Here is a 57671-nt window from a genome sequence, read left to right on the forward strand (position 1 = left end):
GGCGAGTCTGCCTCCATGATGCGGTATTTTGCAATGAAGGCTCACTTCTTCCGCACAGAACATCCAGAGTACCCATGTAATTGAAGTGTCTGGCGAGGGCTCGCGCCGTTCGTTCAACTCGTTGTGGTTGTGCTTCTTTGAGACCTCGTTGGAACCAGTGTTCATTGCTGGCGGCGATATTTGCGATCCTATCTATAACCTTCATCCTTAGGTCATAGCTAGGCTTGCAGGCTTCCCACGCGAGCCTTGCCTCGTCGGTATTGATAGCGTGTGGTTTGTTAGGGAGCGCTTTGATAAAACTTCGAATTTCCGTTGGGGAGAATGAGAAGTCGTCCGGGGCACCAATGACGGATTTTGCATCGGGATCTGCATTGTTGCAGTCGTTGCAAATGATTGAGTTGTCGTAGGACGAGACCATTGGGGCCGAGCGCTTGGCAAATTCTTCGGCCAGATCGTCAGCAATGATGCTATCTCTAGACGTAGAGTGAATTCGAAACCGCTTTTCCAGAACATCTGCCATATGGTCGTGATGTTCAACGAGCCTGCACATCAGTGCGCCATTTTTGTTTAGGCGAACGATTTCAGGCTTTGTTCTACCGCAAGCAGGGCATGACCACGATTGTGGAGTCAAGGCCCACCAAAGGGTCATATCAACGGACGAAGTTTTGAATTGTTTTAAAAGTTGTTGTGTTTGTGGGGACATGGCGCCATCGAGAGAAATGGTGCCCTTCGTCACCAGCTCAATGAGGCGTGTAGGATCGAAACGAGAATCTTCCATGGTTGAAGTTCGTCTTATCGGTTGGAGATTTTGGCTTTTTTTTGACATGTTGGATAGTTCGTGCATCCCAAGAACATCCCATATTTACCTTTTCTTGGTACGAGTGAACCATTGCATTTCGGATCAGGGCATGGCGTTGTATGGCCAGGTTCTCCGTCAACACTGGTCACTTCGAGCCCCATGGTCTTGGTCAGTTCAACTAAGAAAGGGGAGTGGCGGTGTTGAAGGCTCAGAATGGTGATGCCACGTCTGGCGCGTGTCAGTGCCACATAAAATAGACGGCGCTCTTCAGCAAAGGGATACTCATCCCCTGAAGGTTTGGCAAGCTGGAGTACAGGGTCATCCTCGATTGTGCTGGGGAAGCTGTAATAACCAGATACGAATCGAGGGAGGAAAACGTAATCTGCCTCCAGACCTTTGGAGCCATGGACCGTATGGAATTCGACTTCGATGTGGTTGGATAAGCTTGTCCAGTTAGGCAAGAAGGCGCGGTCTCTTTGGTAACGCCCCAATACATAGATGCTGACCTTTCCGTTTTTCCCGGGCGGAACCGCACCCGAGTCGATACCTTGGCTAATGCGCCGCCAAAGCGTCAGTAGAGCGCCCGCAATATGGTCATCGGTCGCAACCTCGATAGCCTGGACAGCAGGTCCAACTGCTGGCGTGGTTGAAACAACCCTTTTCTTGAGCTGCACAGGGTTGACCTGCACAAAGCGGCTGGAGATGTCGCAGATGGATTGAGGGCATCTGAAAGTGCGTTCCAGCCGAAGGGTATGACCCTTTCCGAACCACTTCTCAAAGTCGGTCATGACAGAGAGGTCGGCACCTGCGAAGCGGTTGATGCTTTGCCAGTCATCTCCGACTGCAAACAAGTGGCGTCCTGGCTTCTTTACTAATGCGTGAGCCAGCCTAGCGCGAGCGCGACTGGCATCTTGAAACTCATCCACCATAACTAATTTATAGCCAGGATCGTAACCCGACTCGATTGCATCAGCGGAGAGATTCAACATGTCCTCAAAGTCGATGGCGTCGTGGCGACGAAGGTCGTCTTCCCAAGCCGCTCTGATGCGTTTGAAGAGCTGAAGAAATAGGGCGTGGCGATAGTGGAATGCACCTACCGACTCATGCTCTAACCTTTGCCTTAAGTCTTCATCGGAAAGCCGATTACTTTTGGCATGTGTGAGGAAGGTGCGGAATGTTTGAGCCAGGTCTTCATTTTCAAGTACCCGGCGCCCCGAAACTGGTCTATCTGGGTTTGGATCAAGTTTGATGCCACGTTTGGTGAGCTCTTGAGCCAGATTTGTGAACGCACGACCTGACCACAAATCCGCCATGGTGGTTTCAATCAGGTCTGTGCCGTGCTGGCGGTGGAGCGCCTTTTTCCAACGCACGCCATCCAGATAGTTGTAGAAGGTTTCAGGTGGTCGACCTTGATGATCCAATGCCCAATGCTCGTGATAGGTCTTGGTGGCTGGATAGTAAAAGTCGGGCTTGTAGCGACGGTGTTCGGAATCTGCGGTGTCTACCACGTAGGGAGCTTCATACTGATAGTCCACCCCGTTGTAGAAGAGCCAATCGGCAATTAGCCGCTCACCTTGGCTTTTGACTACGTTCCCGTCTAAGGTACGGAAACCTGTAGTGCTGGTTTCTTTGTTCCAGTCTTCAGGGTTTTCCTCCTCTTTTCCAAACTCTGGCAAGTCACGCCCAAGAACGATACGGAAGAGATCCCAATGCATCCGGAAGTTGAGGTCTTTGTCCTTTAAATCATCGACGAGCTCAATCAAATGGCGAATGTCGTCGCCACGTTCAAGCCAAGGGGCAAGGGTTGGCCTTTTGCCTGTGGCCTTGCCGATGACATCCAGACCAAAAGCGTGGAAGGTCTTAGCTCGAATGCTTTCGGCGGGTAAGCCTAGGGGAGAAAGTCTTGCCTGAATGCGCGTTTGAAGCTCTTCAGCAGCATCGGCATTGAAGGCCAAGAGAAGGATTTCGGATGCTTTGAACAAGTTGCGATGAAGGGCATACCCCGCTTTGGCCACCATGGTAGAAGTCTTGCCAGACCCTGCTGAGGCAATGACCAAGACTCGATTGTCAAAGCAGAGAACCGCACGCGATTGTTCTTCAGTAAGCGGTGTTTTCTCTACCCGGTCGAAGAAGTCTTTACAAGCCTTGAGCTCCTCCTCAACAAGTCGCTTGTTTTGTAGCTCGACAACCTTCCGAACATCTTGTTTCCAGAATTGGATGGCTTTCTTGTCCAATTCTGTTTTACGAGAAAGATATTCGGCTACAACGGGATGGGAGAGCTCTAGGTCAAGGGTGGGTTTGCTTTGTTGCCAAGCTTGAATGTGTCCTTCGGTATGCCAACGTCTCTCTCGACGAAGCGAAATCATCTCTTTGGCAGTGCCGTTGGACCACTTCCGTATGGAGGGGAGGTCATCATCAAATCGACGAATCCTTACGAGGTTGGCTTCATGCCGCCTGAGCTCTTCGAGGGCATTGCGAAATGCATTTTGGAGTTCGATGGCCTTTCGGTTAGGGATGCCGTTCAACGATGCGATGACTCGGGTGCTCTGAACCAAGGTCACTTTGGCCCAGAAAAAACCGGGAATCGCTAACAGTTCCAGTTCCCCAATAGGGGTCAAGGACACCCGACCTTGTTGCACCAATCGAAGGTCCGAGCCTACGAAGCTGAGTTCCCAGTCCTCGGACTTGGCGAAGGTTTTCCCCCAATGGCTTGGCCCCCAGGCCTTTTCCATGGCATACCCCTGTTGATCTGTAGGGTAATTCTTGCCGATTTATAGGCCTTCGCTGTAGTGGGGCCAAGTCAGGAAGGGCTTGCCTGACAGCCTGAGATCGCAATCCAGGAATCACATTCCCTTCACATCTTGAAATGGTCCACTATGTGACGAGAGTCTCACTTAAGACTCGGGTGGTGACAATCTAAGGACACGGTCAGAAGTGACCGAAACACGCATACAGGGGGCTGTGAGCGTGATAGGGGAAATTCAACTTAGGCATGCCAACACCTTGGTGGGGACATCGGGGAGGGTTGGCCGTTGCCGTCTGGAAAATAAGTTCGGTTTCCGAGGTCTTAAGCGGTCTGTTGGTCAAGGGCCGTTGACTTTGTGCGCGTCTGGGCGCGTGCGACCCGTATGTCCATATGTTGTCTGAATGATGTTGGCCTGTAGGGGGTATGGAAGGTATGCCTGTATGGGGATGGCTATTATTTGCGCTGGTTGTGATTGTTGCGTTCGTCCTGAATTGGATGGCAAGACGTGAGCTTTCATCGACCCAAGTTTTACTGAGAAACGCAGAAGTCGAAGCAGCTAGGTTGCCTGACGCCTTAGAGCGGGCAAGTCGTGCTGAGTCTCAAGTTACCGAACTGTTGCAGTCCGTAAAGGATGGTGCCGTAAGAGAGGCGACCGTGAAGGCGCAAGCCGACGAAAATAAAAAATTACACGATCAGGCGGTTCAAGCGGCGGAGAAATACGAGTCCCTCTACTCAGAGTCGAAGTCCAGTGAAGATTCGCTCAGGCGAAAGTTGGCGACCTCAGATGCAACACTTGAAACAGTTCGAACTCAACTGAGTCAAGTTAAGGGTGAGCGTGATGGCGCGCTGGAAGACGTGAAAAAGCTTAACGTTGATTTCAAGAAGCTCGGTGAGGAGCATGCGAAGGCTGCGGCTGAACGGGATGCTGCAATGTCTTCACTGGAAGAAACGAAGAAGTTCTTGAAGGATGCGGAAGTGCATCTTCGAACGGCTTTTACTGAGGCGGCCAGCAAGGTCTTTGATGAAAAAGCCATTGCGCTGGATCAGCGCATCAAGGATTCCTCTGAAGTCTCCAAAAAGGGGTTTGAGGAAACACTCAAACCATTCTCTGAGAAGGTCGGTATTTTCCAAACGAAAATTGAGCAGTTCACCACCGAGCAGGTCAAGGAGCGTGCCACCTTGGTTGGCACGATTGGCGAGCTTAAGACCCTCAACCAAAATATGGCGGATGCCACTGGCGCTTTAACTAAGGCGTTAAAAGGGAATGCCAAAGCGCGAGGGGATTGGGGCGAACTCATTCTGGACACTGTTTTAAAGGCATCGGGTTTGGAAGAGGGCAGGGATTACGACAGGCAAACCCAATCTTCCGATGAAGAGACGGGGGAGCGGGGACGCCCAGACATCACTATCAATTTCCCAGATGGAAGGCGGTTGGTTGTTGATTCCAAGGTCAATCTGGTTGCATGGGCTGAGGCGCAAAATGCGGAAACGGTTGAAGCACAACAAGATGCGCTTTCCCGTCATGTGGTGGCGCTTCGTCAGCATGTCCGCGACCTATCGGAAAAGAATTATCCAAAAATCCTCGGTAAAGATGCTCTAGATACGACGGTTCTTTTCGTTCCTATAGAGGGTGCGCTCTCGGCTGCTTTGACCATCAATCCGGATCTGCAATTGGAAGCGTTTTCCAAAAAAATTGTTTTCGCTTCTCCCAATACGTTGATGGCCATACTTCGAGTTGTAGAGAGGCTTTGGACGCGAGACAAGCTCCAGAAGCAGGTCGACATCATTGGGACGGAAGCAGGGAAATTGATGGATTCTCTTGTTTCATTTCTTGTCGACTTCGAGTCAATCGAGAACCGCCTCAAGCAAGCTGGAGAGGCGTACGCGACTGCAAAGAATCGCTTGAGTGAGTCGCCCCAGTCCGTGATGTCGCGAGGTAAACGCCTAGTGGAAGCAGGGGTTAGAGGTAGAAAAGCCTTGCCAGAAGAACTTAAACCTGTTGCTGGAAGTGACAGCATTCCACTGATTGAACAGGAAGGAGAGCTCTAGTGCTTCAACTTAACCGAAAACATGTCGTTTGACACTTCATCTCAAAGAAGAGGGAAAGTTCATGGCGCTATACAAGAATGCAAATTACGTAGAGAAGAACGACGACAAGGCTTTTGATGCAACGCATGAACCTGGAGTTCAAGCCCCGTATGCTGGAATTTACAAATGTATTACCTGTGGTAGTGAAATTGGCATCGCGCAAGGCCACGTTCTTCCGCCACAAGGTCATCATCCACACGCTGCTGGATTAGGGCCCATCAAGTGGCAGTTGGCGGTTTATGCACAACATAAGAAGTGATGGTTTCATTTTCTTATGGGATTGGTCGCGGCTAAAAGTGGAAAAGGGGGCGTGGTATGCCGAACACTTCGAAGCTGGTTCGCATTGCTGTTAGGAATATTGGCTGCATCGGCAATGACAGTCTAACTGTTGAACTTGACAACATTGTCTGTCTGGTTGGAAAAAACAATTCAGGGAAATCAACCATCTTAAGAGCCTATTGTCTGGCACAGGGGGCCGAAAGCTTCGTCCTTGATAGGGACAGATGCCAGGCCGCTCCCGATGAGGCTCCGTGCGAAATCGAATTGGACGTTCATATCCCGACGGGTATTGGCAACGTCGACGAAAAATGGAAGAGGATAGAAGGCGATCTTTTGATTGTCCGAAGTCGGTGGCAATGGGCGCCGCCTAGTTATGAAAAAGTTCGTATGACCTGGGACCCAGAAAAGGGCGATTGGTCTGACGAAAATGCTGGTGGTGCTGACAATGTATTTAAGTCTAGATTGCCCCGGCCTTTGCGCATTGGTTCACTTCAGGATGCCGAATCCACAGAGAAGAGCCTAGTCGCTTTGGCTTTGGCACCTCTTCAAAGGTTGATTGAAGAGGAGAGGCTTCGGACTGGATCTCAGCTCTCAGGCGCTCTCGGCTCTGTTTTGGACAACATCGCGCAGCTCAGCACGGCCCACGAAAAACAGTTCAACGAGATAGCTCAAAAAGTCACGGCAGGGTTCCAGGGTGTATTTCCGACAATGGATGTGCGGCTTAACGTCACGCCTATACCAGTCCAACCCAAAGTCGAATCTGGGTTGAGGGTAAAGGACGGTGGGGCTGACACCTCAATTGTTCAACAGGGAACAGGAGCGCGTCGAGCTCTCTTCTGGGCGATGCTTCAAGTACACAATGAACTTACACGGACTAAAGAAAGTCGAGATAAGTATAGAAAACAGCTTGAAGCGGATATCAAGAAGGCGGAAAAGCCAAAAGGCAAGCAAGGTGTTGATGAGGACGCATTGAATGCACTCAAGGCACAGCTTGCTGCATTGGATGAGGGTGGTCCTATACCTGTAGATGCTGACGACCCTGCTTTGCCTGGTTATCTTCTGTTGATTGATGAACCAGAGAATGCTCTTCATCCCATGGCCGCCAGGGCCGCTCAGAAGCATCTGTACAAATTGGCTGAGAGCCCAGATTGGCAGGTGATGATGACGACGCACTCGCCATATTTCATCAATCCTTTCGAAGACCACACAACCATTGTGCGTTTAGAGAGGGATGATAAGAAAGGGGCGGTAGGGCCCAAGACTTATCGCTCAGATGACATTACGTTTGAGGGGGACGACAAGCAGCGCCTTCAGGCAATGCAGCACCTCGACCCAAGTCTTGCTGAAATTTTCTTTGGTTCGTATCCAGTTCTCGTAGAAGGGGATACCGAGCATGCTGCGTTCATTGCGGCCATCGTTGAAAAGCAACATGAGTTAGCGGCCATTGTGACGGTTGTCCGTGCTAGGGGTAAAGCAATCTTGCCTGCACTGATTTCAATGCTGGAGCACTTCAAAATCGACTTTGGCGTTGTTCATGACTGCGACCCACCTTTCAAGAGCGACGGAAGTAAGAATGGGATGTGGACGCAAAATGAGCGCATCCATGAAGCCGTGGAAAAAGCCCGAAAGTCGGGGGTGACGGTTAGGCATCGTGTAAGCATTTTGGATTTTGAGAGGTACCTCGGATACGGCGAAGAGACCAAGGACAAACCTATTGCTGCCTATATGGCGGTGAAGGAAGACTCACAAGTCAGTTCTAGGGTTGAAGGCTTGCTCAAAGAGCTTCTCTCTTCTGAACAGGTTGAGCCGTTCACCAAGGACGAATTGAAGGACGATGCCTATGTGGTGGTGCTTAACAAGAAGGCGAAGGAGTGGGCGGCGGAAAATGGTTTGCAGGACGACCTTCGATTTGTGGGGAAATAGGGTTGCTGTTCGCAATCTAATACGATTCATGAACTTGTTAATGGAGGACATGTGAAGGCTTACTACCCAAGGACCCAAATCATTCGTTGGATGATAAAAACCTTTAATGTGCTGACTAGCTCATCGGCTTCCTATTCGATGAGAGTCGGCGTTGATAAATATGACAACGGTGATATCGACTTAAAAGCTCGAATTCGAGTTAAGTCACAGCCAAAGGATGACGCGGGCCTCCCTGCTGCCAGGAAGACGGGCCGAGGGGTGTCTTTATTTTTCTTTGTCGGCTTCATTATGGCATCTCTCGCAACCGTAGTTATTTATTATTTTTTCGGAGATGAGAGGCGCGATGGGATGGAGTTTGCATGCTACATACTGCCATCGATTGCCGGAATATGCGGTGGTATTGGCTTGTTTTACAAGGATATTGAAAGGTCAATGTTTTGGGCGTCGGGCTTTGCATTGGTCGTTAGTTTTGCTATTTACATTGCAGATCATACGGATTCGTTTCTCACGACTTGGGCGTGCGTTGCAGCTGTCGTCTTATTGATGGCCATGACATTATTTTTTATGGTTATTAGGCGTCCAAGTGTTGGGGTATCAAAGGCCGTTCGTGGTTTTGAAGTTGCGCTTTCCGTTTGCTTGCTTATGGTTTCAGGGATCGCCGTCTTTTACTTTTCAAAAAATGCCATTTATCTACATGGCTGTGTTGGAAGTAAATCAGTGCCCTGTTCCGCTATATATGGCCATCACGAGGCACCCGATGCTCATAAGAATGGTTAGTGACGATATTATTCTTAACATCAGTTTAGTGTCTTGATCATTCATAAATATATCCGGATTAGATTTTTCTATTTAAATAGATAACAGATAGTTAAGGCCAGTCAAGAGGGTGAGAGCGCGTCTTAGTGTTCTCCGAACACGACGCTCAAAGCAGAGGCAAAAGTAGTAACGCTAAGCGTTCAAGAAAACGCCACCGAATTTGGTGGCGTTTTGCATTGAAACTTATCGCATCGGCAGTGGATAGGATGGATGTGACTCATCAGTTTCCGTGGCAGATGGCTGGGCGAATGCTCGTCATGAACGATTGAACCTGCGGCCCTGCAAAGGTCAGCATCGCCCAGGTCAGCCCCATGAAGATGGCTGCGCCGACGAGCTTGCCACTTGATGAGGTCTTGCCCAGCCATTGCTGGATGGAGTTGTCGCTATCGAGGAAGTACTGCGAGATGGAGCGGAATGAGTGCGGCATCAAAAGAAGCAAGGAGAAGACCATGCCTAGCGCCGCAATAAGGTTCTCTGATGAGACAGACTCACCATAAGCATTCAAGGCACACCAGAATGTATGTGGACCATCGGCCTGGCTGACAATCTCAGCAAGCCTTTCTGGGTAGTGTTGCCAAGTGTTGTAAGTGAAGGCAGTCAGCACACCAGACAGGGTGAAGGTTCCTGACTCTTGCCAAGGCCGCTCAATGGGTTGCTTGTACAGAAGCTGGAGCGCCACCGACACCAAGGGAAAAATGGTGCCTAGCCCAGCCAGAATCATCGCGCCTGCGTAAAACTCGTTGGCATACTTCGTAAAAAAGTAAGTTGCGATGACTAGAACGATGACTCCGACGATTCCATAAGCAAGGGGATGTACCTCGCTTTCCGAATTCCTGTGACCACCGTTGTTGTTCGTAATGCGGTTCTTTTGAACCACCACCGTATTGCCGGTACCGATGGCCACGCCATCACCACTGACATTGATGCCACTGACGTCTCTTGCCATTTGATTCCCCACTGTCACAGGCCTATTCCTGCGTAGGACATGTCTGACAGGGTTCTGTCTCGTGGCTTGAGACACTCCAAAAATTCTCCTTGGAAATTTTATTTCCGTGACGGGGTTGACAGAATTGTGGATTCTGGTTGGATGGGGCAGATGCTAAGGCATCGCACACAGGTCAAGGATTGATCTAATGCTTTACTGTCACGGAGGACAAATGGAAGTACATGCTCACGCTCGCCCCCACCTCGAAACCCACACCCGTTCTCAAGGCCACTCAGCAATTGCTGGGGCTGCCTATCGCCTCGGGCTCAAGCTCGTCGACACCCGTACTGGCATTTGGCACGACTATCATCGGAGGTCTGTCCGAGGCGAAATCGTCTTAGCGTTAACCATTGCTCCTGAGGGCTCGCCCGATTGGGCGGTGAACCCGCAGGAAGTGTGGGGGCGGGCTGAAGCCAGCGAGCGACGCAAGGACAGCCAAGTGGCTCGCGATTTTCGGGTGCCACTGCCATGTGGCCTCTCATCAGACCAGGCTAGTGCAATGGCCCAGGAAATGGGGCGTTTCATCTCCGACAGCCTCAAGACTCCGGTCTCCATCGGTGTTCACCGCGATTCCGAGGTCGATGTTCTTGGTGAAAAGAAGAAGGCAGAGAAGGTTGGCTATCACGCACATTTGTATTTTCCAACCAGACGCTTGGCGTGCTTCGAAGAGGTCGGGGAAGGGAAAGAGGCTGACGCCTTTGGTGATTCCGATGATGCTAAGGTGACTGGATTTGGCGGGAAGCTCACCATTCTCTCCAACAAGCGCACGTCCGCAGAGTTTGTCGAACGTCTCAATACCAAATGGGCCGAGCTTTGCAACACATTCGCCAATGATGCTGGGTTGCGTGCTGACTACGACCATCGCAGTTATGCTCGCCAGGGTGTCGACATCACGCCACAGCCAACGGTTGGGCAAAGTGCCACTGCTTTGGAGAGGAAAGGTGTGAAAACTCGAAAGGGCGCTCAACTTCGCGAAGCGCTCCAGGCTTCTGGGAAACAGCTCGCAACTGATGACCAAGTTTCAAACATGGACCCTGAGGAGAAGCAGACAGATGCATCCATTGAGCAATCCGTGGAAGTTATTCCCGTCATCCCAGAAGTGAGCGAAGCCAGATCTTCGGAGGTAACGCCAATAGTGCTACCTGAGCCTGACTTTTCTGCCTTCAATCCTGCCAGCAATGTGCTGTTCCTAGATCAACTTCGACAGCGTCGACAACAGCAGGGCGTCTCGGGCGAACAGTCTTCAGGAGGGTCACAAGGGCCTGCCGTAGGGAGCAGCACGGCTCCAGTCGTACCGTTTAAACCCAAGCCCCGAAGAGACCCTCTCATTGCCATTCCCATCGACACACCTGGTGAGGACAAGTCCTCTTCAGCGGGTAGTTCGAAGAGTTGGTTGCGCGAGGTGGAAGACAAGCCTTCATTAGAGGTGCTGGCACGACGGCATCGTTTGGTGGTGGTGAAGACGGACTCGTTGGCATCGAAACTGGAAAAAGTTCTTCCGCAATCGACGTCTGCTTCTGAGAAAGAGCGAGTCAGACAAAGCCTGGCTTTGGTCGAGTGCTTGGAAAAGGTGTTGGCCACCTTAGAAGCAGCTCAAGACGATGAGGAAAAGAAGGCCCAAGCCTACGAGCGAGGCAAGGCCGCTGCGTTGGATGCGGACTATCAAGTCGACCAAGCTCAGGCAGGCCAGAAGGTCGCGCAAAACAGACTCGACCTCTGGATGCGCAATCGACCCATGCCCTATGGGCTCCTCGGCATTGTGGAACAAGGGAAGAAACGTCGATTGGAATTGCAGGAGGATGTCCAATGGAAGGATGGCTTGGTTCAAGCAGCCAAACGGGCTTCCGAGCGATTGCATGCTTTTTGTCAGGAAGCATCACGAGCCTTGCTTCGCGTCCAGGCCTTGCTCATCGAGCTCAAAAGAGAGCTAGCTGTGACAGCTGTGGACCTTCGCTCCCGAGATATCCGCATCTTCAAAGAGTTTTCGAAATGGCTTTGTTTGCGCCAACGGAAGATGTTGGAAGAGGCGCTTCCAGGGCCAACAGAGTCTATGGGTGATATCGATGCAGACCTAGGGGTCGTCGAAACCAGTTCGGGAACAGGGGGAGGCGGGACACCCAAAGGCATGCCGCCCACCAAGAAGCCTGTTCCAAAAATACTGCCCGAGCTGGGGAGGAAGATGAAGCGATAGGGGCTGTGCGGGGACCACGCTTTCTCGACCTATTTGGTCGTTGTTTCGTTCTTCTTCTGTGACTTCATGATTTTTATGACGTCAGAAATTTTCCCGAACTTAACGGAGGATAGATCGTCACTTATTTTGACCGAGGTGCTATAACCATTGTAGTAGCTGATGCTGTCGCAGAAATAGTTGTGGTAGGCAGCCAGCCAAGCATATTTGGCAAATACTGATGGAGAGCTTTGGTATTCCTTCAGTGCTAGTTCGATCTGAGATTTGTGTACAAATAGGTCATCCCAATTGACCACCGGAAAGTCTGAGTCATCGATGCTTTCCATTAAATAGTTAATAAAAAATCTTCCGTCAGACCCAACCAGTACATCTTTTTCCTGAGGAGAAGAGTTTCCCGCATAGTAGCCACAATGATGGAGAACTAATCCCATGGCATCATCAGACAAGACGACCACAGGGTTCACTGCAATTTTGCTCTCCAAAGAATACGCTTCAATGAGTGCAGGGCCGTACACAGAGTTTTCATCAACGAAAAGGTCCCCGACTGATAAGCCTCCTCGAATGAAGAAGCCATGTTTTGCCATCTCAAACTGGTATTCCGAGAGGGACCAGAGGATGAAGCCAAATTCCGACTCCATGTCATCACTAAACCGAGGGTGGGCTAGGATGACATTGTCAGTAAACGACTTAAAATAAAGCAGCGACTCGTTCGAGTCGTTCTTCAACGAGTCGATGCGGTTCTGCAATATCGCATGAAATTTTTGAAGCAATTCGTCGCCACATCCATCTTTGAAGCTGGCAGAGATTCGTTCTGAGAATCCAAGGACGTCGAGGAATGCACAGTAAGACGTCTTGTGTACTGGATTGTCGCCGTCGAAATAATCTCGCTTTTGGAGTGTCTTCATGAGCGGGTTGCTAGCCTCGGATCAGTGGTGTGGGGGCGATGACGCTAAGACCATATGTTGATGCCTAGTTTAGCGAGGCTGAGTTCTAACTCAACCAGATCTTCAATGATCTTAGGAGTCATGGCCTTACCCTTTATGTGAGGCCATTTGCGCGGTGAAGGGCTGGCTCTTCGCCCAGCGCCTGCGAATTTCATGCAGTCGGGCGATGTGTTCCGAAGACAGCGAAAATTTTTCCATCCATCCATTGGGAAACATCACAGTGAGAGTGGTGCCGTCTCCACGAAGCTGGTCGAGGGAAATGGCATGCATGTCATGGCTTCCCAATGACTTGAAGAAACCCTCGCCAGTCTTGCCCAAGACCAAGTAGCGAATGTTCGGGGCAGGGGTGTAATCAAAGAGCTCAAGTGGGTTCTTCAGTTGTTTGACCAGGATGTCTTGACGACACTCTTTCAGAAGTCGCTTGCAGGAATTGTCCCATTGTTGGCGAACAAGCTTCTCGTTTGGACTCAAGATATGGCGATGCGCATGGACCCAGCGTTTAAAGGCATTGGCTCCACGGTCGGTCATTTGAAGAATGGTGACCGCGCGCTCGGTCTTCATTTGCTGAAGACTGTGGTTGGTCGCCCACTGTTGGTAGTAGTACAAGAGAGGGTCGATTTCTTGGATGCTCACCGAAGTTCCGAGTGAGCGCTCCTTGATTACCGTTTCCCAATATCCCTCCCGACCACGACTGATGTCTCCACTCGAGAACCCGTCGCCTGTGTGATAGATCGTTACACGGTCAAGCGTGCCAGAGCGCCATTTCTGCTTGGTTTCGGTGAATTTACGACGATGAAAAGAGAACAGACCGCACCCGAGCTTGACGGTATGGCTGACGAGTTCATCGCGACACTCCAGATGAACCAGGCCATTGGCCTTGTCCAGATAGATGTAGCATCCATCCGCTTTGAACAAGCTCTTCCTCGGGCGAATCACCCACTCGTAGACCATCCAAAGCACAAACAAGAATGGAACAATGCCGATAACCACCTCTGAAAGCAGGTCATTCATATCCATGCGCAGGTTCCTTGCGTGAAGTTGCTGTGTTGAGGAGGCGGGGGAGACAATCAGCTGTGATCAGTTGTGGGTGCTCTGTTCCCAATATTTCAGGTAGTGACCACTCGTATCGAAAATCAAAGCAAGCGTGTTGGTCTGCGTGTGAGGTCCATGGCCGATGAAGGCCCCTGCGATGGGGATGAAGGACTTGGCATCCATTTGTTCTGCGGAATAGCCATACGAGAGCATTGTCGTGCCATCGGTATTGTGCGTCGTGCTCTGGGGGTAGCCAAACAAACGCTCTGCATCTTGAACCGTGGAGACACCAGGTTTGAGTTCATCCAATTTGTTTTGGTCAATCTTTGCCCCACTGGTTGCACAAGCTGTCAGAAGGAGTGAGAGGGCAAGCAATGCGAAAATCTTTTTCATGGACGCGTCCTGAGTAAAGCCCTTGGTGGCGCAAGGGCTTGGATGAGAAGAGGGGAGAGGTCAATCCACGTCGATAGACGCGACCGTTTTGCTGTCCTGCTGAAGGTCCTGAAAATCGATATGAAGATGAGTGGCCGTGGCGTTGATTTGATTTTTGGATGAGTCGATGCCATCGACGAAGAAGTAGTACGTGAACATCAACTTCAAATGAAAGTTGGCGCGAAGCGACTCGATGGTGTGAGCGACATTGGTGTCCACGACCTTGACGTCGCACATGCTCGGAGTTGGATTGATTTTGAGATAGATGCCTTGGCTTGCTTGGTAGGCGAACTGTCCACATCCATCAATATGAAAGCTCTGGCTTTGAAAGTCGTAGGGTTTCAGCAGTGCAAAGGTGCCAAAGGGTTGTTCGGTTTGCAGGATGAAATACTCGAGCTTCCGATACTTCTCCAAAGTGGCATTCACCGTCGGAAGGTCAGCAGTCATGATGTCGTGCTTTTTAAACGCATCTGACTCGTTGAAGTATTTAGGAGAGAAGAGCTTCATCTTCTCATCGTCATTGGGTGGGTCTTGGAGCCTGGAGACATAGACATAGGTCAGCCAGGACGGGTCATCCGCCCTGGTGTAGTCCGAAAGCGGGGTGCTCGGGTCGGCTTTGGGACCCTGGTCACCCTGACTCAAAGGAGCTGGTGGTTGGGCCTGGATGTTTCTTGATCCTTGGGAGGCTGAGGAGGCGGTCCCACTAGACCCTGACCCTTGGGGGGAATGCCCGCATCCCGCTAGCAGGGCCAACACGATCCCAAGAAGTCGCTTCATTGCTGTCCCCTGTCTTGATTTTGGTGCGACCGATCTTACCTGTATATCAGGTTCAAGTCTGAAAATCAGGTAAACCAAAATTCGGTAAAGACTTTCGACTTTCTTGGCATCTGTGTGGGCCAGTTATCGTGAAAGTCACCTCAGTCCACCGCCCAGAACATACCGCATTGGTTGGGCTTCTAAGGGAGTTGCGTCTGAAAACGGGGCTCACCCAGGGTGTGGTAGCTGAGAAGCTAGGGATTGCCCAGACGGGTATCTCAGACGTGGAAATCGGCGTGAGAGGCGTCGACTACCTGTTGGTCCGAGACCTGTGCCAGATCTATGGGCTCAGTGTGGCTGATTTCGATGCGCTACTAAAAAAGCGCCTACTCAATGAGAAGATTGAGCCAGCTCTGCGAATCAAGAGAAAGGACAGCAAGAAGAGGCTGTAGGGGGAGAGATGTAAGCTTCATTGCTAGGCCGCTCTTACACGGGGCATCTTTCTTACAGGGGAAGGCATGGCAGGGCGAAGGAAGGACATCAGCAATCCCGCTTCGACAGGCGGAATCGGACCGTTGTTCGAAGCCCGTGTTCAAGCCACCTTTGTTGGTTTGATGCTTACAGGTGGCTGTTCGCCTTTACTGCGACCTTGGCCTATCAACAAAATAAAGTTGCAAGGAAAGGTTGATGGGTTTGACACGGATGACTTGATCGTCTTTGTCAAAGATAAAGAAAGTTCCGAGCAGAGAAAGCTTCTTGCACAAATCAAGCATTCGCTCTCCATCTCCAAGAAAGATCCAACCTTCGCGGAAGTCATTCAAGCTGCTTGGGACGATTTCCATGGCGATGTCTTTAAGAAAGATAAAGATGCGATTGCTTTGATAACGGGGCCGTTAAGCCAAAAAGACTTTCATAACACAAAATGGTTGTTGGAGCAGGCCAGGGTTACGGAAGATTGTGATGAGTTTTTGGAGCGGCTAAAAAAGGCGAAATTTAGCCCGCCGTACTGCGTTGAAAAATATGATGCCTTCAAACATCAGATTTCCAGTGTGAATGGTGGAAGAACTGTTTCGGATGAAGATGTCTACGACTTTCTAAGTGCGTTCCACTTACTTGGATATGACCTGGGTGGGCAACTCGGAGTCGTTCAATCTCTCTTGCACTCTCACATCGGACAACTTTCAGATCAGTTGCCTGATCTTGTCTGGTCCAAACTCGTCGAGTTCGTCCAGGAGTGGAACAAGAGCGCGGGCACAATTGTTCTGGAAAAGGTTCCCAAGGACATCGTAGAGCTCTTTAGGAAAAAGATCACCCATATGCCAAGGGGTGTGTATGTTGAACCGAAAGATCAGCCTACAACCAATTTATCCAATTATCCAAACCACGACGTTCTTGCCATTCTCAACCTAATCGGGGGATGGAATGAGTAAAGAAGCCGACCGCGATATCGTGAAAGTGATGGTGAAAGAGAGCTATGACTCTTTCATCAGCAAGGTGAGGGAGTTGTATCAGGGTGAAGATAGTCCCATCACTTTGCGTGACGGTCAGTGGTGGGTCAAAGACAGAAAGACATTTTGGGATGAAGCTGCTAAGCACGTCTACGATGATCATCTGGTGGCCTTCCAGCAAGCAGTAATCACTGTTCTAGGTGAGCGTGATCCATCGTTTGAGATTGAGAGAGACCAAAGATGGTTTTTGACGGGTGGTGTGGACGGAAAGGAGCTTTCATATTCGCACCGGCTCAGAGAAAGCATGGCCGAAACCCTGGCATTGATGAGTGTGTTTCCAGAAGCGCTTCAGAATTGCACGAAAGGGAAGCCTGAAACAGTTGTGGTCAACGTAATGCGAGAAACCCTCCTTAAGGCAGACTGGGTATTGTGGGGAAGTCTTAATAGCCTCCTTCCCATGTTGGCTGAGGCGAATCCAGAGCTATTTCTCCAAGCGGTTGATATTGGTCTTCGGCAAGAATCGTCTCCATTTTTAAAGCTGTTTCAACAGGAAGGCGATGGCTTCACAGGTCGGAACTACATGACGGGGTTGCTCTACGCACTCGAAATGCTGGCTTGGCAGGAAAAGTACTTGGTTCGTGTATGTGTAGTCCTTGGCGCGCTTGCCCAAATGGACCCTGGTGGTAAGTGGGCCAATCGCCCAGCCAACTCTCTCATCACCATTTTGCTCCCCTGGTTACCACAGACGATGGCTTCCGTCGAAAAGCGAAAGGTCGCAGTGAAGACGTTGTTCAATGAATATCCAGGCGTGGCAAGCAGGCTTGCCTTCAACCTTCTTCCAAATCAAATTCAAACATCGAGCCCCACGCGCAAGCCTCTTTGGCGAGAAAGGGTCTCCGACGATTTTGAGCGAGAAGTCAGTCGAGAAGAGTATTTCGAGCAAGTGAGCAACTATGCTGAGATGCTCATCGACTGGGCTGGGTACCAACCTAAGTACCTCAACGCCTTGGCCGAGCAATTGAACAACTTGCCAAAGCCATCCCTGGAACGGCTTTTAGGAGTGCTTTCCTCCGAAGAAATACGGGACATATCTCAAGAAGACCGTTTGCTGTTGTGGAATACGCTTACCAGCTTTACCCGACATCATCGGCGTTTTTCGGATGCGGATTGGGCGCTTCGAGGCACTGTATTGGATGCAATTGATAGGGTTTCTGAGAAGTTTTCTCCGATTGATCCAAGGTATCGATATCGAGTGTTATTTTCGGGTAAGGACTTCGACCTTTACGAAGGAAATGATGACTTTAGTGAGCAAGAAAAGAGGCTAGAGGAAAAGCGCACCGAAGCCGTCAAAGACATATTTACCCTTCATGGTATAGATGGAATCATCAACTTCCTCGAGAGCGTTGAGGAGCCTCGTCAACTTGGCTATTCCTTCGCCACAATATCAAGCAAGGAGGTCGACGTTAGTATTCTTCCAAGCCTTCTCAATGATGAAGAAAGGAAGAAATCTCAATTTTCAGCAGCCTACGTTTTTCGACGTCATCAGTTGCTTGGATGGGACTGGGCAGCGGGTGTCGTCAAGAAAGACTGGTCCAAAGAGAGCCTGGTTGCCTTTCTGACATCGCTTCCTTTTACGAAGGAGACCTGGACGTATGTTGAGAAATGGCTCGGAGAACAAAAGGAGCTGTATTGGCGCACAGCTCGAGTAGACGCATATCAAGTCAACGAAGAGTTCGAGGAAGCTACACGTAATCTCTTGGACAATGGAAGAGCCACAGCAGCGGTTAACTTCATCTATATAGCGCACTTCCGCCAGAAGCACATCAATCCTGACCTTATCTATCGAGCCTTAATGGAGGCAGGAAGAAGTGTAAATTCGGTCGATGCGACGAATGCATACTACGTGGTCGAGTTGATTGGAAAACTCCAGAATTTGCCTGATTTTGATGAAGAGAAGCTAGCTACCCTCGAGTGGGCGTACCTTCCACTTCTTGAAAGCCATATGAGGGCCTCGCCTAAACTTCTGGAGAGGAAGCTGGCGAGCGACCCTGATTTGTTCTGCAAGGCTATCCAGATGGTTTTTCATCGTGATGATAGCAAGCAGGATGGTAAGCAACCGTCTGAAGAAGAGAGAGAAAAAGCAACCAACGTGTGGCGCCTTCTTCGAAATTGGCGGATTGTGCCTGGAACCAAAGACGATGGAAGTGTGGACGGCACGAATTTCAACGCGTGGCTTCATCAGGTTATTGATAGCTGCAAAGAATCAGGCCATCTCAGTTCGGCGTTGCACGCAGTAGGCTTTGTCCTAATTCATTCTCCAGAAGACGAGTCTGGTCTGTGGATTAAGAGGGAAGTCGCTAGCGCTTTGAACAGAGATGATGCTGAGGTGATGAGAAGGGGGTACTGGAGTGCCGTCATCAATTCCCGTGGTGCTCATTGGGTTGACCCAACTGGCAAACCTGAAAAGGAGCTTGCTCAGCAATTCAACCAAAAGGCTGAAGAGGTCGAAAACGAAGGGTTCCACCGCTTCGCCATTACGCTTCGAGGGATTGCAGAATTTTATGAAAAAGAGGCGGAAAGAATCATCGATCAAAATAAAAGTGAGGGCGAGGGAATCTGACTATTACAGGCACATAAGACAAGAGGTCATCCATGACCCGAGATCAATCCATTGTCTGATACTGGAATATAAAAAAAGCGGCCTGAGACAGGTTGTTATGTAATTTATAAGATTTTAATCAATATACTTTCTATTCTCTCTCTCCAGTTTGTTGGCTGAAATTTTTGATTTTTGAAAACGAAGGCTGGCTAAACATAATTTTCTATCCGAAATTTTGTTGATAATTCATCTTGCCAATCTTTAAGCACCTGTCAATGCGGGTGGTTTCTGATCTCCACAGGAAAAATGAGATCACCATCGCACTTTTTGAAAATCACAAATGGCGCTGTGAAGCCATTTGTGAGTTATTCCGCATTTACATAATGATCGGTGTTGATCACTGTTGACAGAGGAATTTTTTTAGTTACAACAGCGCTCCCCATTTAAACGCCACCTAATATTTTCGGGGAAGGTGGCAGTAGGAGCGTTTATGAAACAACAATCTGTAATAGAAGACATCGCATCTCATCATTTTGAAGTGACGCGTATCGTGGCAAGGTCCACTGATGACCGAAATGCCATTCTGGCAATGCTGGAAAAGGAAGGATGGTTCAAGAATTACAACCCTCCATTTTCTCGGCACGAATCTCTGCCTCATCTGACATCACCCCCACCCGTTGCATTGCCCATCGTTCCAGCGTCCATGCAACCGTTGCCAGAAAGTGTCCTCACCATCACCGCTGAGCCCTTGGTCTCGAGGCAGTGGGCATCGTGTGGGGAAGTGACTGGTGATGCTCAGCCGAAAGAAACCACTGCAAACGCTATCAAGCCAGTCGTTGAGCCAACCCCTGAGAAGTGCTCGAGCGAGGAGAAGGCAGAGAACATCCCGAAGTCCTCAGAGTATTTCAGTGTGCTGGCAAAGGCCTATGTGGACAACAAGCTTCGGAGCGCGAAAACCCCAGGTCAGCGGGAATCTGCCTTTGATGCGTATCGTGCCTTCACGCTCTTCCTTCGCATCATCGGGGACAAACGCGTCGATGCTGTCTCCACCGCCGATATCTCCAAGTTTGCCAATGCTCTGGAACGTTGGCCGAAGGGTGGGGTGGATAAGCCTTGCTACTCGGAAATGAATGCCAGGGGAATCGTCCGGTATGCCGAGAGGAACAAGCTTGAGACCTTGGGGTTGGCCACCCAACGCAAGCACATCTTGTATCTGGACGTGCTGTTCAATGATGCACTCGATTGCAAGCACACCCGAAGCGGTCCCATGAGGCTCTTGGATATGAGCCGTTATGAAGAGAAGATCCCCCGCAAGAAAAAGGATTTTTCCAAGAAGAACATCGAGACTGTGTTTGACGCATCCATCTTGGCAACCATCAAAGACCCCCTCATGTACTGGGGGCCTCTCATCGCGATGTACACGGGCATGAGGTGCCAAGAGGTTGCTCAGCTTTACACCGACAACATCGAACGAGTCGAGATGCTTGATGAGAACGACAATCCCATTGAACTCCTGTGCATCGACATCTCGCCCGATGAAAAAGGTCAAAGCATCAAGAGCATCCATTCAAGACGTCTGCTACCTGTCCACTCCAAGCTCATTGAGGCTGGCCTTGAGAAATACGTGGAAGACATTCGGAAATACGGGTCTCCCTATCTGTTTCCATGTCAGAACTGGTCAGGCTACAAGCGAAAAAAGCAGTTGAGTGGCTGGTTCAATGGGGACCATCTGAGGGAGACCTGTGGCATCGACAACAAGCGCATCACCCTCCATTGTTTTAGACATACGCTAACCACCATGGCAGATAGAAGGAACGTGCCGAGGGGAGTGGTCGTGAGCATCAATGGCCATAGTGATGGCAGAGGCGTCGATGAGCGATTTTATCGTCAGCGTGCTGATGCGCTGGAATGTCGAGAAGCCTTAGAAAAACTACCGTTTCCTGAACTCAACTTGCCTGTGTATGTGCCAGGACGATTTGACGTCTATCTAAACACTTTGAAAGTGACTGAGGAAAGTATTCAGAGGCGCATCGCAGAAGGGATTCCACTGCCCAGGAAACGAGGCCGCCCTTCTAAAGATCCTGAGCGCTTGTGCGAGGAGGGGCCTTGGAAAGAATCTCATGTTGGTCAACAGGTCAAGACCGACGAGGAATGACTGTTTTAACGTCTATTTCTACAGATGTGGTGGAAATATCGAAATTGTATTGATTACAAACCTTGACGGTGTCTTTGAATCAAGTAGAAATGCCGTCCTTTTTATTATTATTGGAGAAATTAAATGTCTAGAAAAGAATTCAACAAATATAGAAAATATTATGCGTCAAAGGGATGGATGCTTCGTTATCAGCCCAACGGAGGGGACGCCAAGTATGTCATTGAGCGAGATGAGGATGAAGACGAAAGCGAGGACGATTGTCTCGCAGCGGGCAGTCTCGAAGATCTTTGGGACGAATGGTCTGAGCTTGTGGCCAGTTGTGCTGAGTTCCAAGTCATACTTGGTGTCTTGAAGCAATGGGCTTTTTCAACATCTTCCGAAGAGCAGAAGTCCGTCCGAGGCTTCATTGAGGGTGAGGCACTGGAAGAGGATCTTTGGGTAGCCATGGAAGATGCGCGCCAAGATGAGGTGCTCACGAAGGATATAAGGCATCACGAATCGTTGGTAGAGGAAATATCTTTCCGCTACTTTCCAGAAGGTGTCTTCGACTATGAAGACATGCCTGAGTTATTGCGCGAGGAAATTGGCGATTACGTTACCTCGCAAGAGCGTTCATGGCTCGACAGGCAATTGCCACCGAGTGCGTCATTGACGATGGAAGGACGGGCACGCTTGTGATGTTCGGTTTAAGGCCGGTGCATGGGCAATGGCCTTGACAACAGGCGAAATGTTGGTTGGATGATTTCATTTGGAGCTTCTCCATGCCGAAATTATCCAACCACCGCGCTAAACAGTACTTTCCTGACGAGAATAGAACTCGCACGCTTCTCGAAGCGTTCGACTTGGCTTTGTTAGAACCTGACGAGCAACACCGCCTGTGGGGTTACCGTTGGATACTGGATATTCGAGGGGTCAAACATCCCTGCGAAGCTGAGAACAGTATTTGGGCTCATTTCTCGGTCTATACACTTTGGTGGTACGACAACGCTTTGCAGTACGACCATCTGACGTCCCGGTATCGGAATGGTACCGAGGTGGAGCGTCAAACCATTCGGGATTGGGTTGAGAGGGGCGCCCAGGCCAGTGAGCTACCCTATAAGGCGGAAGTCTCAGGAGATTTGGCTTGGCGGAGGTTGGAGCCTTGGGATGAGAGATGGCTTGCCGAGGTCAAAAAGAAGCACGGTCATCCTTTGTTCTTAAGCGCCCGTTCTCTCGAAGATCATCTGAGAGAAGCCATTCAAGTGATAGATGCCGAGCGAGAACGTGATGCACTGCGTGAACAACTTCCATTGGGTGATAAATCGGCATCGCTGGGGATGCGTATTTAGAGGGGAGGGAAGGACTATCATGGTCCTGCCTTCCTCTGACTCATCGAGGTGACCAGCATGGCAACCATCGAACTGCGTGACCTTCACTTGGTGAAGAAAGCTCTCGCCATCGCTGTCTTGGTGATGGAAAGCCAGAGCGGGCCGTTCAAGTCTTCCAGCGATCAGTTCGATATGAAGCTCCTGCTTGAGCGCCTGACAAATGATGCTGAGCTTGAGCATTACACGCGAGCTGCTTTGATTGCGGTCACGGGTAAACCATCAGAAGGCCAATAAATGTCGGTTCTGCTATCACTAGATGGATGCAGGCAGGGCGACATTCTCAATCTGTGCCAAAGAAAAAGCCCCAAGGCGAAACTTGGGGCTTTCTTGTGTCTTGACGTATGTTTTAACGGCGGACTTTTTTCCGCGTCGCCTTCTTAGCGGTTTTTTTTGGCCGCCTTCTTAGCCACCTTCTTGGTAGCCTTTGAAGCGCCACCAATCAGCAGGCTTTCTGCGGTCACGCCCCGCTTCTTGAGTGCTGCTGTAAACCACAAAGGGGAGCGACCCCGGCCGGTCCAGGTCTCAGAAGGGTTCTCGGGGTTGCGATACTTTGGTGCCACGGAACCCTTGCCGCCGCGTGGTCCTTTCGGGCCCCTCTTGCCTGTCCCATGTCCCGGGTAGACCTCATCCAGTGTCAACCCACTGCTTTGAAGGATGGCATCGATCTTTTCCCTGACCGTTTGAATCTGACTCGCCTGTGCTGCCTGCATTTGAGACTCGGCATTTGCGATGAGTGCTTGAAGTTCCTTGGGGGAGAGGGATTTCAGATCGACTGCCATGCATGGTCCTTGGTGTGTTGGTAGACTTCAATTGTATGACCAGGATTGAGTGGCGCCAACCACACAGGGGAAGAATAGATGGATTTTTATGTCATATCTCGAGAGACAAAGTTGCCATCTTCGGGTGTCTCTTGTGCATACCTCCGAACTGACAATTGGAATGACTACTCTTTTCGGACACTTTTTCAACTCTATTGTTTTGACGAAGGCGGCCAACTTCATGAGCTTGGTGACGTAAAGATAGGATTTCGAGGACAAGTAGAACAAACATCTACCGATTCAAGATTGGACAGACATTTTCAATATCTGGATTCTAGCTATTTTTCACTTGGCCAGCGAATAGAGTTTTACAAAACATTAGCTGTTCTATCTCCTGCGATGCGGGACGGCATTCTAAGTAGTCTGAGAGACATCGTTGCTCATCCTGAAATCATTGAATCAATTGAAAATGAGCGTTCTTTGGGCACATCTCTGCTCAGGGACGTAACCCTTGCCACTATAAAAGGCCAGTTTCGTCGGGTTTTAAACGGACAGGTTGCGCTAACAGACTTTAACTTTAATTTCGAAAGGTCTGAAACGGAGCATCTTGGCGCTATAAAAATGGCGTTTAAAGTTACGGCCGAATCGACGCCGAGCACTAACATACACGCTGTGATTGGAAGAAACGGCGCGGGTAAGACAACTCTTCTAAATGGAATGGTCGATGCAATTACACGGCCAGATGGGGCTTCAGCATTCACCACTCGTTCTTTTTTTGGTGGAAGTTCTCCGATTTCGAGTGACTACTTTAGTAGCCTTGTATCAGTTTCCTTCAGCGCCTTCGATCCCTTTACCCCGCCGAGTAATCAGCCAGATCCTGCAAAAGGGACGTGTTACTTCTATCTTGGATTGAAGGATCAAAAAGACTCCGAGAGACTTCGATCATTGAAAGAATTGCAGGCCGATTGCGTAACATCGTTGATTGCATGCTTTTCTAGGGATGATCGTACTGAACGATGGAATCGGGTAATGAATGAGCTTAGTTCTGACGAGAATTTTTCGTCAATGCAGTTAGAAAGGCTGCATGATATTTATAAGAGTGAGCTCCTTTCGCGAAAATCTATAGGCAGTGTGCAGGTGGATTCTGCAATTTTTCACGGAAATTATCTCAATTCTTGTCGTCCTTTCCTGGATAAAATGAGTTCGGGTCACGCCGTTGTCTTTCTAATCATGACTCGCTTGGTATCCATTGTTGAAGAGAAGACATTGGTGCTTCTTGATGAGCCAGAAAGCCATCTTCATCCGCCTTTGCTGTCCGCTTTTTTGCGTGCCTTGTCCGACCTTCTCTATGATCGGAATGGCATCGCTATTATTGCGACCCATTCTCCAGTTGTACTTCAAGAGATTCCGAAGTCTTGTGTATGGAAGATGTATCGGGTTGGAGAAAGTGTTGGCGTTGAGCGACCAAACATTGAAACGTTTGCTGAGAACGTCGGTACGTTAACAAGTGAAGTGTTCCGGCTTGAAGTGTCACGGTCTGGCTTTCACAAGATGCTCGCGCTGTCAGTTGCGCAGGGCATGACCTACAACCAAATCATTGCTAGTTATGATGGGCAGCTGGGGCTAGAGGGACGAGCCGTTCTCAAGTTGCTAATGACGACATCCGAGGAGGCGTCGTCATGATGAGATTGGAAAATCCTGTTCGAACATTCGTCGAATCCATTGATGCATGTTTGGCAGGTATTACGGGCAATGTCGAATTGCGCAAGGCTCTTATAAAAAGTAAGGGAGATCTTCTTACTGTGGAGCCAACCTATCTTCAGGCAGCATTGCGAGGAGAGTTATCCACAATAACTGCCGTGGATGACGACGCGGATGAAGAGGCCGCCATTGTTGGTGATCTGCGTAGGTCGGATCTCATAAAGCTCTATGAGCAATATTTGGTCCCAAAGGGGAAGCCCGGTCGGAGGGTGTATTCGGATTTGCTCAATGCTGCGCGAGAGCAATGTCCATTTTGCGGTGGCATCGGAACACCCAAAACATTGGATCACTTCCTTACCAAGGGGAAGCATCCTTCTTTTAGCGTTCTTCCCTTTAACCTGGTGCCTTCCTGTAGAGACTGCAACATGGGAGAGAAGGGGCAGGTAGGGGCAAGTGTTGCAGAAGAGGTGTTGTTACAGCCTTATGCTGACAAAGATCTGTTCTTCAATGAGCAGTGGATTTTTTCTTCTTATGAGGCCGATCCTTCTGGCGAGCCAGGACTTCTTGCATATTTCGTTAGAACACCCGAATGGTGGAGTGCAGTAGATGTGGCGCGTGCTGAACACCATTTCAAAGCTTTCGATCTTGCTCACAAGTATGGGCTTAAGGCAGGACGGTCTGCGGTGACTGTAATGGCTCAAGCCAGGGCTATGATTAGGAAAGGTTTGTCTCACGCAGATATAAGAGAGGTCATCCTTCAGCCAGGTATTGATAGCGCACCATTCTCTAACCACTGGCAGAGAGGGATGTATCAATCATTGTGCGAATATTTTTCTGACGGCTGGGTCTGGAATCCGGGCTGGTGAAATTTGTGTGGTCATTGATTGTGAGTTATGAAGACGCTTTGCATAGGTCTTCAAGCTTGATGCAGAGATTCCAAAATTCCCAGTAGCCTCTTTCATCCATGCTTTTCTCTTTGGAGAAGAGCATGAACATCGGAACGACTCTGTTCGGGTCAATGTGCGTATTGGCATTAACCAAGTCGTGGAGATGGAAGAGGTGCATCTTCACGAATTCGCATTCTAGTATTTTGGTCGCTGTATCGATGACGTCGGCAGGAAGATAAGTCACGAAAATCTGGAGCGCTGTGATCATCTCAGTCGACCCATCGCGGGCTGAATCTTCAAGGATTCTGTACCAGCGAATTTCTTTGAAATCACCCGCCGCATAAGGGGATACGGAGTTAAGGTCAAGACTTCCTAGTTTGAGATGCCGTTCTGCTGTCAGCATGTCTTTTGCTGATTTTGGCTTTAGACCATCCCGCCCAAAAATGTAGTCACTCATCAATGGAACTGCAATGTGGTGAAGGGCGGAAAGGATGTGCGCTTTACCCTTGGATGCAATCCTTTCTCTGGTCTTTTTTTCTTGAAGCCTTTCACGGTTGTTTCTTGCCGTGACAATGCAAGTGGCGATAAATGCGAGTACGCCAACAGCAAGGGTTGCCCAACCAAGAGCGGTTAGTTTGTGCAAGCCCGATGCTTTGTCATCCCATTTGGGGCTTCCAATGACGGCAACGACTGAGGCAATAAGAGCAATAGATGGTGCGATGTAGTCCAGTATTTTCCATCGATGCTTGCTCACTTTTTCCCCTTGGGTTTGTTTCTTGCTTTTCTTTCGTCCAATGCCTTCACCCGTTTGAAGTAGTAGTCAAAGCATCCCCTCATTGGCTGTTCGATGTTGAGGTCTGGAAAGCGAATTTTCCCCATATCTTCCCATCGTTCTTGCAAGGTCGAAGGCTGGATGTAGTGGCGTCGAAGGACTGAGCTTCCTGTGCTGTGTCCAGTCAAGCGAGCTATCCTTGAATCAGAGAGGCCCGACCTTTCTGCCGTTGATGCAAAGGTGTGCCGAAAGCTGTGGAAGGTTTTGGTGGCATCTGTGATTTTGCAGACGCTTCGCAGATGAAGACGGTTGAACCAGTCAGCAATGGGATCACCTGGGCCATGCACGCCCCAGGGAAGACCAGGGAATACATGCTCGAAACCATAACCCCTGACTTCATCGACGTACTCAACAAAGCCAAGCTTCAACAACTCAGGATGCAAGGGCAGAAAGCGTTTGGAACTTTTGTTCTTGACCTGATGGCGGATGTGGATGCCCCACACGCCATCGACTTGCTCTAGGTCGTCTACTCGCAGTTGCCCAATTTCGTTGACTCTCGCACCTGTGTAAAGCCCAAGAATCGGCGCCCAATATTTGGATGGCTTGTCGTGCGAGTGGGAAAAATTCTTCGTGCTAAAAATGATTCGAAGATCATGTTCGTCAAAGGGAAGGCGACCTTCTTGCTCGTCTTGCATTTTGTTGGTGATGCGAAGACCTTTGCAGGGGTTGTATGCGATAAGCCGTCGCTCGACACAGTTGTTGAAAAACAGCCTCAAACGGTCGAGGTGTTTTTCCTTTGTTCTTGGTGCCAGTCCTTTGTCTTGTCGTTGTTTGGCTTTCTTCAAGACCTGTTTAGGGGAAAGGCCCCGATAGGCGGGTTTCTTACCTGCATTGGCAGGCCAGTGGGCTAACCCATCCATGAAGACGTCCAAGTCGTCGGGGCTGACTTCGCTCAAGTCTTTGTCGCCCACCAAGCCGAGAAAAACCTTCAAGGTAAAAGCTGTATCGAAGTGATTGGTTTCACTTCTCTCTTGCACTTTCATTTGCGAGAGAAATTTTTCAATACGCTCAGACAGCAACCCCACTTTCGGAGTGGCTGGAATTGAAATGGTGGTTGGAGGAGGGGAGAGGGCTCCCGCCCTGGTCAGAGCGAGAATGACGTCTTGAGCATGGCGATGGTCAGCCTCAATGCTTTGAGGCAAAAGCTTGGTGCCGTTGGGTAGTTCAACGGTGTAATCACGACCACTTTGGATACCCTGTAAGGCTTGGTCTACCAAAGCCCGAGCGTTTGGCACGTCCTCTCTCCTGAGTCGTTCAAACACGTTTCCAAGAGCATAGCCCAAGGCTGAAGCCATCAATCGAGCACCGTCGGCCCGAGCCCCTTGCAGGCTTCGGGTGAGGTAGCGAGAGCCGACTTGTGCCTGTAAATCGGTGGGCACGAAAAAGCGGACATGGAGTCCGCTTGGTCGCTTGAGCAGGAGAGGTTTCGGCAATTTGATACCTCGCGTGATACCTAAAAGGCCATGCGAGGCACCAAATTTTTCTCTTTAAAATCAAAGAGGCCGAATTGTATGGTGGAGGTGGCGGGAGTCGAACCCGCGTCCGAAGGCGCTTGACGCCCGGTACTACATGCTTAGCTCACTGTTAGATCTCGTCCCGCGACAGCACAGAGTGCGAGGCGCATCGAAGGACCAGCCCGCTTGATTTAACCCTGACCGGCAGGCGGCAGCTTTGGGCGATCCCGTGATAATGACCCTACATCCACTAGCACAGGCACACGTGGGTTCGGGGCTAGGCCTTAAGCGGCCAGAGCGTAGTTGTCGTCGTTGGCAACTATAAGTTTGCGGCTGGATTTACGAGGAAAGCTGCCCCCTCGGCATGCACCAAGCTATCTCACTACCCCCGTCGAAGCCAGAACACCCCCGGGGAAAAGATCGCTTTAGCGACGAAAGTATATATGGTGACGGCCGTGCGCGATATCAATTACGCACGGCCGAGTGCTGCTTACGCAGCGCGATTGTGCGAGCGCATGACACGTTGCTTGTCGCGCTGCCAGTCGCGTTCTTTCTCGGTGTTGCGTTTGTCGTGTTCCTGTTTGCCGCGCGCCAGGCCGATTTCCACTTTCACCTTGTTGCCCTTCCAGTAGATGGCGATGGGCACCAGGGTGTAGCCCTTGCGTTCCACGGCGCCGATCAACTGGTCGATCTCTTGGCGATGCAGCAATAGCTTGCGCGTACGGCGGTCGACCGGCACCACGTGGGTGGAGGCGCTGATCAGCGGTGGAATGGAGGTGCCGACGAGAAATATCTCGTTCTTCAGCACCACGGCATAGCCGTCGCCGAAATTGATCCGGCCGGCACGCAGAGCCTTCAACTCCCAGCCTTGCAGGGCGATGCCCGCTTCGAAGCGCTGGTCGATGTGGTATTCGTGCCGGGCGCGCTTATTGAGCGCGATCGTGCCGCCGGATTCTTTTTTGTCTTTGTCCTTCGCTTTTGCCATGTCCGTTAAACTTCGGTCTCGTCGCCCCATACAGCTTGCCTGTATGCGGGCTCGACCTTGATTCCTGTAAAGAGGGTACCGTGATCCAAATCCGCCGCAGTGCCTTGGTGAAATATTCGCCGGCGCAGATGTTCGACCTGGTCAATGAGGTCGAAGCATACCCAAAGCGCTTCGCCTGGTGTGCCAACGCCGAGGTGATCGAGCGGGGTGACAACATGCTGGTGGCGCGGCTGGATCTCAAGTTCGCCGGCTTCCATCACAGTTTCACCACCCGTAACACCATCGATCATTCGCACCGTCTGCAGGTGAGCCTGGTGAACGGGCCCTTTCGCAGCCTGGAAGGTTTCTGGGATTTCATCCCGCTCGGCACGGACGGCTGCAAGGTCTCGCTGGAGCTGGATTTCGACTATGCCGGCCGCCTGGGCGGCGCGGCGTTGAAGCTGGGGTTCCAGGGACTGGCCAATCGCATGGTGGACGATTTCTGCCGCGAGGCGGAAAAGGTGTATGGCTGAGCGCATTACCGTGGAGGTGGTGTGCGCCATGCCGGAACGCCAGGTGCTGCGCCGGGTGGACCTGTCTGCGGGAAGCTCAGTGATCCAGGCGGTGGAGCAATCGGGCATTTTGGAGGAGCTGCCCGAGGTGCCCTTCGATCAATCGCGCCTGGGAATCTTTTCCCGTCGCGTGGCCGCCGACGAGCTGCTACGAGACGGCGACCGGGTGGAAATCTACCGGCCGCTCACGCTCGATCCGAAAGATGCGCGGCGCCGTCGCGCCAGGTGAAGCGGGCAGGGCGATCAGTTCTGGCCGCCGCCGCCGTTATCGCCACCGTTGTCACCACCACCACCGCCGCCATTGTCGCCGCCCGCATTGGGGCTCTTGTCGCCGGAGGTGTCGTTGACGTTGTAGTTGATCTTGTACTTGTTGCTTTGCTGCACCAGCTTCTGCGCATCCTGGAAGTACAGGTTGCCTTCGGTGCGCACAAGCACGTCGTTGTTGAAGTAAAGGCTCATGGAATTGACCTTCATCTTCTCGCCACGATGCGAATACGTAGAGACGTAGTCCCAGCGGTTCTGGTTGAACGGCGTGGACACCGAAGGCGTACCCAGCAGCACCAGCACCTGGCGCTTGGTCAGACCCGGCTTGAGCTGCTCGGCAAGATTTTTATCGATGGTCTTGTCGAACAGATTGCCCTGGGCCACGTCGGGGGTATACACGAGACGGCAGCTGGCCAAAGAGAGTGCCAGCGTGGCGTAGCCCAGTGTGCGGATCAGCTTTTGCATTCGTATTGAATCCGGATCGTGAAGGTAACGGATGATACACTAAAGGCTTGATTCCACCGTGTATCGGGAGCTTGCGATGGAGCAGGAAACTCAAGAACTCCGTAAAGCCGGGTTGAAGGTCACTCACCCTCGGATGCGCATTCTCCAGATCTTCGAGGAAGACGGTGTCCGGCATCTCACGGCCGAGGACGTCTACAAGAAGCTGCTTGCCCATCAGGAAGATATCGGCCTGGCTACGGTGTACCGGGTGCTTACCCAGTTCGAGGCCGCCGGCATCCTCAGCAAACACAACTTCGAGGGTGGGCAGGCGGTGTACGAACTGGATCGTGGTCAGCACCACGACCACATGATCGATGTGGACAGCGGAAAGGTGATCGAGTTCGTTAGCGAAGAGATTGAGCGCCTGCAGCGGGAGATAGCGGCCAAGCACGGCTATGAGATTCAGGACCATAGTTTGGTGCTGTATGTGAAGCCGCTGGGGAATCGGAAGAGGTAGGGGTGGCGCGGGCTTGGGCTGCTTGGGCTCACTGTCCCTACTCGCTAGAGAGAGCCTTTAGTGCCTCAGCGTCATTCCGGCGAAGGCCGGACGTAGCGCGAAGCACTCACACCCGGCTTTTGTGTCCTTCGGACGCATACTCAGACTGGATTCCGGCCTTCGCCGGAATGACGCTGAGGCGAGGTGTGCCTGTACGGAAGGTTGAGTGCCTGGGCTCAGGGTAGTTGGGCGAGGGCCAAATCGCAGGCATAAAAAAAGCCGCGGGAGGACTCCTGTCCACCCTGCGGCTTACCGTTGTCTCTTGACGTGCTGTGTATCCGAGTTGCTCGCGATACGTGCAAATGTCCAGACTCCGGCGGAATGGCGTCCTGCCATTCTTCGAGCCCACCGTCCCCACGGTTGACTCGTGCTCACCGTCTCGCGACGGCGGCTCCCCCACATCGATAGACCGATGCTAACGAACCTTTTACGAAGCTGGTATTGGAAAATTTCCTAGTTACAGTGTCACAAGTCACTAGATTCGCGCCCGGATATTGTGCTTCGCAGCAAAATCCGCAGGTGTACGCCCTGGCTGTCGGGGCGCAGGCGGAACAGGCCGCCCAGTGACGTGACGCGATCGCGCATGCCTTGCAGGCCGCGGCCGCCGCGTGGCACGCGCTCGGGCAGGCCCACGCCGTTGTCGCGGATATCCAGCAGGGCCAGCGCCAAGCCGGTGCGCTCGCCGATGCGAAGGCGCAGCCGGAATTCGGTGGCTTGCGCGTGCTTTACAGCGTTGGTGGCGCTTTCCTGGGCCAGCCGGTAGATTGCGGTGCGGATGTCCTCCTCCAGCATGCGCGGGTCGCCGTGCAGCTCGGTGTAATAGCCCATGCCGGCGGTGACCAGCAGGTCGCGGATGGGGCCTTCGTCCAGCGCGCGCATCAGGCCGAACTCATCCAGGACCGCCGGGCGCAGGTCGTCCATCACGCGATGTAGCGCGCGCCGCATGAGCGCGAGGATGCCGTTGATAGCCGTGCCGATGTCCTCTAGACCGGCCTGCTGCAAGCGGTTCTGCGCCAGCTTCACATGCGTCTGGATGGCGGTGAGGTTCTGGCCCAATTCGTCATGCAGCTCGGCCGCCATGTGGCGTCGCTGGTTTTCTTCCGCCTGCATGTTGCCGCGCGCGGCATCGCGCAACTGGCGGGCGAGGTGATCCAGGCGCCGGTTCACGGCGGCGAGGTACACGTTTTGTTCTGCCATGCGCGCGCTGCTGCGGCGGAGCGCATCGGTGGCCGAACCCAGCATCAGCGCGCCGGTACCGGCCACGGCGAGGAACATATGCGACGAGGCTGTCGGTACGACGTGGGTAAAGACACGATCGACCAGGGCCATGCCGAGGCTCGACACCAGCATGGAAAGGCTCGCCCCGCGCCAGCCGTGCCGGAACGCGAAGAACAGTACCGGCGCCAACGACAGGATGCGCGCGAACTCACGCTGCGGTGCGGCCTGCTCGCTAAGAATCAGCAGAATCACCAGCGCCGGCAACATCACCAGCAAGCCATCCATCAACAGCTCGGATAGCTCCTGCTTCGAAGGGCGCGAACGCCACAACATGATCAGCGGCGGCACCAACAGCAGCAGGCCGACGTAGTTGCCGAGCATTTCGTCGCCCAGCCCCAGCAGCAAACCCGTCGACGGCAGCTCGTGGTCCAGCGCCATCGTCACCGCTTCCATGGCGGTAGCGACAGCACCGGTGAAGCCGGCGGCAAGCAGCAATCGGGAGACTTCTTCCGGATCGCGCAGGCTGGCTCGCAGGTTCGCACGGCGCAGCAGCCCCAGGCACAACGCGACCATCACCGGCTGCGGCAGGTCTCCGAAAACGAAGGTGTGCCAGTCCAGCGTGTAGTCGTACAGGTACTCGATCAGCCCGGCGGCAAGCAGTTCGGCGCCGATCAGCCATGGCCAATAACGCAGCGGCGACAGCAGCAGCACGCCAAAGCGCAGGCCGAACTGCAAGGTCCAGTCCGGCTGCGTGGTGGGCCAGAGCAGGGCCCAGAGCAGACCGTAGCCGAGGCCGGCAACAGGGCCGGACTTGAGGAAGGTGAGTTTTAGACGCATGCGGGGATGTTAGCGGGCAGTGGGCGCTTCGTGATGCTCGTGGGCTGGGATGCCAATCCCAGCCTGCGTCGGAGCGGCGCGGAAGATTTGCTACAGTGCCGCCATGCACAGCATTGTTCTGGTCGACGATCACGCCATCGTTCGCGAGGGGTTCAAACGGCTTATCGAAATGGAGCCGGACCTTGAGGTCGTGGCCGAATGCCGCAACGCCGATGACGCGGTGGAAGCCATCAGCCAATACCGCCCGGATTTGGTGGCACTCGACCTGTCACTGCCCGACGGCAGCGGTTTGCCTTTGATCGAACACTTGCGCAGCGTAACCACCGGCACGCGCATCGTGGTGCTGAGCATGCACGATGGCGAACCCTATGTATCGGAAGCGCTGCGCCGCGGTGCGAGCGGTTACGTCACCAAGGGCGCCGCGCCGGAAGAGCTGGTGGCAGGGTTGCGTGCGGTGATGCGTGGCGAGCAATTCCTGAGTTCCGACCTTCGGCAGCGGCGTGCGGAGCGGCCGAACGATACGCTCGATCCCATCGATCGGCTTACCGCGCGCGAGCACGAGGTGTTTCTGTTGCTGGCGGCGGGACGTGCGCCAAAACAGGTGGCGGCGGAGTTGGGGATCGGGCAGAAGACGGTATACATCCATCGCGCGAGCTTGATGGGGAAGCTGGGGGCGGGGTCGGAACTGGATCTTTATCGCATTGCGAGCGAGCGAGGGTTGTTGCCGATTCGTACCTAAGTGCGGATATGTTTGCCGCTTTCCCTTCGGGAGAGGGGTTGGGGTGAGGGTACGATCAGCGCACGATGGCAAAGACTTGCGCGAGAACCAGCATCGCGCTCCGCCCGAACCCTCACCCGCCTCTCGGCACCCTCTCCCGAAGGGAGAGGGGCTCACTCAGCAACATCAAGGTGAGTCACGCAGTCTGAGCTTGCTCCAGCATCTTCTTCGCGTGCGCCCGCGTTTCGCGTGTGATTTCCACGCCGCCCAGCATGCGCGCCAGTTCATCGCGGCGGCCTTCGATGTTCAACACTTCGATGCGCGTTTGTGTGGAGCCTCGCTCGCTGTGCTTGCTTACGCGCAGATGCGCATGGCCTTGTGCAGCCACCTGCGGCAGATGGGTTACGCACAGCACTTGGCAGCGCGAACCCAGCGCACGCAATTTCTGGCCGACCACTTCGGCTACCGCGCCGCCGATGCCAGTGTCGACTTCGTCGAACACCATGCAGCCGATGGTGTCTTTGCCCAGCGTGGCCACTTCGATCGCTAAGCTGATGCGCGCCAATTCGCCACCGGAGGCGACCTTGCGCAAAGGGCGTGGTGGTTGGCCGGGGTTGGCGCTGACCAGCAGTTCGCAGCGTTCGCGGCCTTGCGGATCGGGATCGCTGTTTTCAGAAGCTTCCAGCGTCACCTGCAGCACGCCGCCGGCCATGCCCAGCTCGCCCATCAGCGCGCTCACTTCCTTGCCGAGGCGCTTGGCGGCGGCTTGCCGTGACTTGCTGAGCGCTTCAGCGGCCTTGTCGTAATCGCGCTGCAATTGTGCGCGCTGCGTATCGAGGCGCTGGAGTGCATCGCCGGCGTTTTCCAGTTCGGTCAGTTCGTTCTGCAAGGCGATGCGCTTGTCGTCCAGTTCGGCAACATGCAGGCGATGCTTGCGCGACAGTTCGTGCAGGCGTGTGAGGTGCGCATCGACTTCCGCATAACGGTCGGGGTCGAGATCGACATCCTGCGCGTAGTGCGCAAGACCATCGGCGGCTTCAGTGAGCTGAATCTGCGCGTTGTCGAGCAGTTCGAGCAGGGGCGCCAGACGATCGTCCAGCGCGGCAAGGCGGTTCAATTCCGCATGCGCGCGACCCAGCGACGAACGCAGCGCGAACTCGCTATCGCCATCGAGCAGATCGACCACGCCGGTGATGCCTTCAGTGAGCTTGCTGGCGTTGGCGAGGCGTTTGTGGCTGCTTTCCAGTTCTGCCAGTTCGGCGGCGGGCAGCGCCCACTTTTCCAGTTCGGAAAGTTCGTGCCGCAGGAGCTCAAGACGATGCTCGCGATCCTCGCCGCCGCTCAGCTTGCGGATGCGTACGCCAAGTTCGCGCCATTGCTGGGCGAGTTCGCGCACCTGCGCCACGCGTGTTTCGTTTTCGGCGTAGGCGTCCAGCAGGTTCATTTGATGCGCGCGTTCCAGCAGCGCCTGATGCTCGTGCTGACCGTGGATTTCCACCAGCAAGGCGGCCAGCTCGCCCATCTGGCCGATGGTAGCGGGACGGCCGTTGATCCACGCGCGCGAGCTACCTTCGGCGCGGATCACACGACGTAGCTGGCAAGCGCCGTCTTCATCCAACTCTTCGAGCTGCAGCCAGTCGCGCGCCTCGGGCAGGCCGACGAGGTCGAATTCTGCCGCCAGCTCCGCGCGATCACTGCCGGCGCGCACGATGCTACTGTCAGCACGCGAGCCGGCCAGCAGCATCAGGGCGTCTACCAACAGAGACTTGCCTGCGCCGGTTTCCCCACTGACCACGGTCAGGCCGGGGCCAAAGGCAAGGTCGGCTTCTTCGACGACGGCAAGATGGCGGACGTAAAGGGAGGTGAGCATGAGGTGTGGGCGGCAGTGGTCGAATTAATTGTAAGTGGGAACGGGGAACAGGGAACGAGGAACGTCAGATTGATGGGAATCTTGATGTTCCCCGTTCCCCAGTCCCCGTTCCCCGCTTGGCCTTTCTTGCATTCTTACTCATCAAACCTTATTTCTTAACCGTCTCACGGATTGCCACAGCGCATGTCACGTCACCCTGGCCACGAACTTGATGCCCGCGCGCGGCGCCTGCTGCGCCTGCTGATTGCGCAGTATCTAGTCGACGGCGAACCGGTCGGCTCGCGCACGCTTTCGCGTTCGTCCGGGCTGGACGTGAGCCCGGCCACCATCCGCAACATCATGGCGGACCTCGAAGAAGCCGGGCTGATTGCTTCGCCGCATACCTCCGCCGGGCGCATCCCGACGCCGCGTGGCCTGCGCCTGTTCGTCGACAGCCTGATCGAACTGCAGCCGCTGCCGCGTGACGAAATGGTGCGGCTGCAGCGCGAACTGCCGCCCGGGCCAGCCACGGTGCGCGACCTGGTCGGCAATGCTTCGGTGCTGCTGTCGGCGATGACGCATTTCGCCGGCGTGGTAACGGTGCCGCGCCAGACCGATTTCCCGCTGCGCCATATCGACTTCGTACCGCTGCCGGACGCGCGCGTGCTGGTGATCCTGGTGTTCTCCGACAACCAGGTGCAGAACCGTGTGATCCAACTGGCCAAGCCGCTGGAGGCACGTGACCTGGAGCAGGCGGCCAACTACATCAACGAACACTTCGTCGGGTTGCGCGTGGACGACATCCGCGCGCATCTGCTGCGCGAATTGCGCGAGGCCAGCAGCGAGCTGCATCAGCTGCTCGCCAGGGCAGTAGAGTTGGCGGCGGCTTCGTTTGCGCCACAGGACGAGGACGTACTGGTGAGCGGCCAGACCAACCTGATGGCCTATTCCGAACTGGGTAACCTGGAGCGCCTGCGCGAGCTGTTCGACGCCTTCCAGAAGAAGAACGAACTGCTGCAATTGATGGAAACCTGCGCCAAAGCGCCCGGTGTGCGCTTGTTTATCGGCGAGGAATCGGGCTTTGCTGCGCTGGATGGCTGCAGCGTGGTTACCGCCAGCTACGGGGCGCAGGGCCGGCTGTTAGGTGCGGTCGGTGTGATCGGACCTACACGCATGGCCTACGATCGCGTCATTCCGGTGGTGCAAGCCACGGCCCGATTGCTCAGCGATGCCTTGAATCGGGCCGCCACGACCCTATAACGGCCGGTTGGGAGGCGGGTTCACCCGCGAAAATTTTTCGATGGTCGGCTAACCATGCCGGCCCTGGACGATGTTTGGAGTCATTCATGCATAACAGCGAGCCGCAGTCGCCGAACGAAACGACCGCACAAAAACCGGAGCAGGGCGCGCAAAACGACGAACTCGAGGCGCTCAAGGCCAAGTTGGCCGAGTTGGAAGCGAGCAACCGGGAACTGCGTGAAACCGTGCTGCGCGAAAAGGCCGAGCTGGAGAACCAGCGTCGCCGCCTGCATCGCGATCTGGAACAGGCGCGCCGCTTCGCCAATGAAAAGCTGCTCAACGATCTGTTGCCGGTCTACGACGGCCTGGAGCGTGGCCTGGCGACCGAGGGCGGCGATATCGCCACGATCCGCGAAGGCTTGAACCTCACGCTGAAAGAGCTGTTACGCATCGCCAGTAACAACGGCCTGGTGCAGGTCGATCCGCTCGATCAGCCGCTCGATCCGGAACGTCATCACGCGGTGAGCATGGTCGAGGCGCCCGGCAAGGCGCCTGGCACCGTGGTGGCGGTATTGCAGAAAGGCTATGTGTTGAACGATCGATTGCTGCGCCCGGCCCTGGTGACCGTGGCCAAGGACGACTGAACGGTCGCTGCAATTCCAGTACTGCAGGGTTTACCTGGTATTGAACGCCTTTCGCCAGAACCCCATCTGACAACCATTCGCGGCGAGGGGCCGCATACAAGATTTCCGGAGCACACATCATGGGCAAGATCATCGGCATCGACCTGGGCACGACCAACTCGTGCGTGGCCATCATGGATGGCAGCACCACCAAGGTCATCGAAAACTCGGAGGGCGATCGCACTACGCCGTCCATCGTCGCGTTCACCAAGGACGGCGAAGTGATGGTGGGTGCCCCCGCCAAGCGCCAGGGCGTGACCAACCCCAAGAACACCTTCTACGCGGTGAAGCGCCTGATCGGCCGCAAGTTCACCGACGCCGAGGTGCAGAAGGACATCCACATCGTGCCGTACGGCATCGTCGCGCACGAAAACGGTGATGCCTGGGTGCAGACGTCCGACGGTAAGAAGATGGCGCCGCAGGAAATCTCCGCGAAAGTGCTGATGAAGATGAAGAAGACCGCCGAGGACTACCTTGGCGAGACCATCACCGAAGCGGTAATCACCGTGCCGGCCTACTTCAACGATAGCCAGCGCCAGGCTACCAAGGACGCCGGCCGCATCGCCGGCCTGGACGTGAAGCGCATCATCAACGAGCCGACCGCGGCTGCGCTGGCCTACGGTCTGGACAAGAAGGGCGGCGACCGCAAGATCGCTGTATACGATCTCGGCGGCGGCACCTTCGACGTGTCGATCATCGAGATCGCCGAAGTCGACGGCGAGAAGCAGTTCGAAGTGCTGGCCACCAATGGCGACACCTTCCTCGGTGGCGAAGACTTTGACAAGCGCGTCATCGACTACCTCATCGAAGAATTCAAGAAGGACCAGGGCATCGACCTCAGCAAGGATCCTCTCGCGCTGCAGCGCCTGAAGGATGCAGCCGAGCGCGCGAAGATCGAGCTGTCCTCCTCGCATCAGACCGAGGTGAACCTGCCGTACGTCACGGCAGATGCGTCCGGTCCGAAGCACCTGAACATCAAGCTCACTCGCGCCAAGCTGGAAGCGCTGGTGGAAGACTTGGTCAAGCGCACCATCGAACCGTGCCGCACGGCGTTGAACGATGCCGGCCTGCGCGTATCCGACGTTAGCGAAGTGATCCTGGTCGGTGGTCAGACCCGCATGCCGAAGGTGCAGGAAGCGGTGAAGGACTTCTTCGGCAAGGAACCGCGCAAGGACGTCAACCCGGACGAAGCCGTCGCCGTCGGCGCGGCGATCCAGGGCGGCGTGCTGGGTGGTTCGGTGAAGGACGTGTTGCTGCTTGACGTTACCCCGCTGTCGCTCGGTATCGAAACCATGGGCGGCGTGATGACCAAGCTGATCGAGAAGAACACAACGGTGCCGACCAAGGCTTCGCAGGTTTTCTCCACCGCTGAAGACAATCAGACCGCGGTGACCGTCCATGTGCTGCAGGGCGAACGTGATCGCGCCAGCGCCAACAAGTCGTTGGGCAAGTTCGACCTGGCCGGCATCGAGCCTGCGCCGCGCGGCATGCCGCAGGTCGAAGTGACCTTCGACATCGATGCCAACGGCATCCTGCATGTGTCGGCCAAAGACAAGAAGACCGGTAAGGAACAACGCATCGAGATCAAGGCCGGTTCCGGTCTGTCGGAAGAAGAAATCCGGCGCATGGTTGCGGACGCGGAAAGCCACAAGGAAGAAGACCGCAAGTTCCAGGAACTGGTGAGCACGCGTAACAAGGCCGATCAGCTAGTGCACGCCACGCGCAGTGCGCTGAAGGAGCATGGCGGCAAGGTGCCGGGTGCTCAGCTCAGCGAGATCGAAGGCGCGCTGTCCGATCTGGAAAAGGCGAAGGACGGTGATGACAAGGCCGCCATCGAAGCCAAGATCCAGAAGCTCGAGCAGGTAGCGCAGTCGCTGTACGCCGCGGCACAGTCAGGTCACGCCGATGCTGGCCCTGGCGCGCAGCACGGCCCGGGTCCGGGCGGCTCCGCACAGCCGGACGACGTGGTCGATGCCGAGTTCACCGAAGTAAAGAACGACGGCAAGTCGTAATCGGACTGGCCATTGAACGACGAGCGCCTCGAAAGGGGCGCTCGTCGTATCAGGAGGGGAGGCGATGGACAAGGGGCGGCTCGAAGCCTTCAGCGATGGCGTGCTCGCCATCATCCTTACCATCATGGTGCTGGAGCTGAAGGTTCCGCACGGTGACGGTTGGAACGTGCTGCTGCCGCAGTGGCCGGTGTTCCTGAGCTACGTATTGAGCTTCATCTACGTCGGCATCTACTGGAACAACCACCATCACTTCCTGCATGCTTCCGAAAAGGTGAGTGGCAGCGTGCTATGGGCGAACCTGCACCTGCTGTTCTGGTTGTCGCTGATGCCGGTGACCACCGGGTGGATGGGCGAGAACCACTTCGCGCAGCTTCCCGTAGCGTTGTATGGTTTCGTGCTGATGATGTGCGCCATCGCCTGGCAGCCCCTCCAGCGCAGCCTGATCGCGGCCAACGGCGGCAAAGGCTCCCTGCTGGCCCAGGCGGTGGGTGCCGACTGGAAAGGCAAGGTCGCCGTCGCCATGTATCTAGGCGGCATCCCGCTGGCGTTCCTGGCGCCGTGGGTGTCGTGTGTTCTTTATGCCACGGTGGCAGCGATCTGGTTCATTCCCGATCGGCGCATCGAATCGCGGATCCTGAAATGAGCAAGCGTGACTACTACGAAATTCTGGGTGTCGACCGTTCGGTAGACGAGGCGGAGCTGAAGAAAGCCTTCCGTCGCCTGGCGATGAAATACCATCCCGACCGTTGCCCGGACGACCCGCACGCGCAGGAGAAATTCAAGGAGGCCAAGGAGGCCTACGACGTACTTTCCGATGCGCAGAAGCGCTCGATGTACGACCAGTACGGCCACGCTGCTTTCGAAGGTGGCACGGGCGGTCGCGGCGGTGGCGCCGGTTTCGGCGACATGGGCGATATCTTCGGGGACATTTTCGGCGACATTTTCGGTACGGGGGGACGCTCGCGTTCGCGGCGCGGCGCGGACCTGCGCTACATCATGGAGCTGGATCTCGAAGAAGCCGTGTTTGGCGTCGAGAAGAAATTCGATATTCCCACCCAGGTCAATTGTCATCACTGCAATGGCAGCGGCTCGGAAGACGGCAAGACCGTCAGCTGCCGCACCTGCAACGGCCACGGCCGCGTGCGCATGCAGAACGGCATTTTCTCCATTCAGCAGGCTTGTCCGCATTGCGGCGGCAGCGGCCGAGCGATCGAAAAGCCGTGCAAGAAATGCCACGGCGAAGGGCGCCTGGAAGAAACGCGCACGTTGTCCGTGCGCATTCCGGCGGGCGTCGACAACGGTGATCGCATTCGCCTGGCCGGGCAGGGCGAAGCTGGTCCGGCCGGCACCGAAGCCGGCGACCTCTACGTAGAAGTGCACGTGCGCGAGCACGATATTTTCCAGCGCGACGGCAACAATCTCTTTTGCGAAGTGCCGATCCGTTTCTCGCAGGCGGCGCTGGGCGCGGAATTGCAGGTGCCCACACTGGATGGCGAAGTCGCCATTACCATTCCGCCGGAAACGCAGACCGGTCAGCAGTTCGTGCTGCGCGGGCGTGGCGTGAAATCCGTGCGCGGTGGTCGCACTGGCGACCTGATTTGCCGCGTGATGGTGGAAACGCCGGTACGACTCACGCGCGAACAGCGCGAGTTGCTGGAGAAACTGGAAGCCACCTTCACCGATGACGACGAGCACACGCCACGCGCCAAGGGTTTTATGGATGGCGTAAAGCAGTTCTGGTCGCGGGTGACGTCCTGAAGCTTGCGTGATGTGCTGTTACTCCCTCTCCCCCTCGGGGAGAGGGTTGGGGTGAGGGGCCAATCTTGCGAAGATGTGAACTCTTTCCAAGGTTGATTCGATGCAGCTTCATCGCAAGATTGGCCCCTCACCCTATCCCTCTCCCCGAAAGGGATAAAAGCCAAGGACACCTCGCATGACCCAGCCCATCCGTCTAGTTATCAATGGCGCTTCCGGCCGCATGGGGCGCGCGCTACTTGCGCTGATTCGCGAAGACGGGCGCTTCGACTTGGTGAGTGCCCTGGTATCCAAAAGTTCGGTCCATAACGGCGCGCCGGTTTTTCCTGAACTCCCCAGCTTGCTGCGCTACTCCCATGAGTGGGACGCGATCACCGCAGACGTCGTCATCGACTTCAGCGGCCTGGATGGGCTTGCCGCAGCACTTGGCTTTTGCGCTGCGCACGATGCTGCACTGGTGACAGGCACGACAGGCATTGACGCTACGCTGCAAGCCAAACTCGATGAAGCCAGCCAACGCATTCCGCTATTGCATGCCACCAACTTCAGCCTGGGTGTTGCCGTGCTAAAGCGCTTGCTGCGCGAAGCCGCGGCGGCGCTACCGGATTGGGATCTGGAAATCATCGAAGCGCATCACAACCGCAAGGAAGATGCGCCTTCTGGCACCGCGCTTACATTGGGACATGCTGCTGCCGATGCACGCGGCACTACGTTAGCAAAGGATGCGGTGTACGCGCGCGAGGGCCGCCCCGGCGCGCGTCGCAGCGGCAGCATAGGTTTTGCAGTAGTACGTGGCGGCGATGTAGTGGGCGAGCACACGGCCTTGCTGCTCGGTCAGGGCGAACGCGTTGAGCTGAGTCATCGTGCAACCGATCGCTCCATTTTTGCGCGCGGTGCGCTGGAAGCCGCAGCGTGGCTGACAGGTCGCAAGCCTGGCAGTTATGACATCGACGACATGCTCAAAGCGCGCGTCTCAGGCTGACTGCGCATATCCTCGACGTAAAATCGTGAGGAGCGTTGGATGAAAACGCTACTATGGCTGATCTGCTGTCTGGGAGCCGTGGCCATGTCCGCTGTCGTCCATGCCGATGAAAAGCCGATCGCCACCAAGGTGCGGGTGATCGGCCATCGTGGCGCGAGCGCGTTGCGACCCGAGCACACGCTGGCCTCCTATGCCAAAGCGATCGCTGATGGCGCGGACTTCATCGAGCCCGATCTGGTGATGACCAAGGATGGCGTGCCGGTGGCTCGGCACGAGAACGAGATCAGCGGTACCACCGACGTGGCCAACCATCCGGAATTTGCTTCGCGCAAGACCACTAAGACCATCGATGGGCACCGTGTCACCGGTTGGTTCACCGAAGACTTTACCCTGGCCGAACTGAAGACGCTACGTGCACGCGAACGCTTGCCGGAGTATCGCAGCACGCAATACGACGGCGATTTTCAGGTGCCGACTTTCGACGAAATCATCGATTTCGTCGCTGCCGAGTCGGCCACGCGTGGGCGCGTCATCGGCATCATCCCGGAGATCAAGCACGGCACTTATTTTCAGAAGATAAGTTTGCCGATGGAAGATCGCGTGCTGGCGATCATTGCCGCGCATCGCTACACACAGCGTGCTCCGGTGGAAATCCAATCATTCGAAATCGCCAATTTGCGCTATCTGCGAGAGAAGCTCGGCAAGAGCCATCCGAACGTACGTCTGCTGCAATTGATCGATGATTCCGACGAACAGCCTTACGATGTGGTGGCGACTGGCGGCAAGCTGAGCTACGGCGACATGATGACGCCTGCCGGACTGCGCGAGATCGCCAGTTACGCCGATGCGATCGGGCCCAACATCCGTTCGATCATTCCGTTGAAAGCCGACGGCACGCTGGGAACGTCCACGCCGCTTGTGCATGATGCGCACGCGGCAGGACTGGAGCTGCATCCGTATACATTCCGCCCGGAGAATCATTTCCAGGCAAAGGATTTCTGGCAGGGCAGCGATCCAAAGACCTTCAACGAAGCGGGTTCGATCGCAGAGATCCGCGCTTACCTGGCTGCCGGGATCGATGCGTTCTTTACCGATGATCCGGCGATTGGGCGCAAGGCAGTGGATGGGCTTTGACATCTAACAGCTGCGAACAACTGCTCCCTCCCCTGCTTGCAGGGGAGGGTTGGGGTGGGGTGAGTACTTGCCTCAAACTTTCCCGCAAGTGTTCACCCCCTCCCAACCTCCCCCTGCAAGCAGGGGGAGGAGCTGGTTTGAGGCTTTGCTTTGTTCTTACGCAAGTTGCGTATATATCTACGTTCGTAGGGAGAGGGGCTTTGAAGTTGTGAGCCCGCACCAAAGCCGGTAGCATTCCCGCCACTCACTGTCATTGGGGAGTAGCCATCCTCGCAGCATCGGGCTTACCGGCTCACGTGCAGCAAGGAATCCGCGTCAACACACTTGAAGCGTTTGCTTCATGGCGCGGATGGTTATCGCAGGCATGCTGTCTGCGATGGTCCGGCGAGACCTTTGGCCACGACGCGTTCACCCCGGCCGGGCGAGCAGCGTACGTGCGCCAATGGTTTTCGCTCGCCCGGCCAGGAATCGTCCATGCTCATCACAGCACTGCTGTTCTTGCTCTCCGCCGCGGCTATCTATGCGGCTTGCGAGTACTTCGTCAACAGCATCGAGTGGTTGGGAAAGAAGCTCAATCTCAGCGCGACCGCCACCGGCACGGTGCTGGCGGCGTTCGGAACAGCGTTGCCGGAAAGCGCAGTGACGTTCGTGGCGGTGGTGATGGGGCGCACGGCCGAGGTGCGCGACATCGGCGTCGGCGCGGCGATGGGCGGCCCTTTGGTGCTGGCCACGATTGCTTACGCGGTGGTCGGCATTGCGTTGTGGAGCCACCGTCGTCGCCTTGGTCGCGCAACTGTGCATATACAGGTCGAGGAAGCGCGCTTGGCGCGTGACCAGGCGTGGTTTCTTTCCATCTTCATGGTGAAGTGCGCGCTCGGTTTGATTGCGTTCGCCTTCAAGCCGTGGCTCGGCGTGCTGTTTCTATTGGCCTATGCGTTTTATGTGTGGCGCGAGCTGAAAGACGAAGCTGGTGCTTCGGATCACGAGCAGCTTGAGCCTTTGAAGTTTCAACCGCGCACGGTGACACCCTCGCTATTGGCAGTGTCGTTGCAGGCAACACTGTCATTGGTGGTGATTGCGGTGGCCTCGCATGTTTTCGTTTCGCAAATTGAAAACATTGGCGTGGCCATGCATCTGCCGGCACATCTGGTCGCGTTGGTATTGAGTCCGGTCGCCACGGAATTGCCGGAAACCATGAACGCGCTGATCTGGGTGCGGCAAGGCAAGGAAAGGTTGGCGCTGGCGAATATTTCCGGTGCCATGATGATCCAGGCCACGATACCCAGTGCGCTGGCGATATTTGCCACGCCGTGGATGTTTGATAAGCCGTTGATCATGTCCGGCCTCATGACGGCCGCTGCCATCATCTATCTCTGGTGGCTATTTCGCCGGGGGCATGTCGATGGTCGAAAGCTTGCGCCGGTGGGATTACTCTACGGCGTGTTTGCAGCCTATGTATTTTGGCTCATGGTGTAAGCGCCTGGATCAGGACTCGCTCAGCCGAGACAGTTCCAGCCGAGCGGCCTTAAGCCATTCTTGCTCCTTGCGGCGATAGTAGCGAGGCATCAATTCGGCGCGTCGCAGTTGACCCTGCAACACGCTGCGTGCTTCCGCGTGGCGCTGGCTTCGGGCGAGCAGGCGGCCATAGCGGAAGCGACCTTCCTCGCCGGGATAGCTGTCTGCCAACACGCGATATTCCTCCAGTGCGGCTTCGGTATCACCGAGCTCTTCGAGGCAGCGCGCGTAAAGCAGTTGAACTTCACTCGACTTGTAATTCGGATTGGCACTTGGTCAGTGCATCCAGGGTCTGGCGCGCGTCGGCGTAATGTTCGCTGCCGGCTTGCGCCTGGGCGAGCCCTTGCATGAAATACGGATCGGTGGCGTACATGCCGGTGAGCAGACCTTGATACAGCTCCTGCGCGTTGACGTAATCGCCTTGTTCCAGGCTTTCCTCGGCGAGCCGGCGGCGGTTGTCCACGGTATTGCTCAGCTCGAGCTGCCGCTGCAGTTCGCGCCGGCGGCGTTGCGGGTCGATCATCTTCATCGCAGTGCTGGCGGCTTTGCGTCCGTGCGGGTTGTGTTGAAGATCGGGAATGACGGCAATCAACACGTAAACCAGTACGGCCAAATAGGATCCGATCAGGACCAGCACTATCCAGTACAACGGACGGCCGCTGCGGACCACGTGCACGGCGCACGCTATCTGCAGGGCTAAAGACAGCACGAACACGAAAGACATGGCTTCCCCCGAAGCGATTCAAGCGCACAATATTACGCCATGGGCTGGATGCAGAGCAGGCTTAAGCCCTTATACCTCGCTTCGCCTCAACGCGTGTTGAGGTTGGACAGCATGCCGAAACAAGCGGCGACGAGCAGCAAGGCGACAGCGACAATCGACAGCAACCCGAGCATCAGTCCCAGGCCCGTTCTCGGCTTGCCTTTTCGATACTGGAAGATAGCCAAGCCGATTATCAGCAAATAGGGCAGCAGCCACAGGGCAAAGACCGGCGTAGAAAAATTGGCATTGAGCGAGGCGGTCATCGCGACGCACAAGGGCGTGCCCACCACCGCAATCGCCCAGGCCAGCCCGATGCCGGCGCCGAGTGATCCGTTGTCCTCCGATGGCTTCTCCGGCTGAAATCCACTGGGCGGGGGCGTGTAGATGCTGTTCATGGTGCGCTTCCTTCGATGGCACGGGTCTGTTCGATCTCACGCCGCAGTGCTTCCAGCTTTGCCGCCTTGTCGTCGCGATAGAACAGATTGAACGTATCGAATGGAATGATGCGGCCGTCCGGCTGCGCAATGTGCACGCAGGATTTCTTCACCGCGCGCAGGTCGAAGCCGTGTGCGTCGATGAACTGCATGATCAGCACGCGAAAGACGTTCCGATAGGACAGCTCTGCTGGCGCCTGGATCTGTGGCAGGCAGCACAGCAGATCCGAGAGCGAGCACGCCTGCGATTCGGGCGAATGATTGGTGGCGAACAGTTCGAACACGTGCGCGCGCAGTTCCTCATCGCGCTCGACCACGATAGTGTTGCGCCCCTTGCTGACCAGCGTTTCCGGCGAGACGAAGCGAGTCAACGGCAGCACCTGGTCGCCAAGCTTCAAGGCATAGGCCATTGCCAGGCAATCGGGATTGCAAGGCACTGGAATCAGATCGTCGGGCCGGAAGATCGTGCTTTGATCGAGGATGCGACGGCGCACTTCGCTCAAGGTGAGGCGATCGCGTTCGGCATCGTAGCCTTCCAGGCGGCCGGCAGCCTGGATCGGCTGGAAGGTGACACCGCGCACGCAGGGCTGGGTCAACGCGAAATCGATGATGGAACCCAGTTCATCATCGTTGAGCCCTTTCTTGACGGTCACCACCAGCGTGGTAGAAACGTCGTGGCGATTGAGGTGTTCCAGCGCCTTCAGACGTACGTCGCGCAGCTTCGCGCCACGCAGATCTTTGTGCACTTCGTCGCGCAGCGAATCGAATTGCAGATAGAGCTCGAAGCCCGGCTGATAGTCGGCTAGGCGTGCGGCGAAATCCGGTTCACGCGCGATACGCAGCCCGTTGGTGTTGACCATCAAATGCCGTATCGGCCGTTGCCTGGCAGCATCGAGAATGGTGAAGAATTCCGGATGCAAGGTCGGCTCGCCGCCGGATATTTGCACGACGTCGGGTTCGCCTTCATTGGCGACCACTGCGTCGAGCATCCGCTCGATGGTGTCGATGTCACGAAAGCCCGGTCGCTGCGGGCCGCTTTCGGCGTAGCAGATCGGACAGCGCAAGTTGCAGTGATCGGTGATCTCGATGAGGGTCAGGCACGAGTGCTGCATGTGCTCCGGACACAGCCCGCAGTCGTAAGGGCACCCGTAATGCTGCGGCGTATTGAACTGCCTGGGCAGTTCCGGCGGCTTGATGTACAGCTCGCGGCATTGGCGGTAGTACGCAGCGTCGTCGGCGATCAGCACACGCTCGCGGCCGTGATGCGGGCACCATTTTTCGAGATAGACGCGCTCGTCCTTGATCAGGATTTTTGCTTCTACCCGGCGCAGGCACGTGCTGCAGATGGATATAGCGCTGTCGTAGAACAGGTACGGCCTTACCTTGGCTCCCATGCGCTGCGGTTCCCCTTAAGCAGGATGTTCACGATCCTTGGTATGTCCCGATAGTAGTAGAGCAAGCCGGCAACGCAAAGCAACTGCAACCCGGACAGATGGCCAGGATAGGCGTAGAACACCGGCTTGATGAATTCCACCAGCAGACGAAAGCCGAGGTAGCCGATCATGAAGGCACGAAAGCGATCGCCCGGCTGCGTGAATGCGTGGCGACGCGCATGAATCCATGCATATTGCGCAAGCAGGAAGATGATTTCATAGATCTGCGTAGGATGGCGCGCGACACCGTCACCGAAGTCCACGCCCCACGGCAGCGACGTGGCTATGCCATAAGTGTGATCGTCCAGGCCAGCTAGATAACAACCGATGCGGCCTATACACATGCCCACTGTCAGCGGCAGCACGAACGCATCGCCGGTGGATTGGTTTATGCCCACGATTTTTTTGCACAGCTCCACCCCCGACAGGCCGCCTAGCAATGCACCGACGATGGATTTGCCTTGCAGCAGATGGCGTACATCGGGAAAGTTCTGGAATGCAGTGAGCGGGTCGTCCAGCCAGTAAGACAGCTTGGCACCCAGCGCAGCGCCGACGATGGCGCTTACTGCGATCCACGCCACTTCATCTTTATGTCTGAAGGCAGTAGGTGCAAGACGCTGGCGTGTCCACAGAAACGTTCGAAAGCCCATTGCGTAAGCGAGCATTTCAAAGATCGTATGTAGCGCGATGGGATTCATTCGGACATGCTATCCGGTGACATCAGCTGTCGTGCACTATTTCGCATGCTGCATCTGATCCAGTTTGCTCGCCGCAATGTCTATGTCGCGTCCGAAGCGCTGCTCGTCGGGGGCAGTGGGCGAAGGCAACTTCGTGACGACATCGGGCGGCACACCGTTGACTTCGAAGATCGTGCCACGCGGATCCTTATAGATTTCGTTGGATAGAGAGAACGTCCATCCATTGGGAAGTATCTTTTCCAGTCGGTCCGACAATACGCCTCGCGTCGGTTGACCGATCTGTATCGTCGACGGCAGCGCGCGCAACGCCATCGTTGCTGTCTCGGCAGCACTCACGGTGAAGTCGCTGGTCAGCACCGCGATGGGGACGGGTAATACTTTCCCTGACGAAGGCTGCACGTTCATATAGAACGTGGGGTGCTCTTTGCCCTTCTCGTAGGCGCGTTTGCTCCAGGCTGGCCGCGGCACGCGGGTGAAGTGACTCGCGATGGCGAGCGCAACAGCATCTTCACCGCCACCGTTGTAGCGAAGGTCGATAACAACGCCCTGGACGCCCTGAAGTGCAGTGACGACCTCATCCATGGCGGCATTGACGGATTGGACCCGGATGTCGAGCGGGATGTTTTCGTCCTCTCCCTTGCCGAATCCGTCCATGCGGAAGATGGCCACGTATCCATAAGAGGAATCGGGTTGATTGGACGTGCCCCTGTGCTTCAGGCGGCCAAACCACACTTCATCATTGCCGGTGCCCTTGGCCGGAGCCTCTAAGGGTGTGCCCGGACCTTTGAGATAGGAGATCAGGCCAGCTTCCAAATAATGGTCGTCCAGAAGTATCGGTCCGTTGGGGCCAGCTTGCGTAGCTATCGGAAATTTTTTGACATGCGCGACTCGCTTTCCATCTGACAGCCGAACATGGGTATCTTTCAGAAGAGCAAGCATTTCGGCGAAGATCGGGAACGGATCCCCGTCCTTGGGTAGCGCGGCAACTCTGGGACGATACGTTTCCCGCAATGCATTCCAGTTCAAGCCATGGGTGCTGAAGAACGCGTAGTGAGTATCAAAGGTCTGCCACAGATAGTCGAAGTTTTTCAGCGGGTCTCGATCGGGCTGCTGCGTTGCATTTGCACAAGCAGGTGGAAGACGTTCGAGCGGGTCGACTGTCATGCCGGAAATTATCAAATGCCAGGGGGCGCCTATGCCAGGCGAGTTGGGCGTCCAATCGCCATAGCCGCCGCTGAACTGCGCAGGCGTCATGCGGGCTTGCCGCAGGCATTGCGGACCTAGGACGTCGAAGATCGTGATGTGTTCTGGCTCAACCTGAAAGATCGAGCCGTAACCTTGCGTCTGCCAGATCCCGGGCGGCAACGCCTGCTTTGGCGAAAAGGCCGTGGCTCCACCGCACGCCAGAAGCAGCGACCAGGCCATAAACACGGGATAGGCACGCCAACGTCTGACCACTCGACATGGCAATGACAACATCGCGATCACCTCGCCTAAGCAGATTGTTGAACTCGATTGTGCTCGAGGTGGCCCCCTGGGAATGCCACCGGTTGTGGAAGAACACCAAGCGAAAACTCAACACCAGCTTATAGGTCATCCACCTGGCCTTCCTGGCGCTGCTTCGGTTTTGAACAGGCCCCTATTTTCGATGCGACGCGTTGCGATCGCGCCCGGCGCCGAGCTTGCGATCCAGCACGCCGAACAGTTTCTTGAACCCGCGGGAGAATTTGCCGCGCTTGGTCTTACGCAGTTTTTCTTCTTCGCTGGTGAGCCAGGCCACCTGGATCACGCGGCGCTCGCCTTCGTATGGCAGATGGCCATGGAAGGAATTGTCACAGCGCTTGAACACGGCGAACTCGCCGTACAGCGGCTTGAGTTCCGGAGCGATCAGGTCGTCAATGTTGTCCACGCGGTTGAGAAAGCGCAGGCAGCCGTCGCTGGTGTCGGGCCACTGGGTGTTGAGGTAGAGCAGGGCGGTGGCGACCTTGGAGCGGCTGTCGGTGTGGATGGTGCCGTGCCGTTTGTTGAGCGTGCGGCACAACGTAACCAGCGTCGGGTACTGGCCCAGGTTCTCGATCTCTAAATAGCGGCCGACCGCGCTGGCGAATTGCGGCGTGGTCATCTGCTGCACCAGAGCATTGACGGTTGGGCCGCAGTCGGCTGGGTCGTACGGGAAGAAGCCCGCGCTGCTGTACTTGGGGAAGTCCCGCTCCAGGTCGCTGCGTGACTCGTCCGGCAATTGGCCGTGCGCGATCAGGAACGGGAAGGGGTGCTGGCGCACGTCCGTGTCCGGGCGATCGAGTCGGGCGGGGTCCAGCAATACGGTCGTGTTCATCAACTTTGGCAGCTTCCCTAGCTAAGTTGCGGTGAGTCTAGCGCGGGCGCGCTGTCAGGGTGTCATGCGGATTTCCCAATTTGACGACCTGTTCCGGTGGACAGAAGGCTCCTTGACGCCTATCATTTCAACCCGCCCGAGACTTTCCTTCACCTAAGGTCCACAAGCCTGCTTCCACGCGGCTTGCGGACCTTGCTGTACCTAAAAGGCGGCCCCCTCCATGCCTCATTCCGCTCTGCTTGCCCTCGAAGACGGCAGCGTATTCCACGGCCACTCCGTAGGTGCGACTGGCGAAACCGTCGGCGAAGTGGTTTTCAACACGGCGATGACGGGCTACCAGGAGATCCTCACCGATCCCTCCTATGCCCGCCAGATCGTCACCCTCACGTATCCCCACATCGGCAACACCGGCTGCAACGAGGTGGATGCCGAGTCCACCGCTGTGCATACCGCCGGCCTGATCGTGCGCGATGTGCCGCGTCGGGCCAGCAACTGGCGCAGCACCGAGAGCCTGCCGGATTACCTCAAGCGCCATGGCATCGTCTCCATTGCCGGCATCGACACGCGTCGGCTTACTCGCATCCTGCGCGACAAGGGCGCGCTGAATGGCTGCATCGTGGCCGGCGAATCGATCGACGTCGACGCTGCGCTCGCCAAGGCGCGCGCCTTCCCCGGCTTGAACGGCATGGACCTGGCCAAGGTGGTCAGCGTCGATAAGCCGTACAACTGGAACGAGGGTGTGTACGACCTCGACCGCACTGTGTTCCACGAAACGGACAAGCGCTTCAACGTGGTCGCTTACGACTACGGCGTGAAGCGCAACATTCTGCGCCTGCTTGCCGAGCGCGGTTGCGAGATCACCGTGGTGCCCGCGCAGACGTCCGCCGCGGAAGTGTTGGCGATGAATCCGGATGGCATATTTCTCTCCAACGGCCCCGGCGATCCGGCTGCCTGCGACTACGCCATCGCCGCCGCGCGCGAACTCCTTGCCACGGAAATTCCGCTGTTCGGCATTTGCTTGGGTCATCAGATCATGGGCGCCGCTGTCGGCGCGAAAACCATGAAGATGAAGTTCGGCCATCACGGTGCGAATCATCCGGTGAAGGACCTCGACGACGGCCGTGTGCTGATCACATCGCAGAACCACGGCTTCGCGGTGGATGCCGCCACGCTGCCGAGCAATGTGCGCGTGACGCACACCTCGTTGTTCGATGGTTCGCTGCAGGGTTTCGCACTCACCGATCGTCCGGCGTTCTGCTTCCAGGGCCATCCGGAAGCAAGCCCTGGCCCGCACGACATTGGTTACTTGTTCGATCGTTTCGCCAAGCTGATGCAGGAGTCCCGCTGAGATGCCCAAACGTACCGACATCAAGAGCATCCTGATCATCGGCGCTGGTCCGATCGTGATCGGTCAGGCCTGCGAGTTCGACTACTCCGGTGCGCAGGCGTGCAAGGCGCTGCGGGAAGAGGGCTACCGGGTGATCCTGGTGAACTCCAACCCGGCCACGATCATGACCGATCCGGACATGGCGGACGCCGTGTACATCGAGCCGATCAACTGGCAGACGGTGGAGCGCATCATCGCCAAGGAGCGCCCGAATGCGGTGCTGCCGACGATGGGCGGCCAAACCGGCCTCAATTGCGCACTCGATCTGGCTGATAACGGCGTGCTCGACAAGTACGGCGTGGAACTGATCGGCGCTTCGCGCGAAGCGATCCGCATGGCCGAAGATCGCGAGTTGTTCCGCGTGGCGATGTCAGAGATCGGGCTGGAGTGTCCGAAGGCGGCCGTCGCGCGCTCGTTCGAGCAGGCGGTGGAGATCCAGGCGACGGTCGGTTATCCCACCATCATCCGTCCCAGCTTCACGCTCGGCGGTTCTGGCGGCGGCATCGCGTACAATCGCGAGGAATTTGAGGAGATCGTCAAGCGCGGTCTCGAACTTTCACCGGTGCACGAAGTGCTGGTGGAAGAATCCGTGCTCGGCTGGAAGGAATTCGAGATGGAAGTGGTCCGCGACAAAGCGGACAACTGCATCATCGTATGCTCGATCGAGAATCTCGATCCGATGGGCGTGCACACCGGAGACTCGATCACCGTCGCACCCGCGCAGACGCTCACCGATAAGGAATACCAGCGCTTGCGCGATGCCTCCATCGCGGTGCTGCGCAAGATCGGTGTGGATACCGGCGGCTCCAACGTGCAGTTCGGTGTGAATGCCGAGACCGGTCGCGTGGTGGTCATTGAGATGAATCCGCGCGTGTCGCGTTCGTCCGCGCTGGCGTCGAAGGCCACCGGCTTTCCGATCGCCAAGGTCGCTGCGAAGCTGGCCGTGGGCTACACGCTGGATGAATTGAAGAACGACATCACCGGCGGCCTCACGCCGGCGTCATTCGAGCCGACCATCGATTACGTGGTTACCAAGATTCCGCGTTTCGCCTTCGAGAAATTCCCGCAGGCCGATGCGCGCCTCACCACGCAGATGAAGTCGGTGGGCGAGGTGATGGCGATTGGCCGCAGCTTCCACGAATCGCTGCAGAAAGCGCTGCGCGGTCTGGAAATCGGCAAGACAGGGCTCAATCCCACCGGTCTCGATATCGCCAGCGAAAACGGTCTGGCGACGCTCAAGCGCGAATTGCGCGAGCCGCGGCCCGATCGTGTGTTCCATCTTGCCGATGCTTTCCGCGCCGGCTTGAGCTTGGAAGATGTGCATGATCTCAGCCGCGTCGATCCGTGGTTCCTCGCGGCGTTCGAAGACATCGTGCTGACGGAGAAGGAAGTGCAGGCCCAGGGCCTTACAGCACTCGATGCAGTGCGTATGCGCGAGCTGAAACGCCTTGGTTTCTCCGACGCGCGTCTGGCCGAACTCACCAATACAGACGAAGCGGCGATCCGTCACTTGCGCCGCACGCTGGGTGTGCGCCCGGTGTACAAGCGCGTGGATTCCTGTGCAGCGGAGTTCGCCACCACCACGGCCTACATGTACTCGACCTACGAGGAAGAGTGCGAGGCCAACCCCACCAGCCGCGACAAGATCATGGTGTTGGGTGGTGGCCCGAACCGCATCGGGCAGGGCATCGAGTTCGACTACTGCTGCGTGCACGCCGCACTTGCGCTGCGTGAGGACGGGTTCGAGACCATCATGGTCAACTGCAATCCGGAAACGGTCTCCACCGATTACGACACGTCGGATCGCTTGTACTTCGAGCCGCTTACGCTCGAAGACGTGTTGGAAATCGTCGATCTCGAAAAGCCCAAGGGCGTGATCGTGCAGTACGGTGGCCAGACGCCGCTGAAGCTGGCGCGTGCGCTCGAAGCGGCCGGCGCGCCGATCATCGGCACCACGCCCGATTCGATCGACCTGGCCGAAGACCGCGAACGCTTCCAGCAGATGATTACCAAGCTGGGTCTCACGCAGCCGCCGAACCGTACCGCACGCAATGCCGACGAAGCGCTAGCGCTGGCGCGCGAGATTGGTTATCCGCTGGTGGTGCGTCCCAGCTACGTGCTGGGTGGCCGCGCGATGGAAGTGGTGTACGACGATGCGGATCTGTCGCGCTACATCCGCGAAGCTGTGCAGGTGTCGAACGATTCGCCGGTGCTGCTCGATCGCTTCCTCGACCACGCAGTGGAAGTGGATGTGGATGTCATCGCCGATCGCGAAGGCAACGTGCTGGTTGGCGGCATCATGGAGCACATCGAGGAAGCCGGCGTGCACTCGGGCGATTCGTCCTGCTCGCTGCCGCCGTACTCACTGTCGCCCGAAATCCAGAACGAGCTGCGCCGTCAGGTAGCTCTGATGGCAAAGGAGCTGAAGGTGATTGGCCTGATGAATACGCAGTTTGCGATTCAGGGCGACACCGTATTCATTCTGGAAGTGAACCCGCGCGCCTCGCGCACGGTGCCGTTCGTGTCCAAGGCGACCGGCGTGTCGCTGGCCAAGATCGCTGCGCGCTGCATGGCTGGCCGTACCCTGGATGAGCAGAGCGCCACACGCGAAGTGATCCCGGGCTACTACTCGGTGAAGGAAGCGATCTTCCCGTTCCTGAAGTTCCAGAACGTCGACCCGATTCTGGGCCCGGAAATGCGTTCCACCGGCGAAGTGATGGGCGTAGGCCGCAGCTTCGGCGCGGCGTTCGCACGCGGTCACGATGCCGCGGGCATCAAGACGCCGCCCAAGGGCAAAGTGTTCGTGTCTGTGCGCGATGCCGATAAGGATCGACTGCTGCCGGTGGCCGCGGATATCGCCTCGCGCGGCTTCACGCTGGTAGCCACGGCCGGTACGGCAAGTTATCTCTCAGAGCACGGCGTGATCTGCGAGCGCATCAACAAAGTGCTGGAAGGTCGCCCACACATCGTCGACCTGATCAAGAACGGCGAAATCGTCTATATCGTCAACACGACGGAAGGTAAGCAGGCGATTGCCGACTCGTTCTCGATTCGTCGTGAAGCCTTGCAGCATCGTGTCACGTATTCCACGACGGTGGCTGGCGCACGCGCCCTGGTGCATTCTCTGGATTTTCATGACAGTGGCGAAGTGCACAGCCTGCAAGAACTACACAAGGAGCTGAACGCATGAGTCGCGCACCCATTACCAAGGCCGGTTCGGAACGCCTGCGTGCCGAGCTGGAACGTCTGAAATCGGTGGAGCGTCCGAGGATCATTGCCGCGATCGCTGAGGCGCGCGCGCACGGTGATCTGAAGGAAAACGCCGAATATCACGCTGCACGCGAACAGCAGAGTTTCATCGAGGGCCGCATCAATGAACTGGAAGCGGCGCTGTCCACCGCCCAGGTGATCGATGTGTCGCGCCTGAACCCCGGCAACAAGGTCGTGTTCGGCGCGATCGTGGAACTGGCAGACGAGGAAAGCGGCGAGTCGGTGAAATATCAGATCGTCGGCGACCTCGAAGCGGACATCAAGCAAGCATTGATTGCAGTGTCCTCACCGATCGCACGCGCGCTGATCGGCAAGAGCGAGGGCGACAGTTTCGAGTTCAAGGCGCCCAATGGCGTGAAGCGCTACGAGATCACCGGCGTGAGCTACGAGTGATGCTTATCGCTCCCTCTCCCCTCCGGGGAGAGGGCTGGGGTGAGGGGCCAATCTCGCCACGAGTCCTGAACATGACGGGCATAAAAAAAGCCGCTTCACAGCGGCTTTTTTATCGGCTCGTGGCCTAGATCAACGCTGACGCGCCTTGAAGCGCGGGTTGCTCTTGCAGATCACGAACACTTTGCCGCGACGGCGCACAACCTTGCAGTCACGGTGCCGCTGCTTGGCGGACTTCAAAGAGGAAAGCACCTTCACGGCAGGCTCCTGGGGCGAAATGAATCAAGGAAAGCGGGCAAGTATAACGATTTGAACCACTTATCACAAGCCCAAAGCGGTTTTTGCCTCGGCAACGGTTTCCAGGAACTGCGACACCACCGGGGAGGGTTTTTCAGCTTGGCTGGCCACCGCCAATATCAGGTAGGCGTCCGGATCAGCCAGCGGCACATAGCTGACACCGGTCAGCTTCACCACCTGCATGCTGGCGGGCACCAGGGCAAGGCCGATGCCAGCGGCAACCAGCGCCAGCAGGCCGTTAATCTGCTGCGCTTGCTGGCGGATTACCGGATGGAAGCCGGCCTTGGCGGCCAGCCGCAGCAGCCGATCGTACAGTGTGGCGGCCAGTTCGCGTGGCTGCACCACGAAAGGATCGCCGGCGACTTCGCCCAGTTCTACGCTGGCCCGGCCGGCCAACCGGTGGCCGGAGGGCAGGGCGAGTAGTAGGGGTTCGCGATCGATCACGTCCAACCGCAGGGCTCGCGCATCGTCCTCGTGGCTGGGCAAGTCGCGCACGAAACCGACGTCGAGCTGGCCGGCGCGGATGGCTGCGAATTGCGGCTCGGTGTACATCTCGCTCAACCACACTCGCACGTTGGGCGCGTTCTGGCCGAGCCTGAGCAGCGTTTGCGGCAGGGCGGGGTGGAACGATACGGACACCGTGTAGGCGAGCTTCAGATGCCCGCTGAAGCCTGCCGCGGCCTCGGCTACCTGCGTACGTGCCTCGTCGGCCATGGCCAGAATCTGCCGGGCCTGATCCAGGAACAGCCGTCCCGGTGGCGTGAGCATGACGTTGCGCTTGTCGCGTTCCAGCAAGCGCACTCCCAGGTCTTGCTCCAGCGCCTGGATTTGCTGGGAAAGCGGCGGCTGCGAAAGATGAAGACGTTGCGCCGCCCGCGTGAAGCTCAGCTCCTCCGCGACCGCGATGAAATAGCGCAGCTGGCGAAAATCGAACATATATGCGTTTCGAATAAATGGCCGGCTAAATATATATTTGATTCTGTATCGCGTCGATCATAATATCCTCTCCGTCGCGCCACTTACCCCCTCCCCCCGAGTGGCGCAGACCTCGCCCCGCAGCGACGCTACCCCCGCGGTATTCGGCCTCCCTCCCCAGAGCCACTACCGACGCGTCGCTAGCGGGGCGCTTCCTTTCTGCTTCCCTGAGAATCTGTTACGGAGCTTTTTTAAAGCTCCGCGGCAAGTCGTGTACCTTGAGCGATAGCGCGTTTGGCATCCAATTCCGCGGCTACGTCGGCACCGCCGATTACGTGCACGCTCGGGTGGCCCAGCTCGGCCAGCGCATCGGCCAGGCTGCGATAGGGTTCCTGACCGGCGCAGATCACCACGTTGTCTACTGGCAATAGCTGCGCCTTGCCGTCGACCGTGATGTGCAGGCCCTGATCGTCGAAGCGATCGTAGTTGACACCACCCAACATGCTCACCTGCTTGTTCTTCAGCGTGGCGCGGTGGACCCAGCCGGTGGTCTTGTTCAGGCGGGCGCCGGGGCGGCCTGCCGTCCGCTGCAGCAGCCATATCTGCCGAGCCGCCGGTTCCGGCTGTGCGGGCAGCAAACCGCCGGGATGTTCAAGCTGCATGTCCACGCCCCATTCGCGCGTCCAGCGTGCGACATCGGTGGTAGGCGAGGGCACGTGTTCGACCAGGAACTCGGCCACATCAAAGCCGATGCCGCCGGCACCGATGATCGCCACGCGCTGTCCGACTGGCTGGCTGCGCGCCAACACATCGAGATA

The 57671-nt window shown here is 55.7% G+C and carries 51 protein-coding genes, 1 other RNA gene, 1 pseudogene and 1 riboswitch (2 of these 54 running past the window's edge); of the genes and pseudogenes, 29 read left to right on the forward strand and 24 right to left on the reverse strand.

The window, feature by feature from the left end; all coding sequences use genetic code 11:
* Both ISP18_RS09765 and ISP18_RS09770 read right to left on the reverse strand, forming a co-directional pair.
* Nucleotides 1–778, reverse strand: partial view of a hypothetical protein gene (locus tag ISP18_RS09765; RefSeq protein ID WP_380010151.1) — the 5' portion only. The gene continues 470 nt to the left of window position 1, outside the view; the window shows 778 of its 1248 coding nt (coding positions 1–778); the start codon lies at nucleotides 776–778; its stop codon lies off the left edge, out of view.
* Nucleotides 779–792: 14 nt separating this feature from the next.
* Complete coding sequence (locus ISP18_RS09770; RefSeq protein WP_380010154.1) at nucleotides 793–3531, reverse strand: UvrD-helicase domain-containing protein; 2739 nt, start codon at nucleotides 3529–3531, stop codon at nucleotides 793–795.
* Nucleotides 3532–3968: 437 nt separating this feature from the next.
* Between ISP18_RS09770 and rmuC the strand changes: the two genes are divergently transcribed.
* From rmuC to ISP18_RS09790, 4 genes are all read left to right on the forward strand, one after another.
* Nucleotides 3969–5594, forward strand: a complete 1626-nt coding sequence (gene rmuC, locus ISP18_RS09775) for a DNA recombination protein RmuC (RefSeq protein ID WP_380010157.1) — start codon at nucleotides 3969–3971, stop codon at nucleotides 5592–5594.
* Nucleotides 5595–5655: 61 nt separating this feature from the next.
* Nucleotides 5656–5892 carry a hypothetical protein gene (locus ISP18_RS09780; protein WP_380010160.1) on the forward strand — a complete coding sequence of 79 codons (237 nt, stop codon included), beginning with the start codon at nucleotides 5656–5658 and terminating at the stop codon, nucleotides 5890–5892.
* Nucleotides 5893–5948: 56 nt separating this feature from the next.
* Nucleotides 5949–7835, forward strand: a complete 1887-nt coding sequence (locus ISP18_RS09785) for an ATP-dependent nuclease (protein ID WP_380010163.1) — start codon at nucleotides 5949–5951, stop codon at nucleotides 7833–7835.
* A gap of 51 nt (nucleotides 7836–7886) precedes the next feature.
* The gene (locus tag ISP18_RS09790; protein ID WP_380010165.1) at nucleotides 7887–8612 is read left to right on the forward strand and encodes a hypothetical protein; all 726 of its coding nucleotides are present in this window, start codon (nucleotides 7887–7889) and stop codon (nucleotides 8610–8612) included.
* Between the two features lie 259 nt (nucleotides 8613–8871).
* On the opposite strand, the gene ISP18_RS09795 is transcribed toward ISP18_RS09790, so the two are convergent.
* Nucleotides 8872–9597, reverse strand: a complete 726-nt coding sequence (locus ISP18_RS09795; protein WP_380010168.1) for a hypothetical protein — start codon at nucleotides 9595–9597, stop codon at nucleotides 8872–8874.
* Between the two features lie 211 nt (nucleotides 9598–9808).
* On the opposite strand from ISP18_RS09795, the gene ISP18_RS09800 reads away from it, so the two are divergent.
* A complete protein-coding gene (locus ISP18_RS09800) occupies nucleotides 9809–11827 on the forward strand; it encodes a MobA/MobL family protein (protein ID WP_380010170.1) in 2019 nt (672 codons plus the stop codon).
* A 29-nt stretch (nucleotides 11828–11856) separates the two neighbouring features.
* On the opposite strand, the gene ISP18_RS09805 is transcribed toward ISP18_RS09800, so the two are convergent.
* The 4 genes from ISP18_RS09805 to ISP18_RS09820 form a co-directional block, all read right to left on the reverse strand.
* On the reverse strand, nucleotides 11857–12729 hold the full coding sequence (locus ISP18_RS09805; protein WP_380010173.1) for a hypothetical protein: 873 nt from the start codon (nucleotides 12727–12729) through the stop codon (nucleotides 11857–11859).
* A 126-nt stretch (nucleotides 12730–12855) separates the two neighbouring features.
* Nucleotides 12856–13785, reverse strand: a complete 930-nt coding sequence (locus tag ISP18_RS09810) for a hypothetical protein (protein ID WP_380010176.1) — start codon at nucleotides 13783–13785, stop codon at nucleotides 12856–12858.
* Nucleotides 13786–13845: 60 nt separating this feature from the next.
* The gene (locus ISP18_RS09815; protein ID WP_380010179.1) at nucleotides 13846–14193 is read right to left on the reverse strand and encodes a hypothetical protein; all 348 of its coding nucleotides are present in this window, start codon (nucleotides 14191–14193) and stop codon (nucleotides 13846–13848) included.
* A gap of 60 nt (nucleotides 14194–14253) precedes the next feature.
* Nucleotides 14254–15009 carry a hypothetical protein gene (locus ISP18_RS09820; RefSeq protein WP_380010182.1) on the reverse strand — a complete coding sequence of 252 codons (756 nt, stop codon included), beginning with the start codon at nucleotides 15007–15009 and terminating at the stop codon, nucleotides 14254–14256.
* A gap of 128 nt (nucleotides 15010–15137) precedes the next feature.
* On the opposite strand from ISP18_RS09820, the gene ISP18_RS09825 reads away from it, so the two are divergent.
* The 7 genes from ISP18_RS09825 (at nucleotide 15138) to ISP18_RS09855 (ending at nucleotide 22791) form a co-directional block, all read left to right on the forward strand.
* Nucleotides 15138–15440: a helix-turn-helix domain-containing protein gene (locus ISP18_RS09825; protein ID WP_380010185.1), complete on the forward strand. Its 303-nt coding sequence runs from the start codon at nucleotides 15138–15140 to the stop codon at nucleotides 15438–15440.
* Nucleotides 15441–15506: 66 nt separating this feature from the next.
* Nucleotides 15507–16418: a hypothetical protein gene (locus ISP18_RS09830; RefSeq protein WP_380010188.1), complete on the forward strand. Its 912-nt coding sequence runs from the start codon at nucleotides 15507–15509 to the stop codon at nucleotides 16416–16418.
* On the forward strand, nucleotides 16411–19056 hold the full coding sequence (locus tag ISP18_RS09835; RefSeq protein WP_380010191.1) for a hypothetical protein: 2646 nt from the start codon (nucleotides 16411–16413) through the stop codon (nucleotides 19054–19056). The genes ISP18_RS09830 and ISP18_RS09835 overlap by 8 nt, the downstream gene beginning before the upstream one ends.
* A 469-nt stretch (nucleotides 19057–19525) precedes the next feature.
* The gene (locus ISP18_RS09840) at nucleotides 19526–21190 is read left to right on the forward strand and encodes a site-specific integrase (RefSeq protein ID WP_380010194.1); all 1665 of its coding nucleotides are present in this window, start codon (nucleotides 19526–19528) and stop codon (nucleotides 21188–21190) included.
* A 123-nt stretch (nucleotides 21191–21313) separates the two neighbouring features.
* On the forward strand, nucleotides 21314–21868 hold the full coding sequence (locus tag ISP18_RS09845; RefSeq protein ID WP_380010197.1) for a hypothetical protein: 555 nt from the start codon (nucleotides 21314–21316) through the stop codon (nucleotides 21866–21868).
* 83 nt (nucleotides 21869–21951) lie between these two features.
* Nucleotides 21952–22518 (forward strand): hypothetical protein, encoded by a 567-nt coding sequence (locus ISP18_RS09850; RefSeq protein WP_380010200.1) that lies wholly within the window; start codon nucleotides 21952–21954, stop codon nucleotides 22516–22518.
* A 57-nt stretch (nucleotides 22519–22575) separates the two neighbouring features.
* Entirely contained in the window at nucleotides 22576–22791 is a 216-nt protein-coding gene (locus ISP18_RS09855; RefSeq protein WP_380010203.1) for a hypothetical protein, read from the forward strand.
* Nucleotides 22792–22934: 143 nt separating this feature from the next.
* Here the strand turns inward: ISP18_RS09855 and ISP18_RS09860 are convergent, their stop codons facing one another.
* A complete protein-coding gene (locus ISP18_RS09860) occupies nucleotides 22935–23336 on the reverse strand; it encodes an H-NS histone family protein (RefSeq protein WP_380010206.1) in 402 nt (133 codons plus the stop codon).
* Between the two features lie 78 nt (nucleotides 23337–23414).
* Here ISP18_RS09860 and ISP18_RS09865 point away from each other — a divergent pair, with 78 nt between their 5' ends.
* Together ISP18_RS09865 and ISP18_RS09870 are read left to right on the forward strand one after the other, a co-directional pair.
* Nucleotides 23415–24998, forward strand: coding sequence for an AAA family ATPase (locus ISP18_RS09865; protein ID WP_380010209.1), 1584 nt, complete (start codon nucleotides 23415–23417; stop codon nucleotides 24996–24998).
* Nucleotides 24995–25882, forward strand: coding sequence for an HNH endonuclease (locus tag ISP18_RS09870; protein ID WP_380010212.1), 888 nt, complete (start codon nucleotides 24995–24997; stop codon nucleotides 25880–25882). The genes ISP18_RS09865 and ISP18_RS09870 overlap by 4 nt, the downstream gene beginning before the upstream one ends.
* A 25-nt stretch (nucleotides 25883–25907) precedes the next feature.
* On the opposite strand, the gene ISP18_RS09875 is transcribed toward ISP18_RS09870, so the two are convergent.
* The 4 genes from ISP18_RS09875 to smpB all read right to left on the reverse strand — a co-directional run bounded on the left by ISP18_RS09875 (nucleotide 25908) and on the right by smpB (nucleotide 29174).
* On the reverse strand, nucleotides 25908–26657 hold the full coding sequence (locus ISP18_RS09875) for a hypothetical protein (RefSeq protein WP_380010215.1): 750 nt from the start codon (nucleotides 26655–26657) through the stop codon (nucleotides 25908–25910).
* A complete protein-coding gene (locus tag ISP18_RS09880) occupies nucleotides 26654–28030 on the reverse strand; it encodes a site-specific integrase (RefSeq protein WP_380010217.1) in 1377 nt (458 codons plus the stop codon). The genes ISP18_RS09875 and ISP18_RS09880 overlap by 4 nt, the downstream gene beginning before the upstream one ends.
* Before the next feature lie 217 nt (nucleotides 28031–28247).
* Nucleotides 28248–28599: a transfer-messenger RNA gene (ssrA, locus tag ISP18_RS09885) on the reverse strand.
* 80 nt (nucleotides 28600–28679) lie between these two features.
* Nucleotides 28680–29174, reverse strand: a complete 495-nt coding sequence (smpB, locus tag ISP18_RS09890) for an SsrA-binding protein SmpB (protein ID WP_380010220.1) — start codon at nucleotides 29172–29174, stop codon at nucleotides 28680–28682.
* Between the two features lie 80 nt (nucleotides 29175–29254).
* Between smpB and ISP18_RS09895 the strand changes: the two genes are divergently transcribed.
* Nucleotides 29255–29686 (forward strand): type II toxin-antitoxin system RatA family toxin, encoded by a 432-nt coding sequence (locus ISP18_RS09895; RefSeq protein ID WP_380010223.1) that lies wholly within the window; start codon nucleotides 29255–29257, stop codon nucleotides 29684–29686.
* A complete protein-coding gene (locus tag ISP18_RS09900) occupies nucleotides 29679–29954 on the forward strand; it encodes an RnfH family protein (protein WP_380010226.1) in 276 nt (91 codons plus the stop codon). The genes ISP18_RS09895 and ISP18_RS09900 overlap by 8 nt, the downstream gene beginning before the upstream one ends.
* Nucleotides 29955–29968: 14 nt before the next feature.
* Here the strand turns inward: ISP18_RS09900 and ISP18_RS09905 are convergent, their stop codons facing one another.
* Nucleotides 29969–30454, reverse strand: coding sequence for an outer membrane protein assembly factor BamE (locus tag ISP18_RS09905; RefSeq protein ID WP_380010229.1), 486 nt, complete (start codon nucleotides 30452–30454; stop codon nucleotides 29969–29971).
* Between the two features lie 76 nt (nucleotides 30455–30530).
* Here ISP18_RS09905 and fur point away from each other — a divergent pair, with 76 nt between their 5' ends.
* Entirely contained in the window at nucleotides 30531–30950 is a 420-nt protein-coding gene (fur, locus tag ISP18_RS09910; RefSeq protein ID WP_380010231.1) for a ferric iron uptake transcriptional regulator, read from the forward strand.
* A 504-nt stretch (nucleotides 30951–31454) separates the two neighbouring features.
* Here fur and ISP18_RS09915 read toward each other — a convergent pair.
* Nucleotides 31455–33044: an MASE1 domain-containing sensor histidine kinase gene (locus ISP18_RS09915; RefSeq protein WP_380010234.1), complete on the reverse strand. Its 1590-nt coding sequence runs from the start codon at nucleotides 33042–33044 to the stop codon at nucleotides 31455–31457.
* 103 nt (nucleotides 33045–33147) lie between these two features.
* Here ISP18_RS09915 and ISP18_RS09920 point away from each other — a divergent pair, with 103 nt between their 5' ends.
* Nucleotides 33148–33783 (forward strand): response regulator, encoded by a 636-nt coding sequence (locus ISP18_RS09920; RefSeq protein WP_380010237.1) that lies wholly within the window; start codon nucleotides 33148–33150, stop codon nucleotides 33781–33783.
* Nucleotides 33784–33958: 175 nt separating this feature from the next.
* Here the strand turns inward: ISP18_RS09920 and recN are convergent, their stop codons facing one another.
* Entirely contained in the window at nucleotides 33959–35632 is a 1674-nt protein-coding gene (gene recN / locus ISP18_RS09925; RefSeq protein WP_380010240.1) for a DNA repair protein RecN, read from the reverse strand.
* 183 nt (nucleotides 35633–35815) lie between these two features.
* Between recN and hrcA the strand changes: the two genes are divergently transcribed.
* The 8 genes from hrcA to ISP18_RS09965 all read left to right on the forward strand — a co-directional run bounded on the left by hrcA (nucleotide 35816) and on the right by ISP18_RS09965 (nucleotide 44892).
* Entirely contained in the window at nucleotides 35816–36871 is a 1056-nt protein-coding gene (gene hrcA, locus ISP18_RS09930; protein WP_380010243.1) for a heat-inducible transcriptional repressor HrcA, read from the forward strand.
* Between the two features lie 86 nt (nucleotides 36872–36957).
* The gene (grpE, locus tag ISP18_RS09935; protein WP_380010246.1) at nucleotides 36958–37494 is read left to right on the forward strand and encodes a nucleotide exchange factor GrpE; all 537 of its coding nucleotides are present in this window, start codon (nucleotides 36958–36960) and stop codon (nucleotides 37492–37494) included.
* 119 nt (nucleotides 37495–37613) lie between these two features.
* Nucleotides 37614–39545, forward strand: a complete 1932-nt coding sequence (gene dnaK / locus ISP18_RS09940; RefSeq protein ID WP_380010249.1) for a molecular chaperone DnaK — start codon at nucleotides 37614–37616, stop codon at nucleotides 39543–39545.
* Between the two features lie 64 nt (nucleotides 39546–39609).
* Nucleotides 39610–40188, forward strand: coding sequence for a TMEM175 family protein (locus tag ISP18_RS09945; protein WP_380010252.1), 579 nt, complete (start codon nucleotides 39610–39612; stop codon nucleotides 40186–40188).
* On the forward strand, nucleotides 40185–41303 hold the full coding sequence (dnaJ, locus tag ISP18_RS09950; protein WP_380010255.1) for a molecular chaperone DnaJ: 1119 nt from the start codon (nucleotides 40185–40187) through the stop codon (nucleotides 41301–41303). The genes ISP18_RS09945 and dnaJ overlap by 4 nt, the downstream gene beginning before the upstream one ends.
* A gap of 175 nt (nucleotides 41304–41478) precedes the next feature.
* Entirely contained in the window at nucleotides 41479–42282 is an 804-nt protein-coding gene (gene dapB, locus ISP18_RS09955) for a 4-hydroxy-tetrahydrodipicolinate reductase (RefSeq protein ID WP_380010258.1), read from the forward strand.
* An 84-nt stretch (nucleotides 42283–42366) separates the two neighbouring features.
* The gene (locus tag ISP18_RS09960; RefSeq protein WP_380011026.1) at nucleotides 42367–43416 is read left to right on the forward strand and encodes a glycerophosphodiester phosphodiesterase; all 1050 of its coding nucleotides are present in this window, start codon (nucleotides 42367–42369) and stop codon (nucleotides 43414–43416) included.
* Nucleotides 43417–43659: 243 nt separating this feature from the next.
* Nucleotides 43660–43799, forward strand: a riboswitch (yybP-ykoY riboswitch).
* 91 nt (nucleotides 43800–43890) lie between these two features.
* Entirely contained in the window at nucleotides 43891–44892 is a 1002-nt protein-coding gene (locus tag ISP18_RS09965; RefSeq protein ID WP_380010261.1) for a sodium:calcium antiporter, read from the forward strand.
* Nucleotides 44893–44901: 9 nt separating this feature from the next.
* Here ISP18_RS09965 and ISP18_RS09970 read toward each other — a convergent pair.
* The 6 genes and pseudogenes from ISP18_RS09970 to ISP18_RS09995 all read right to left on the reverse strand — a co-directional run bounded on the left by ISP18_RS09970 (nucleotide 44902) and on the right by ISP18_RS09995 (nucleotide 50594).
* Nucleotides 44902–45655: pseudogene (locus tag ISP18_RS09970) on the reverse strand (tetratricopeptide repeat protein).
* Between the two features lie 86 nt (nucleotides 45656–45741).
* Nucleotides 45742–46089 (reverse strand): hypothetical protein, encoded by a 348-nt coding sequence (locus tag ISP18_RS09975; RefSeq protein ID WP_380010264.1) that lies wholly within the window; start codon nucleotides 46087–46089, stop codon nucleotides 45742–45744.
* Entirely contained in the window at nucleotides 46086–47522 is a 1437-nt protein-coding gene (locus ISP18_RS09980) for a radical SAM protein (protein ID WP_380010267.1), read from the reverse strand. The genes ISP18_RS09975 and ISP18_RS09980 overlap by 4 nt, the downstream gene beginning before the upstream one ends.
* Nucleotides 47507–48226 (reverse strand): prolipoprotein diacylglyceryl transferase, encoded by a 720-nt coding sequence (locus tag ISP18_RS09985; protein ID WP_380010270.1) that lies wholly within the window; start codon nucleotides 48224–48226, stop codon nucleotides 47507–47509. The genes ISP18_RS09980 and ISP18_RS09985 overlap by 16 nt, the downstream gene beginning before the upstream one ends.
* Before the next feature lie 69 nt (nucleotides 48227–48295).
* A complete protein-coding gene (locus ISP18_RS09990; RefSeq protein WP_380010273.1) occupies nucleotides 48296–49738 on the reverse strand; it encodes a S41 family peptidase in 1443 nt (480 codons plus the stop codon).
* Nucleotides 49739–49898: 160 nt separating this feature from the next.
* Entirely contained in the window at nucleotides 49899–50594 is a 696-nt protein-coding gene (locus tag ISP18_RS09995) for a 2OG-Fe(II) oxygenase (protein WP_380010276.1), read from the reverse strand.
* Nucleotides 50595–50814: 220 nt separating this feature from the next.
* Here ISP18_RS09995 and carA point away from each other — a divergent pair, with 220 nt between their 5' ends.
* Genes carA through greA form a run of 3 tightly spaced genes read left to right on the forward strand, consistent with a single transcriptional unit; the run spans nucleotide 50815 to nucleotide 55644 of the window.
* A complete protein-coding gene (gene carA, locus ISP18_RS10000) occupies nucleotides 50815–51942 on the forward strand; it encodes a glutamine-hydrolyzing carbamoyl-phosphate synthase small subunit (RefSeq protein ID WP_380010279.1) in 1128 nt (375 codons plus the stop codon).
* Nucleotide 51943: 1 nt separating this feature from the next.
* The gene (gene carB / locus ISP18_RS10005) at nucleotides 51944–55171 is read left to right on the forward strand and encodes a carbamoyl-phosphate synthase large subunit (protein WP_380010282.1); all 3228 of its coding nucleotides are present in this window, start codon (nucleotides 51944–51946) and stop codon (nucleotides 55169–55171) included.
* On the forward strand, nucleotides 55168–55644 hold the full coding sequence (greA, locus tag ISP18_RS10010) for a transcription elongation factor GreA (RefSeq protein WP_380010285.1): 477 nt from the start codon (nucleotides 55168–55170) through the stop codon (nucleotides 55642–55644). Before carB ends, greA begins: the two co-directional genes overlap by 4 nt.
* A 129-nt stretch (nucleotides 55645–55773) precedes the next feature.
* Here the strand turns inward: greA and ykgO are convergent, their stop codons facing one another.
* From ykgO to ISP18_RS10025, 3 genes are all read right to left on the reverse strand, one after another.
* Nucleotides 55774–55899, reverse strand: a complete 126-nt coding sequence (gene ykgO / locus ISP18_RS10015; protein WP_008215056.1) for a type B 50S ribosomal protein L36 — start codon at nucleotides 55897–55899, stop codon at nucleotides 55774–55776.
* A gap of 63 nt (nucleotides 55900–55962) precedes the next feature.
* Entirely contained in the window at nucleotides 55963–56874 is a 912-nt protein-coding gene (locus tag ISP18_RS10020; protein ID WP_380010287.1) for a LysR substrate-binding domain-containing protein, read from the reverse strand.
* A 230-nt stretch (nucleotides 56875–57104) separates the two neighbouring features.
* Nucleotides 57105–57671 carry the final stretch of an FAD-dependent oxidoreductase gene (locus ISP18_RS10025; protein WP_380010290.1) on the reverse strand. The gene runs 1455 nt beyond the window's last position, so the window shows 567 of its 2022 coding nt (coding positions 1456–2022); its start codon lies off the right edge, out of view; it ends in the stop codon at nucleotides 57105–57107.

Source organism: Dyella humi (genome assembly GCF_044904605.1).
GTDB classification, from domain to species: Bacteria; Pseudomonadota; Gammaproteobacteria; order Xanthomonadales; family Rhodanobacteraceae; genus Dyella_B; species Dyella_B humi.

Coding starts and splice junctions, on each gene's coding strand:
- ISP18_RS09770 (WP_380010154.1), bottom strand. CDS start 3,531: ATGGAAAAGGCCTGGGGGCCAAGCCATTGGGGGAAAACCTTCGCCAAG.
- rmuC (WP_380010157.1), top strand. CDS start 3,969: ATGGAAGGTATGCCTGTATGGGGATGGCTATTATTTGCGCTGGTTGTG.
- ISP18_RS09780 (WP_380010160.1), top strand. CDS start 5,656: ATGGCGCTATACAAGAATGCAAATTACGTAGAGAAGAACGACGACAAG.
- ISP18_RS09785 (WP_380010163.1), top strand. CDS start 5,949: ATGCCGAACACTTCGAAGCTGGTTCGCATTGCTGTTAGGAATATTGGC.
- ISP18_RS09795 (WP_380010168.1), bottom strand. CDS start 9,597: ATGGCAAGAGACGTCAGTGGCATCAATGTCAGTGGTGATGGCGTGGCC.
- ISP18_RS09800 (WP_380010170.1), top strand. CDS start 9,809: ATGGAAGTACATGCTCACGCTCGCCCCCACCTCGAAACCCACACCCGT.
- ISP18_RS09805 (WP_380010173.1), bottom strand. CDS start 12,729: ATGAAGACACTCCAAAAGCGAGATTATTTCGACGGCGACAATCCAGTA.
- ISP18_RS09810 (WP_380010176.1), bottom strand. CDS start 13,785: ATGGATATGAATGACCTGCTTTCAGAGGTGGTTATCGGCATTGTTCCA.
- ISP18_RS09815 (WP_380010179.1), bottom strand. CDS start 14,193: ATGAAAAAGATTTTCGCATTGCTTGCCCTCTCACTCCTTCTGACAGCT.
- ISP18_RS09820 (WP_380010182.1), bottom strand. CDS start 15,009: ATGAAGCGACTTCTTGGGATCGTGTTGGCCCTGCTAGCGGGATGCGGG.
- ISP18_RS09830 (WP_380010188.1), top strand. CDS start 15,507: ATGGCAGGGCGAAGGAAGGACATCAGCAATCCCGCTTCGACAGGCGGA.
- ISP18_RS09835 (WP_380010191.1), top strand. CDS start 16,411: ATGAGTAAAGAAGCCGACCGCGATATCGTGAAAGTGATGGTGAAAGAG.
- ISP18_RS09840 (WP_380010194.1), top strand. CDS start 19,526: ATGAAACAACAATCTGTAATAGAAGACATCGCATCTCATCATTTTGAA.
- ISP18_RS09845 (WP_380010197.1), top strand. CDS start 21,314: ATGTCTAGAAAAGAATTCAACAAATATAGAAAATATTATGCGTCAAAG.
- ISP18_RS09850 (WP_380010200.1), top strand. CDS start 21,952: ATGCCGAAATTATCCAACCACCGCGCTAAACAGTACTTTCCTGACGAG.
- ISP18_RS09855 (WP_380010203.1), top strand. CDS start 22,576: ATGGCAACCATCGAACTGCGTGACCTTCACTTGGTGAAGAAAGCTCTC.
- ISP18_RS09860 (WP_380010206.1), bottom strand. CDS start 23,336: ATGGCAGTCGATCTGAAATCCCTCTCCCCCAAGGAACTTCAAGCACTC.
- ISP18_RS09865 (WP_380010209.1), top strand. CDS start 23,415: ATGGATTTTTATGTCATATCTCGAGAGACAAAGTTGCCATCTTCGGGT.
- ISP18_RS09870 (WP_380010212.1), top strand. CDS start 24,995: ATGATGAGATTGGAAAATCCTGTTCGAACATTCGTCGAATCCATTGAT.
- ISP18_RS09880 (WP_380010217.1), bottom strand. CDS start 28,030: ATGGCTTCAGCCTTGGGCTATGCTCTTGGAAACGTGTTTGAACGACTC.
- smpB (WP_380010220.1), bottom strand. CDS start 29,174: ATGGCAAAAGCGAAGGACAAAGACAAAAAAGAATCCGGCGGCACGATC.
- ISP18_RS09900 (WP_380010226.1), top strand. CDS start 29,679: ATGGCTGAGCGCATTACCGTGGAGGTGGTGTGCGCCATGCCGGAACGC.
- ISP18_RS09905 (WP_380010229.1), bottom strand. CDS start 30,454: ATGCAAAAGCTGATCCGCACACTGGGCTACGCCACGCTGGCACTCTCT.
- fur (WP_380010231.1), top strand. CDS start 30,531: ATGGAGCAGGAAACTCAAGAACTCCGTAAAGCCGGGTTGAAGGTCACT.
- ISP18_RS09915 (WP_380010234.1), bottom strand. CDS start 33,044: ATGCGTCTAAAACTCACCTTCCTCAAGTCCGGCCCTGTTGCCGGCCTC.
- ISP18_RS09920 (WP_380010237.1), top strand. CDS start 33,148: ATGCACAGCATTGTTCTGGTCGACGATCACGCCATCGTTCGCGAGGGG.
- recN (WP_380010240.1), bottom strand. CDS start 35,632: ATGCTCACCTCCCTTTACGTCCGCCATCTTGCCGTCGTCGAAGAAGCC.
- hrcA (WP_380010243.1), top strand. CDS start 35,816: ATGTCACGTCACCCTGGCCACGAACTTGATGCCCGCGCGCGGCGCCTG.
- grpE (WP_380010246.1), top strand. CDS start 36,958: ATGCATAACAGCGAGCCGCAGTCGCCGAACGAAACGACCGCACAAAAA.
- dnaK (WP_380010249.1), top strand. CDS start 37,614: ATGGGCAAGATCATCGGCATCGACCTGGGCACGACCAACTCGTGCGTG.
- ISP18_RS09945 (WP_380010252.1), top strand. CDS start 39,610: ATGGACAAGGGGCGGCTCGAAGCCTTCAGCGATGGCGTGCTCGCCATC.
- dnaJ (WP_380010255.1), top strand. CDS start 40,185: ATGAGCAAGCGTGACTACTACGAAATTCTGGGTGTCGACCGTTCGGTA.
- dapB (WP_380010258.1), top strand. CDS start 41,479: ATGACCCAGCCCATCCGTCTAGTTATCAATGGCGCTTCCGGCCGCATG.
- ISP18_RS09960 (WP_380011026.1), top strand. CDS start 42,367: ATGTCCGCTGTCGTCCATGCCGATGAAAAGCCGATCGCCACCAAGGTG.
- ISP18_RS09965 (WP_380010261.1), top strand. CDS start 43,891: ATGCTCATCACAGCACTGCTGTTCTTGCTCTCCGCCGCGGCTATCTAT.
- ISP18_RS09975 (WP_380010264.1), bottom strand. CDS start 46,089: ATGAACAGCATCTACACGCCCCCGCCCAGTGGATTTCAGCCGGAGAAG.
- ISP18_RS09980 (WP_380010267.1), bottom strand. CDS start 47,522: ATGGGAGCCAAGGTAAGGCCGTACCTGTTCTACGACAGCGCTATATCC.
- ISP18_RS09985 (WP_380010270.1), bottom strand. CDS start 48,226: ATGCTCGCTTACGCAATGGGCTTTCGAACGTTTCTGTGGACACGCCAG.
- ISP18_RS09990 (WP_380010273.1), bottom strand. CDS start 49,738: ATGTTGTCATTGCCATGTCGAGTGGTCAGACGTTGGCGTGCCTATCCC.
- ISP18_RS09995 (WP_380010276.1), bottom strand. CDS start 50,594: ATGAACACGACCGTATTGCTGGACCCCGCCCGACTCGATCGCCCGGAC.
- carA (WP_380010279.1), top strand. CDS start 50,815: ATGCCTCATTCCGCTCTGCTTGCCCTCGAAGACGGCAGCGTATTCCAC.
- carB (WP_380010282.1), top strand. CDS start 51,944: ATGCCCAAACGTACCGACATCAAGAGCATCCTGATCATCGGCGCTGGT.
- greA (WP_380010285.1), top strand. CDS start 55,168: ATGAGTCGCGCACCCATTACCAAGGCCGGTTCGGAACGCCTGCGTGCC.
- ISP18_RS10020 (WP_380010287.1), bottom strand. CDS start 56,874: ATGTTCGATTTTCGCCAGCTGCGCTATTTCATCGCGGTCGCGGAGGAG.